This is a genomic window from Pseudoalteromonas sp. TAE79, assembly GCF_000498015.1.
Taxonomy (GTDB): domain Bacteria; phylum Pseudomonadota; class Gammaproteobacteria; order Enterobacterales; family Alteromonadaceae; genus Pseudoalteromonas.
Genome location: NZ_AUTL01000240.1, coordinates 1 through 57,091 on the forward strand (window position 1 = coordinate 1; position 57,091 = coordinate 57,091).

The following is a 57,091-nucleotide window of genomic DNA, read 5'->3' on the forward strand; positions in this document are numbered from 1 at the left end:
AAGTAGGTTGGCTGTTAGAACTCAATCTGTACGAGTGCCCACACAGATGATTGCTTTATATTGTTAAAGAACGTTTTGAGTCGCTTTAGCGCCTCAAGGGATGCGAATAATACGCTTTCCTATTTTTTTGTCAACACTTAAATTTAAACTTTCTAAAAAGATTCAACCTAAGTTTTACTTAACACCCTGAGTTGTTCATGCCTCGCTATGCGTTGGCGTTTCCCGTCTCAGTGGGGTCGCATTATAGGGAGATCCGAAAACAGATCAACCCTTTTTTGAAGAAAACTTGAAATAATGTGCTGTTCGCACATATTTACATCGAAATGGTTACTTTAAACACTAAAAAGGCCCTGATGGGCCTTTTTGGTTAGTTTACTATGAGCTTCCAGCCAAGTTTACCTTGCTGTTTAGACTCTTGTTGTAGCTCGCTGGCCATTAATGGATGATCTTTTAACCAGTTACTTTCAAACTTAAGGTCTAACACTTCATTTTTAGCAGTTAACTCAAACTTAGGCAGTACATCATCTTGTCTTCGCATTGATAAGATGACTGATATTCGTAGTAATCTCACTATATATTGCGCTAATAGACTATTTACCCCGAGTGAATTAAAACAGCCTTTTGGAAAATCAGATCGATGTGCATCTGCTACCGCTACTATTAATTTATGCTCTGACTGTGAAAAACCAGGCATATCGGTATTTTCCAAAATATAAGCGGTATGTTTATGGTACTGCTTATACTCTATTAGTAATCCAATCTCATGAAGCTGCGCTACCGCTTTTAATAGTGGTAACCCATTTAAACTTTCAATTGGCCAATCTTTATCAATATTTACCGCTAACTGCATAGCTAAGCTTGAAACTCGACACGCTTGTTTTTGATCAACGTGATAACGACTCATAAACCCATCAACTGTGCGTTTGCGAATATCGTTATTATGAAACTCCGGAACCATGCTATATAAAACACCTTCACGCAGTGCCCCGCCCGCCAATCCCATTTTTTCTATTTCAAGAGATTCAAATAGTGCGATTAAGATTGCGAGTCCTGATACAAATACCAGTCGACGGTCTTCACTTAATCCAGGAAGGTCTAGCGCTGCAATAGTGCTAAATGCAATTGCTTGATCTTTTATAGTGTTGAGCTTTTCAAGTGTAAGTAAGTCGTCAAGATTTTGCGCGACCATAATTTCTTGAATTGCTTGTACTGTACCAGAAGCTCCAGATGCAATTTGCCACCCAGCAGCTTTATACTCTGGAGAAATTTCATCAATGACTGTACGAGCTGCTTTTATTGCTGCGTTAAAGTTACTCTTACTTAGTTGGCAATCTTTAAAGTAGCGTTCAAGATAAGTAACACACCCCATGTTGAGGCTTTTGTAATGTAGGGCATCAAATGCCTTACCAATTACAACTTCGGTACTTGCACCACCAATATCAATAACCAGCTGTTTACCAGTACAAGAAGAAGTATGGGCAACACCTTTATAAATTGTGCGCGCTTCTAATTCTCCGCTAATAACATTGATGTTATGACCAAGAATCTTCTCGGCATGATTTTTAAATACTTCGGCGTTAGTCGCTAAGCGCAAGGTAGCAGTGGCTACTATGGTGATGTTTTTATCTGGGATATCTTGTAGACGCTCAGCAAAAAGGGCAAGGCATTCCCAGCCTCGCTGCATTGCTTCAGTGCTCAATACGTTATCTTTATCAAGCCCTGCGGCTAATCGGACTTTGCGTTTAACACGTCCAATTGTTTGTAGACCGCCAGCAATTGATTTGGCTATAAGCATATGAAAGCTATTTGAGCCCAAATCAATAACTGCGTATACATTTTTTTGCGGTTTAAGTTGCCCCACCGTTCAAAAACCTCTAGTTACTACTGCTTATACAAACGGTCGCTTACGACCGTCCTTTTTGGTAACTATTATTTGGACGACGTCCGCTGTTATTACTGCGATTACGTGGACCATTTGAATAGTTGCGCTTTCTTTGAATAATAGGCTGAGTTAAATCATCTAGCAATGCTGTTTTATCATAATGCGATAAAGGAATGCTGTGCTCTATATACTCTTCAATTTCATGCAGGTTGTATGCATATTGCTCACACGCAAAACTAATTGCATGACCTGATGCTCCAGCACGACCAGTACGACCAATACGGTGTACATAATCTTCACAATCATCAGGTAAATCAAAGTTAAATACATGACTTACTTCTGGGATATGAAGACCACGCGCAGCAACATCGGTTGCAACTAAAAAGTCTAATTCGCCTTTGCTGAATTGCGCTAATATAGTTTGGCGTTTTTTCTGGTTAACATCACCAGTAAGCATACCTACACGATGACCGTCTGATTTAAGCCAAGCATATACTGTTTCACAACTATGCTTGGTATTTGCAAACACGATTGCTTTCTCTGGCCATTCTTCTTCAATTAAGGTTAACAACAGCTTAATTTTATCTTCTTGCGAAGGATGAAATAGCTCTTCTTGAATACGTTTACCCGTTTTAACGTCAGGTTCAATTTGAACATGCTCTGGGTTTGTCATGTGCTCAAAAGCTAATTCTTGTACGCGGTACGATAATGTGGCAGAAAATAATAAGTTTAAACGCTTTGATGTATCTGGCATGCGATCGAACATATAGCGAATATCTTTGATAAAACCTAAATCGAACATACGATCGGCTTCGTCCAGCACGACTACCTCAATTTCATTAAGGGTGTAACAGCCTTGCTTATACAGATCAATTAGGCGACCTGTAGTACCAATTAAAATATCAACGCCTTTTTCTAGTTGTGCACGTTGTTTTTCGTAATCTTCGCCACCATATACTAAACCTAAGTTAAGATTACAGTGCGGCGCTAAAATTTTAGCATCTTTGTGTATCTGAATCGCAAGCTCCCGAGTAGGGGCCATGATCAGGGCTCTTGGATGTTTACTAGGTGCTTTGCTAGATTGTAATAACCGATGGCACGTGGCAGTTAAAAACGCCAACGTTTTGCCTGTACCCGTTTGAGCTTGGCCCGCGATATCGCGTCCATCACAAATAAAAGGTAGGCATTTTGCTTGAATAGGTGTGCAATATTCAAACCCATTCTCGGTTAAACCGGCAACCACTTCCGGTGCGATAGCAAAGTCTGAAAACTTTTTATCGGTTAAATGTGTCTTAGTCATAGCGTTTAAGCATAACGTTTAAACTTGCAATAAGAAACAAGAGTGTTTAAATACGCACTAAATATTTCGCCTAACTAAATCGGAGAGCGCAATGAGCGAGAAAATAATCCAAATTACTGACGATAGCTTTGAAGCTGACGTATTACAATCAGACAAACCAGTACTAGTAGATTTCTGGGCTGAATGGTGTGGACCTTGTAAAATGATCGCCCCTATTCTTCACGAAGTTGCTGATGAATACGACAGCCGTGTGACTGTTGCTAAATTAAATATTGACCAAAATGCTGGAACACCGCCAAAGTTTGGTATTCGTGGTATCCCTACTTTACTTCTTTTTAAAGATGGCCAAGTAGCTGCAACGAAAGTAGGTGCTCTTTCAAAAACTCAACTTATCGAGTTTTTAGAAAACAACATCTAACGGTAAGCTAGAACAATAAAAAGGGCTTTTTTGCCCTTTTTTAAATTTATTTTGTATAAAGACTGGACGCTTTGCCAGTGAACTGCTAGTTTATAAAGCCAACTAATCCTTAGTTATATTCAACAAACCTCACTCAACGATCAAAGCGATTTTGAGTATGACAACTGTAATAAAGAACCCACCAATATGCATTTACGCGAATTAAAAGACAAGTCGATTAAAGAGCTTGTAGACTTAGCTGAGTCCATGGGGCTCGAAAACGTAGCCCGCTTAAGAAAGCAAGATATCATTTTTGCCATTCTTAAATCCCATGCCAAAGGCGGAGAGAATATCTTCGGCGGCGGTGTATTAGAGATTTTACAAGATGGTTTCGGCTTCTTAAGATCATCAGAAGCCTCTTACTTAGCTGGGCCAGATGACATTTATGTTTCACCTAGCCAAATTCGCCGTTTCAGCATGCGTACTGGCGATTCAATTTCAGGTCTTATTCGTCCACCTAAAGACGGTGAACGTTACTTTGCTTTACTTAAAGTAAATGAAGTTAACTTTGATAAACCTGAAAACTCTCGAACTAAAATTCTTTTTGAAAACCTTACTCCACTACATGCAAACGAACGTTTTCGCATGGAACGTGGTAACGGCAGTAAAGAAGATATTACAGCCCGTGTACTTGATTTAGCATCTCCTATTGGCCGCGGCCAACGTGGCTTGTTGGTAGCTCCGCCAAAAGCGGGTAAAACAATGCTACTTCAAAACATTGCACAATCAATTACGCATAATCATCCTGATGTAACATTAATGGTTTTACTTATTGATGAACGTCCGGAAGAAGTAACAGAAATGCAACGCCTCGTTAAAGGCGAAGTTATTGCATCAACGTTCGATGAGCCAGCTTCTCGTCACGTACAAGTTGCCGAAATGGTTATCGAAAAAGCAAAACGTTTAGTTGAGCATAAAAAAGATGTTGTTATCTTACTGGATTCAATCACTCGTTTAGCACGTGCTTATAACACCGTTATTCCTTCATCAGGTAAAGTACTTACTGGTGGTGTTGACGCTAACGCATTACACAAACCTAAGCGCTTTTTTGGTGCTGCACGTAATGTTGAGGAAGGTGGTAGCTTAACAATTATAGCTACAGCGCTTATCGACACTGGCTCTAAAATGGATGAAGTTATCTACGAAGAGTTTAAAGGTACTGGTAACATGGAACTTCACCTTAACCGTAAAATTGCGGAAAGACGTGTATTCCCTGCTATCGACTTTAATCGTTCAGGCACTCGTCGTGAAGAATTACTAACAAAACCAGATGAGCTTCAAAAGCTTTGGATTTTACGTAAAATTGTTCATGACATGTCAGAAATTGATGCAATGGAATTCTTAATCGATAAACTATCGATGAGCAAAACCAATGATGAATTTTTTGATTCGATGAGACGCCAATAAAAGCGTTTTAGCTGAATAAAAAAAGCGCCTAAGGCGCTTTTTTTGTGTCTGGATTAAACATTGTTTAACTTTCGTTATACTTTTTAAGTACACTCTGCAGCGTATCAACGAGTGCTTTAAAGTCATTCGCACTACTTTTTGGAGTCCTGCGTAAAAGTGCTCTATCTAAACTTTGAGCTGATTGCGCTATTTCATCTAAACCAAACATTTGCGCCGCGCCTAAAATACGATGGCTATCTTTTTGTAGCGCAGCTAAATCTTCACTTATAAAATGCTGTGTAATCGTTTCACTCTCCAAAGCAAAGCTTTGCTTAAAACTAATGACAAGATCGCTCATATCAACTTCATTTTGCTGTGCAATTGGCTGATCTTCTGCACTATGTAGGTGATTAGAAAGCGCTTTATAAAATGACTCTTTATCTATCGGTTTACCTAAGTAACCACTGAACCCTAACTCTAAATAGCCATCCACTTCATGACTCATAGCATTTGCAGTTAAAGCAAAAATAGGCCGCTCAAAACCACACTGTTTTAATAGCTGAAAAGCAGAACGCCCGTCCATCACAGGCATTTGAATATCGAGTAGCACTAAATCAGGATACTCTTTTAAGCACTGCTCTACCGCTTGCTCACCGTTTTCAACGGCAATAACCTCGAGCCCCATTGAACGTAAATAGCGGCTTATTAACCTTCGATTGTCAGGATGATCTTCTGCAAGTACAACACGCCCTGCCAATTGCTTATTTACCTTAGGAGCACTTTGAGTTTCAATCAGGCTTTGCGATTTATTTACTTCTGCGCACGGTAAAAAGAACGAAAACTGACTGCCCTTTTTGTATTCGCTTTGTACACTGATATAACCGCCCATCATCGCGGCTAATTGTTGCGATAAGCTAAGTCCTAACCCTGTCCCCCCAAAGCGACGGCTAATACTGTTATCAGCTTGGCTAAAGCATTCAAAAATAAGCTTTAACTGTTTAGAGCTCATACCAATACCGGTATCTTTTACAATAATCACTAGCCCTTGTTCACTCTTATTTAAAGCAATAATGATTTGGCCAGCGTGAGTAAACTTAATAGCATTAGCACATAAATTTATAAGAATCTGTTTTACGCGTATTAAATCCAGCTTAGTGTAAAACTCATTACCCACTTGATTGTCTAAAATGAGGCGTAAATTTTTTGCTTTTGCTTGAGTGATAAACATTGCATGTACGTCATTTACAAGCTCTACAATATCAAAGCACGAAATATTTAACTCTAATCTATTGGCTTCAATTTTACTTAAATCGAGTACATCATTTATTAAGCTTTTTAAATGGTCACTGTGACGCTGAATTACTCTTAATTCATCTTTAAGTGACTCAGGCTCATATAATTCATTAATTAAAGCATCTGTTTGCCCTAAAATAGCCGTTAGTGGAGTGCGGATTTCGTGGCTAATATTGGCCAAAAACTGGCTTTTAACATCGTTAGCTTCTCTTAGCTCCTGTGCTATTGCCTGTAACTCGGCAGTGCGCTGCGTAACTTGCTCTGTTAACTGCTGCTTAGCGCGTTTTTCTGCGCCACGGCGGTAAAGCGCAATACCAGTTACAACAACCAAAAGTAATAGTAAAAAAGAGAATAAAGTAAGCTGAGAACGCTGCGACATTTTTAGCTCTTGCACACGTCGATCTTGTTTAAGTTTTTCTATTTCTTGGTTTAATTGTGTTGCTTTAAATTGATGCTGAAGTACCGCTAGTGCATTTATAATTGCTGTACTTCTGAGTTTTCGTAGCTCACTAATATATTCTTGTTGCAAGGCCATTGCGCTTGAATAATCGCCTTTACTGGCTTCAAGTAGTGCTTTAGTCCCTAAACCCTCCCTAATTATTCGCTCACTGCCATATTCGTGGGCAAGTGAAATAGCTCTATCTAAACTTATTTTTGCCTCTTCTAAGTTGCCTTTAACAAACTGAATTTTACCAAGCGCATGTAGCGCATTAAGCTCTAAATTATGGTTACCTATTTTAAGCGCATAGTACTCACCTAATTTAGCTTGCTCGTACGCTTCATCTACTTTTTTTAACACTAAATTAGTATTTGCCAAGTTGGTATATTGCGTAGATAACTTATTGTAATCATTGGCTGAAATATAATAACGCAGCGCTAGCTGATAATAATGTAGTGCTAAATCAAATTGATTACTCTCCATATGAGCAACACCCATATTGTTGTATACCTGCGCAATACCGCTTTTATCATCTAACCGCTGATAAACTTTAAGTACATCTTGATAAAGACTAAACGCACTATCGTAGCGTGATAAGCGTATATAAACGCCTGCTATATTAAGTAATATGTCGGTTTGATCTTGCTCACTACCGTGCGCTTCGTAAATAGCTTTTGCCTTTAAGTAAAACTCTAGGGTATCGCCTAGCTTATTCATATTAAAATAAGCCAAACCAATATTATTTAGTAAATTTGCTTGTTCAAGTAGTTGTTCATTTTTTTCAGCTAATACTAGGGTGCGGGTATATTCACTTATGGCCTTTTGAAATAAGCCTTGATAAAAAAGTGCTACACCTTGCATTTTTATTGCACGAAAGTGCTCGTCAGGAAAGAAAGTATCTGAAGTGTTTTTTTCTAATAATTTAAAATAGTGTAAAGATTCTTTAAAATTATCAGCCGATAACGCACTATTACCTAATGCCGAATAAACAGCGACACGCTCTTTTTTAGAAACGTTTTTATTAGCAAGTAACGTATTTGCTAATTGTAATTTAGGCTCCCACTGCACTTCGTTTTTGAATTGCTCAAATAACGAATCACTATTTTTGGCAAAGCTAGGAGCTATTAGTACACAGCATATAGTAAATAAGAGGCATTTAAACTTGCCCAGCATAATTTTAATCCTTCAAACCGTTACTTATATCAGTGTAATCTTTATTGAAGATACACTAACTACTAGGGCCTAAACAATGCTTAACCCACTGATTGATGAGATTTTTGAGCTGATATTAACAAGGCAGGTTTGGCAAGTTCATACTTTAGCAGCAGAACTGACAAACCGCAGCGCAATAACAACACTCGATAAAAGCCCTGAACGTGATTTATTGAAACGTAACTTTTTAATTATGAATGCATTGTACCAACTGCAGGCACAATTACGCCCTCAAAGTTTACTCATTTCAACTCTGCATATCGAGCTTTTAGAAAAAGAAGATAATAGTTTAGTAACAACGAACGAAAATTTGCGAGATTATTATTTAGATTGGCGTAATTACGATACCGATGAAGAGAAAATTGATGAGCTTTTGAATAGTTTTTGGCGTCAGTTTAAAACGACATCACCACAACAAGTATTAAATGACAATGAATTTAAAGCGTTGGCTTTAGAGTGGAAATTACCCGAAAATTTCACTCTTAAAAACGTTCAAAAGCGCTGGAGACAACTTGCATTACAGATGCACCCAGATAAACCAAATGGTTGTGAAGTTAAGTTTAAAAAAATAAAATTACAATACGAGCAGCTAAAGGTAGCTGCTCGCTAATTTGTTAATTTAGCGGTTTAAATTAACGAGTAAGGCGACGAGCGCGTATTTTACGCCCTTTAATGTTGCCTTCGGTTAGTTTGCGAAGTGCTGGTTTTGATGAGTTACGTTCAACAGCAACAAATGCTACGTTATCAAGTACGTTAATTTTACCTACTTGACGACCTGCAACCCCATCCTTACCTGTTAGAGCACCAAGAATATCGCCTGCACGTACTTTTTGCTTTTTACCTGAATCAATCATCAAAGTAACCATTTCAGGTCGGTACGGCGGTTTATCTAATAAATTAAACGGCGGCATTTGCTCTGGAGTAATATCACGCTCGTAATGATCGCCAATTTGTGCAATTTTAAACGCTTCAGCTTCACCATAAATAGAACAAGCAATGCCCTTTTTACCAGCACGCCCAGTTCGGCCAACACGGTGAACATGTGTTTGCGTGTCATGTGCTAAATGGTAGTTAATAACCATATCCATGTCATCAATATCTAAACCTCGTGCAGCAACATCGGTTGCAACAAGTATTGAAGCACTTTTATTTGAAAAGTGAATTAGCGTACGTTCACGATCGCGTTGCTCTAAATCACCGTGCAATGCAACAGCGCTGAAGCCTTCGTCAGCTAAATCATCACACACTTGTTGAGTTTCTACTTTGGTATTACAAAATACAACACAGCTTTGTGGTGTAAATTTAAGAAGTAATAACTTAAGCGTTGGATAGCGCTGCTTATTGTTATCCATTTTGTAGAAGTACTGCTTAATTGTGCTTTTGGCTTGCTCTTCTTCTACTTTAACCATTTCTGGGTTTTTAAGTACACGCTTAGCAATTGCTTCAATGGCTCTTGGGAATGTAGCACTAAATAACAATGTTTGACGATTTTGTGGAATACGCTCAATAATTGCATCAAGTGTGTCTTGAAAACCCATATCAAGCATTTGATCGGCTTCATCAAGCACCAATGTTTCCACATCATCTAAACGTAAAGTACCTTTACGAATATGGTCATCAACACGCCCTGGCGTGCCAACAATAATATGCGCACCATGTTCAAGTGAACCTATTTGCGGGCCAATTGAAACACCACCACATAACGTCAATATTTTAATGTTATGAATGCCGCGCGCTAATTTACGCATTTCAACTGCAACCTGCTCGGCAAGTTCACGAGTCGGGCACAAGACTAAAGATTGAATACGAAAGCGTTTTACGTTTAATTTAGCTAACACACCCAAGCTAAACGCAGCAGTTTTACCTGAACCGGTTTTTGCCTGAGCAATGATGTCTTTACCAGCAAGTACAGGCGGCAAACTTTGCGCTTGTACAGGTGTCATGTGGGCATAGCCAAGTGTTGATAAGTTATCAACGAGTCCAGCCGGTAAAGCCAAAGATGAAAAAGCAGTTGAAGTCACAGTAAGTTCCATAGCAATAAAATAACATGGGAGAAAGCCCCACTAATATGCAGCTTATAATAGCAGAATTCGTAATTGGCAACCATTAACAAACACATTATAAAACATGTTAATGAAAGATGTTGAAAATGATAGTAGTTTGCATTAAGATCGCGATTGTTTTTTACATACCTGCGCTGGAAGCAATTAATGAAACTGAATTCTATTTACATAGCACTATTAGCAAGCATTACAACAAGCACATATGCAAACACTACCGACCTTGAACGCATAGAAGTAAAGGGTAGCTACTTTAACGATTACAAAGTAGATAACGCTAATGGCGCAATGAGAACATCAGCTTCATTACTTGAAACTGCACAATCTGTCACTGTAATAACCGACACTATTATTAGCGAACAGCTTGCCACTACACTTGGCGAAGTACTCACAAATGACGCAAGCTTAACTGCAGGCTCACAACAACGAAATCGTGAAGTATTTAACTTACGTGGCTTTGAGCTGAGCTCATCGACAGGTTATTTACGCGACGGTCATCAGCATTGGTCGCACTATCAGCAACCAATCGAAATTTTGCAGCAAGTTGAAGTAATTAAAGGCCCATCAAGTATTTTATATGGTCAGTCAGGCCCGGGTGGTTTGGTTAACATGGTAACTAAAAAGCCTACAGCACAAACACTATTTAATGCCAGTGCCGATGTAGATCAGCATGGCTCAACGCGCTTTATGGTTGACGCTGCAGGTGCCTTGACTGAATCGGAAGATTTACGTGCTCGCGGGATTTTAGTAAAGCAAGACGTTGACTACTGGCGTGAGTACCAAAACGGTGAAAACCGTGAGCGTGACCGCTTTTTAGGTGCATTAGTTGTAGATTACGATATTAGCGATAACGCATTAGTACGTGTGCATTACGACCGCACAGATGACGAAGCAGGTTTAGATACTGGCGCATGGATAGACGATAATGCCAATGTAATTGGTAGCGATAAAACAATCCGTGATATGTCTTGGGCATTTACCGACATAACCGTAGAAAACCTAGGTGTAGACCTAGAAGTATTTTTAACCGATAACTGGCAAGTAAAACTTGGCTATAACGAACAAACGTTTGAACGTCAACGCTTTGAGTCAGCACCTCGCATGCCTAGTAGCTTTACTGAAGGTGACAGCTATGAATCTCGTCCTTACGACCGTTTTGACGATTGGCAATTTAAAACTGCATTTATTGATTTTATTGGTGAATTTAAAACAGGTAGCTTACAGCATCAGTTTTTAATTGGCGCAAACTCGCTAGATTACTACTACGGACAACGCCGTACTTCTGCTGACTACTTTGATTTTTCTGCAGGACAAGCAGAACCATCACGCCCATCTGTAAGTTATAAAACAGATGATACAGTATGCGAAACTGAATACGACTATTACGGTATTTACGTTCAGGACTTAATTTCGTTCTCACCACAATGGCAATTATCGCTAGGTGGCCGTTACGACAAACAAACACGAGAAGGTGCAGATAACGAGTCATTTGTACCAAAGATAGGTGTGCTTTATCATCCAAATACTTCGGCAACTATATATGCTAGTTACTCAGAAGGTTTTGAGCCTCAAGGTAGTGAAACTCTGGTTGATGAAACCGATGTAAATAATGGCATGAAGCTAGATGCCATTACCTCAGAGCAAAGAGAGATTGGTATTAAATGGCAATTATTTGATGACCGTTTACTGCTTACAGGTGCAATTTTTGATATTAGTAAAGAAGGCACACTTGTTAGCGAACAGCTTGAGACGCCTATTGGCTCATTCACAAGTGAAACAAACCAAGTGGGTGAACAACGCCATAAAGGTGTTGAAGTAAGCGCTCAAGGCGCTGCTACTGACCGTTTATTTGTAATGGCATCAACTATGTACCTAGATGCTAATTTTGAACGCGATGAAGTATTGGAAGGCAAACGCCCTACCGATGCACCTAAATGGTCGGCATCACTTTGGACGCGTTATGAATTAAACGACGCCATTGCACTTAATGCTGGTGCATTTTACGAAGGCGAGCGCTTTGCAGATAGCGATAATACAATTACTAAAGATGCCTATACGCGTGTTGATGTAGGCGCCACTTATAAGTTTAACTTAAGTAATACCGATATTAATTTACGCCTTAACATCGAAAACTTATTTGATAAAAGCTATTTAGGTGGTGGCGGAACTAATAACGTAACTGTTGGCGAAGGTACAAATTTTCGTTTGGCTGCGCAATTTAGCTTTTGATTAATAGATTACAATAATAGTTTTAAAATATAGCCCGCGTAAATTTACGCGGGCTTTTTTATATCTAAACGTTTATACCTAACAGCATTAAACCTATTACAAAGTCTATTCATCTCATCTATTTTTTATAGCGTTTATTACATGCTTTAATAGTGTTAATTATTAAAAAGGCTTACCCAAATGAAAAAATTAATTACCGCACTGCTGCTTACTAGTAGTATGGCTGCAAACGCTAACAACGCCGAATTTACCCAAAAGCAATTACAACAAGTAGACGAAGTGCGCACCTCTGCACTAAATAGTGATCTAAGCTATAAATTACTAGAGTCATTAACAACTGAAGTAGGACCTCGCTTACCTGGTACTGAAAATGATAAAAAAGCAGTGGCATGGGCTAAAGCTAAATTTAATGAGCTTGGTTTTGATAAAGTATGGCTTGAAGAAGCGACTTTTCCTGAATGGCGCCGTTATAGCGAAAGCGGAAAAATACTAACACCAAGCGAGCAACCTCTACATTTAACTGCATTAGGTAACAGTATAAGCACGCCAAAAGATGGGATTACAGCGCCGGTTGTATTATTCGAAACACTTGATGAATTAAAAGCCGCACCGGCGAACAGCCTAAAAGGTAAAATTGCGTATATTAATTACCGCATGAACCGCGATATAGACGGGAATGGTTACGGACCTGCTGTAAAAGCACGTGGCACAGGCGCGATAGAAGCATCTAAAAAAGGGGCTGTTGCCTACATGATGCGCTCGGTAAGTACTGGTCATCATCGTTTTGCACACACTGGCGGTAGTTACTACAAAGAAGGTGTTACAAAAATACCTAATGTAACCATTGCTAACCCAGATGCCGATCAGATTGCACGACTCATTGCTTTAGATAAAGACGTTTCTGTAAATATTAATGTGCAAACCGAAAGCCTTGGTGAAGGCACTGGTTATAACGTTATTGGCCAATTTAATGGTACCGAAAACCCTGAGCAATATGTATTAATTGGCGGGCATTTAGATTCTTGGGACTTAGGAACTGGCGCACTAGATGACGGCGCAGGCGTTGCACTAACAATGGCAGCCGCTAAACATATTAGCGATGTAAAGCGTCCTAAGCGAAGTATTCGTGTGGTACTTTTTGCAGCTGAAGAGCTAGGTCTTTGGGGTGCAAAAGCTTATTTTACAGAGCATAAAAACGAGCTAAGCAATATTGTTGCAGCAGCTGAGTCTGATTTTGGCGCTGATGTTGTATATGCTTTTGAATCGAACGTAAGCGCAGAGTCACTTCCTGTAGTGCGTGCTATTGCAAAAGAACTTGCGCCGTTAAATATTGAGCATATTGGTAAAAACCAAGCGAATGGTGGCCCTGATCTAATTCCACTTAAAGCAGCAACCTCAGCACCTATTTTTGAACTTGCTCAAGATGGAACAGATTACTTTGATTACCATCATACAGCTGACGATACGCTTGATAAAGTAACACCTGCTAAGCTGCGTCAAAATACCGCTGCATACGCTGTATTTGCTCTAATGGCTGCTGATGCAAAAACAACAATTAAGCCTAAAGCTCAAAATAAGTAATAACTGACATACTTACTTACAGTTTGTGGCTTTAACTAACACGCTTCTTGTTTTACCTTTAGGTAATTAAACAAGGAGCGTGCTTTATGTTACTTTTCAACACGAGTGAATCATTTCCACATTTTGCACAAACAACACGCTGCCCTCATTGTCAAAGCGACGCCTACCATTTAGTAAATAAAAGCCGCTATTTACGGTTTAGTATTTTACCTATGCTTGCCTTAAAATTAAGCTATAAACGCGAGTGCTATCAATGCGGAAAAAGCGAACCTGTAAAAATAACGCAACTACCGTTAATAGAAAAACTAAGCCTACCTAAATACTTTATTGGTGTATTTTTATTACTTTGGATTGTTTTATTTTTTTATCAACAGCACCTTAATAGCGAGACTCGAAAGGAAGGCTATTTAAATACGCCTAAAATATATGATACTTACTTAGTACACGCCGACAAATTTACACACGAGCCCTGGACCCTAACCAATTTAAAAATTGCTCAAGTTTTAAATTTTGACGAACAATTTATTACCTTTCAGATAAGCAACTACAGCTATAAACGTAATAATAGTATTACTTTGGCAATGCGTACTAGCCAGCTAATTCAAGACAATTACTTTTCCACTAAAACAATCACCCTCCCTCGTGATGAAGTAGCACGCCTTTACAACGACGAAGCTATTTACGACGTTCTGCGCCCCTATGCCAACATCCTTTATGGTGGGTTTGTGATGCATCCTCCCAAACCTAAGCCACTATATAAAGGCTTAAAGCTCGATAAAAACAATCAACAAGGCATTATTTATTTTAAAGATGGTTTGTTTGTTGAAGCATTTAATAGCTTTAAACAAGCTGCTGAAGCGGGCTCTCAATGGGCGCAATTAAATTTAGCGCAAATGTATCGTGATGGTCAGGGAATAGATCAGGATCAACAGCAGGCTATTTATTGGTACAAAAAGGCTATTGAGCAAAAAAATACTAAAGCACAATTTGAATTCGAATCTCTTTGTAAAATAGCTAACTGTGAATGAGTGAATTTCAATATAGCTGGCGCAACAAGTACGCCAGCTTGGAATTATTTTTTAAATAACTTTGTATAACCTACATGTATAAGCACAACAACTAAGCCAGCAATCACGCCTAGCAAACCATCAAACAATAGAGGAGCTAATACCTCTCCTGTACCGCCAGCAACAGATTGGGCATAGTTTGTTACATCGACTTGAGTATGATGCAGTAACTCAACACCATGTACTAAAATCCCGCCACCGACTAAAAACATCGCGATGGTGCCCGCAAATGCTAAAAACTGCATCAACCTAGGCGCTGCTGCGAGTAAGCCTTTCCCAAGTAATTCTTTAAATTTATTAGCTGTTACCTTTGATTGGTTGAGTAAATAAAGTCCGGCATCATCCAGTTTTACAATACCTGCCACTAAGCCATAAACACCAATAGTCATTATAATTGCGATAACACAAAGCACTAAAGCTTGATTAAGCAATGTAGCACCTGCCACAGTACCTAAAGTAATCACAATAATTTCGGCAGAAAGAATAAAGTCGGTTCTTATTGCCCCTTTTATTTTTTGTTTTTCGTACTCAACTAAATCTAATTTCTCACCCTCGTCTACCGCCTCACTGTTATGAGGCAAAAACTTAGCAAATACTTTTTCAGCTCCCTCAAAACATAAAAACAAACCACCCATCATTAAAAGCGGTGTTATTAACCAAGGCAGCCATACGCTTATTAATAAAGCAGCGGGTACGAGTATCGCTTTATTTAAAAATGAGCCCTTTGCCACAGCCCAAACAACCGGTAATTCACGCTCTGCTGCTACACCTGTAACCTGCTGTGCATTGAGCGCTAAGTCATCGCCTAATACACCCGCTGTTTTTTTTGTTGCAACCTTACTCATTGTCGCAATGTCATCAAGTAAAGTGGTTATATCATCTAATAACGTTAAAAGGTTAGTGCCTGCCATAAAGCTTCCGAGCTCAAAAAATATTGCTATAAACATAACTTAAAGCGCTACTTTCACCAACGGTTAATTTTGCTTTGTTATTCTTACATTAGATTAAAATTTTGCCCTGTGTTTTAACTAACGTTTAAAGAAGATGGGAGGAAAAATGAAAGTATATTTAGCATTAATCGCTATTTTACTAAGCTTAACCGCATGTAGTGATTTAAAAACCAGTACTGCTTACCAATGCGATGATGAGAGCGTAAAACTCAATATTATTAATAATTCTGAAGCCGAACTTATCTTTAACAATAAAGTGCATGTACTTAATCACGAAAAAAGTGCCTCAGGGAATAAATATATAAGTGAAGAGGTACTGTTTTGGGGTAAGGGTAAGGAAGCCATGTTAATCATTGCAGGTAAAAAAAGACAGTGCACCAAGGTTTAACATAAAAACAACCAATAATGCTACAATAATGCTACAATAATTAAAGATCCATTATTGTGATGAAGTTATGCGTTCAATTGCGATCAAACATAAAATAATTTTAGCCTTTACAGCCATTGGCATATTGGTGCTAACAAGTAGTGTATTTTTTTATTGGTCATTAAACAAAATTAGCGTTAACAATACCCGAACCGAAAAATTAGCGGTTCCGGTACAACAGTTCAGCAAAGATTTAAGGCTATCATTACTGTCTATTACCAAATTTAACGCCTTAGCTTACAGCCAAGCAAACCTTGATTTACTTCAACAAAATAAAAAACAGGCGCAAGTTGAGCAACAACAATTTAGCGATATGCTCAATTTGTTAAGCACTCAACTAAATCAACAAATAACAATGCAAAATTTACTCACCAGTACCAACGCAGGTTTCGAGCAACTGACTGAAGTAAGTGTCGCAATCTTTAGCGCTAAAGAGCGTAAGTTTGTAGCGCAAAATTCCACCATAGAATTATCAGCAACGTTTAACGAGCAACTTTACAATTTAAGTTCTAACTTACTTGATATAGAACTTTTAGAAGTGCCTGTAAAACAGCAGGCGTTACTTAATGCTATGTTTGGAACAGCGACCCGTATAGATGATTTATTGTTTAACTTAAGCAATAATATAAAAAGCATTACTCAAACTGCAAGTATCAATGATTTAAATAGTCATCAGCAAGATACTCTATTTCTACTAGATAACATTCAACCTAATTTCACCTATTTAGAGCAACAAGCGCTACCTTTTGATAATGCGTTTAATGCTAAAAATTTAACGGCTAAGTTTAATCAATTAAGAGAGTTACTTAACAACGATACAGGAATTTACGCCCAACAAAATAAAGTACTCAAAAGTGCTATTGCTGCGGCTCAAAATTTTGAACACTTTCAACAGCAATTTATAACAACAGAAGGTCAGCTTATTGAACTTAATAAATTGGCTGATGAGCGCTTTAATGCCTTACAAACTAATGCAAAGGCCGCCATAAATACAGGGATTAGTTCTGTAGTAATTATTACGATTGTTTTAATTATATTGATTATCGCAATCTCTATTTTTACAACTCGCGCAATGCTAAAACCGCTTAAAAAAGTAAACCGCGATTTAGCCCGAATCGCCTCAGGTGATTTATCAAAGCGAAGCCACCCACGTAGTAAAGATGAATTTGGTACTTTGCTAAATAACATAAATAAACTCAGTGAAGACCTTACTAACCTAATTGGTGCAATTAGTAGCGACGCCCACGAACTAGACAGCAGTGCTATTAAAACCAGTGAAAAAGGTCAGCAAATGACGGTTGTTGCACAACAGCAGTTAGAGCGAAGCGCGCAGGCAACATCGCTTGCACAAAATATGCTAATCAACTCACAAGCGGTTTATGAACAAGCAGATAAAACATCAAGTGAAATAACAAACGCATCGCAATTTGCAAATGATGTAAACGAGATTGCTAATCAAAATAGTCTAAGTATAGAAACTTTATTGCAGCGCCTTGATAAAGCAGTAGGCAGCACAGAAGAACTCGCACAGTACACCCAGCTTATTGAAGCCATTATTGAAACAATTAGTAGCATTGCCGAGCAGACTAACTTACTTGCACTTAATGCTGCAATTGAAGCAGCGCGAGCGGGTGAAAACGGACGCGGGTTTGCTGTAGTTGCTGATGAGGTTCGATCATTAGCTGCACGTACACAAACCTCGACTAGCGAAATAAACACCATGATCCAAACATTGCAACAACACACTAAAACAACTCAAGAACACATTACTGATGGCCAACACCAAGCCAAGCAATGTGTTAAAAACAGCACTGAACTAAATAAAGCCGTAGAGCGTATTAAAAGCACATTGTTGTCTGTTAATCAGATGAGTGAGCAAATTGCTCATGCATCACATGAGCAATTGACTAACAGTGGCGACATTCAACAAATAATGGCAAAGGTGACAGAGCAAGCAACCTTGAATGCCCAAAACGCGACAACCCTAGCAAGCGAAAGTGAAGACGTAAACCAACTTGCACACTCTTTAACGAGTGCCGTAGAGCGCTTTAAGTTTTAAGTGCAAGTAATGACTTGCCTTGCATGAAATGGGTATAATACTTTAACTCTTTTGCTTAATAGCGGCCCACAATGAAATATAAAGATCTACGTGATTTTATCGATTTGCTTGAAAAAAAAGGCGAACTTAAACGTATCACCCAAGAAATCGACCCGTATCTTGAAATGACCGAAATATCTGATCGCACATTGCGTGCAAAAGGCCCTGCGTTATTATTTGAAAACCCAAAAGGCTACGATATGCCGGTGCTTACCAACTTATTTGGTACACCAAAACGCGTAGCAATGGGCATGGGCCAAACAGATGTTAGCGAGCTTCGCGAAGTGGGCAAGCTACTCGCTTTTTTAAAAGAACCTGATCCACCAAAGGGTATTAAAGAAGCTCTAGGCGCTATACCTATTTTTAAGCAAGTGCTTAATATGCCTGCAAAAGAAGTTAAAAAAGCGCCTTGCCAACAAGTAGTTTTAGAAGGTGATGATGTAGATTTAACTAAATTACCTATTCAACATTGCTGGCCAGGTGATGCAGCACCATTAATTACTTGGGGCCTTACAGTTACCAAAGGGCCTTATAAAAAGCGCCAAAATTTAGGTATTTATCGCCAGCAATTATTAGGCAAAAATAAAATAATTATGCGCTGGTTGTCACATCGTGGTGGCGCGCTTGATTTTCAAGAATGGTGTAAAGAAAACCCAGGGCAACCCTACCCTGTATCGGTAGCATTAGGTGCCGATCCTGCCACTATATTAGGTGCTGTAACGCCTGTACCTGACACTCTAAGCGAATATGCATTCGCTGGCTTATTACGTGGCAGCAGAACCGAAGTTGTAAAATCTATTTCAAATGACCTACAAGTCCCTGCCAGTGCAGAAATAGTACTTGAAGGTTACATAATGCCTGGTGAAATGGCGCCAGAAGGCCCTTATGGTGACCATACCGGTTACTATAATGAAGTAGATGACTTTCCAGTAATGACGGTCACTCATTTAACGCATCGTAAAGATCCTATTTATCACAGCACATTTACCGGCCGTCCGCCTGATGAGCCTGCTATTTTAGGTGTGGCACTTAATGAAGTGTTTGTACCGATACTACAAAAGCAATTCCCTGAAATTGTCGACTTTTACCTTCCGCCTGAAGGGTGCTCATATCGTATGGCGATTGTAACAATGAAAAAACAATATCCAGGCCATGCTAAGCGCGTGATGATGGGAGTTTGGTCGTTCTTACGTCAGTTTATGTACACCAAATTTGTAATCGTCTGCGATGACGATGTTAACGCCCGCGATTGGGAAGATGTTATTTGGGCTATAACAACCCGAATGGATCCAGCGCGTGATACAACATTAATAGAGAACACACCTATTGATTATCTCGATTTTGCATCGCCAGTCTCAGGTCTTGGTTCAAAAATGGGAATGGATGCTACCAATAAATGGCCTGGCGAAACCACCCGCGAATGGGGCGAGCCTATTGTTATGGATAAAGACACCAAAGACCGTGTAGATGATATTTGGGAAAGCCTTAATATTGTTTAAGTGTTTATATGTAAGTACATATCAGGCTATAAAATAACCCTGCAGATATGCTAGAATCGAGCTATTCGATTGCGTATCTGCTGTTACAAGCGCTGCTAAAAGGTAAAAAATGCAAACATTAAAAGCTGAAGTTGTAGCTATCAGCCCACTTACAGAATTTGTTCATAAAGTAATTTTAAAGCCACAACAACCGGTGACCTTTGAAGCTGGCCAATACATGCAACTCGTATTAGGCGAAAAAGACAAACGTGCTTTTTCTATAGCTAGTCGCCCTTCACAGTGCGATGCAATAGAACTGCATATTGGCGCCTCAGGTGCCGATTCGTATGCAATGCAATCGTTAGAGCATTTACGAAACGCCCATACCACAGGGCAGTTAGTAGACATTGAAGCTGGCTTGGGTATTTCACAGTTGCGCCTGCAATGTGAGCGCCCTATTATTTTACTCGCCGGTGGTACTGGTTTTTCATACGCAAAATCAATGGCTGATCATTTAGCTGAAATAAAATGCGACCGTCCTGTGTTGTTTTACTGGGGCGTAAAAGAAGAATCTGCTTTATACGCACACACAGAAATGCAAGCATGGGCAGATAGCCATGAGAACTTTAAGTTTATTCCTGTAGTAGAAAATCCATCTGCTAATTGGCAAGGGCACACTGGCTATGTACACAAAGCAGTAATGCAAGATATTGTGTCACTAGAACCATACGATATTTATATGGCAGGTCGTTTTGACATGATAGGTATTGTCCGTGATGACTTTATTATTCATGGTGCAATTCGTGAAAACATGTACGCAGATGCATTCGCATTTATCAAATAATTGAAATTTACTTTCAGTTATGAATAAAGGCACCTAATCGGTGCCTTTATTTTTATAGCAACAAATATTTAATAGTTAAAACCTATCAACTCCATCAATATAAACAATTTCCTAAATCCCTATCTATAAACCATACTTTGTATAGAACATCAGCGGGAGAGACCCAAATGCTAAATACAAAAGTAAAAGATTTTATGCAACGCAAGTTGCCAAATATCACACCAGATACAGAAATGACGACAGCCATAGCAGAACTACAAAAATTTAAACTACTTGGCGCACCAGTATTTGATAAAGATAAATGCTTAGTTGGATTTATATCAGAGCAAGAGCTGTTAAAACCACTTACGCAAAGCAGTTATTTTTGTGATGGGATGGTTAAAGTATCGCAGCTTATGCAAACAGAGGTAGTGACCGTCAGCGGCGATACCAACATTATTGAGCTTGCACAGCAGATGCAGCCTGGTAAACCAAAAAACTACCCTGTTGTAGAGGGCATTAAAGTAATCGGTATGATCAGCCGAGCAGATGTACTTAAAGCACTTTACGATAATTACATAAGCTGCCAAACACACTAAATTGCAGATACAAAAATGCCGCTTATATAAAGCGGCATTTTTAATGCTCTTACATTAACGTGCGCTAACGAGTGATAAAAGTTCTTTTTTATCGCCATCGCTTAAAAATGCTATTTCTAACGCATTTTTTTGGGCTTTTTCCATATCAGCTTGAGATAAGCCTGCTTTAGGTGCAGCAACGGTATATTCATACTCAATTTCAATACCTTCAACCGCAGGATCATCAGTATTAATACACGCTAAAATACCATGATCTAAAAACTGTTTAAGTGGGTGCTTAGTTAAATCGTTTACTGTACTGGTTTGAATATTACTTGTTAAGCATGACTCAATACCAATACGGTTATCGCGTAAATAATCCATTAGTTTTGGATCTTCAATTGCTTTAACGCCATGCCCTATTCTGCTCGCACCCAACTCATTAATTGCTTGCCAAATACTTGGAGCGCCAAGTGCTTCTCCAGCATGGACAGTCGAAGCTAAATACGCATTTCGTACTTGTTTAAAGTGCTCTACAAACAACTCACCCGGGAAGCCAATTTCGTCACCGGCTAAATCAACAGCGACTAAATCATTTTTAAATGCGAGTAATGCATCAAGCTCTTTTTGACACGTTTTTACGCCATAAGTACGCGATAAAATACCAATCAAGTTAGCTTTTATATTTGCGCCCTTTGTTGCTGATTTAATACCATCAACAACGGCCTCTACAACGCCTTCTGGGTGTAAACCTTGGCTTTGTGCCATGTAGTAAGGGCTAAATCGAAGCTCCACATAATCAAGACCTTGTGCTTGTGCATCTTCAATGTTTTCAATTGCGATACGTCTACACGCATCGTAGTCGCCAAGCACAGTAACTCCCCAATCTAACTTTTGTAAAAAAGCCATGAGGTTTGGTTCAGGATCAATAACTTGAACATGAGGGATTAATGCTTCAACGTTATCTGCAGGTAGCTCTATATTAAACTGACGACCAAGTTCTAATATGGTTTGCGCACGTACATTACCATCTAAATGACGGTGAATATCTAGCAAAGGTAATTTTCTATTGATCATAATAGCAACCCAGTTTAGTTAAATTTGCGCGCATGATACGCAGATACAGTTATTTTTCAATTCTATATGATTTGCGGTAAGTTTTAGCGGTCATATGTCTGCTTTTTGTGCAAAAAAATGATATAGCCTATTTTCCTGATAAGTGATGCCAAAGAGTTTTAAAAAGCGTATCTGCATCAATAGGTTTGGTAATATAGCCATTCATTCCACAGGCTAGTGCCTTTTTAACGTCATCGTCATGGGCGTTCGCCGATAGCCCTATTATGGGTAAATCAATTAACTCTAAATCACGACGAATTACTTTTGTTGCTTTGAGTCCATCCATTTTTGGCATTTGAATATCCATAAGCACAATGTCGTAGCTATTTTCGGCTAGCTTTTCTATGGCTTCAAAACCATCGTTAGCAATGTCGGCAATACAGCCTTTCGTTTTTAAAATAGCATTAGCAACATGCTGATTAAGTGGATTATCTTCTACTAAAAGTAATTTATAGCCTGTAAATGATAATGTACTTACGTCTATTGCGTTGTATTGCTGCTGAATTTGCTCTGCCTTTGGTAAAGGCGATATTAGCGGCAAACTAAATGTAAATGTAGAGCCTTTACCTTCATAACTAACTAAATCAATTGCACCACCCATTAACTCAACCAGCTTTTTGCAAATACTTAATCCTAAGCCTGTACCACCATATTGGCGTGAGGTTGAGCTATCAGCTTGTGCAAACGGTTTAAACAATTGTTTCTGTGCTTCGCTACTAATACCAATACCCGTATCGTTAATACTAAAATAAGTCATTTTTTTCGATTGCCAAATTTTCAGAGTGATTTCACCTTCCCCTGTAAATTTAACCGCATTATTGAGCAGATTCAGCAGCACTTGTTTTAAGCGAATTGGATCGGTATTAATGACCAAATTTGATGTTTTATCAAAATCGAGACTTAACTTTATTGATTTAATGTCAGCCTCAAACTGAAGTAAATTAAGCATTTCATCCGCTAAACTCGCTACATTAATAGGCTCTTGTATTAAGTCTAGCTTGCCTGCTTCCATTTTTGAAAAGTCGAGCACATCGTTTAATACCCTCAGTAAAACACCAAGTGCCCCATCTGCTTGCTCTATGTAACTTCTAGCTTGTTGCCAATCGTTTTGCTGGAGCGCTAAATAATGCAGCCCTTTTATACCGTTAATAGGGGTGCGGACTTCGTGGCTCATGTTTGCTAAAAACTGCCCCTTTATATGACTCGCTTCATCTGCTTTTTGTTTTTCTTTGCGTAGTGTATATGTTTGCTTGGCCACTTGTTCGCGAATTTGTATGTTTGTACCAGTAACTGAAATCAAAAATGTAATCAGTAACCACACAAACAACATACCTACTATTTGTGCAAGCCAATATACTAACCAAGACGTTCTAACTATTGGCTCATATAACTCAACCTGCCACATACGTTTGCTAATCAACAATTGATATTCTTTAAACAGCGTTTGCGAGTTATCGGTATCGGCAATATAAATTGCCTGCTTTTTCCCTGGTATCGTTGTATCAAAAAAACTGACTGAAATTGAGTTGTTGTGATCAAATAATAGTGTTTGCGATAAGCGTTTCAGACTGACAATCGCTGCCACAAAACCTTGAAAATCATCTTCGGTAGACGACTCTCCAAAAACAGGATATAAAAAGAGTACACCGTCTTCAGCTGTATTTTGGACCAAGTTAATTGGCTCACTTAGTGCAAGTTCATTAAGCTCTTTCGCTTTGCTAAGCGCTGCACCTCTTACTTTACTAGAAGCTAAATCAAACCCTAAAACATCTTCATTACCTTTTAAGGGATATACGTACTTTACAGGAAAGTAATTACTACGCGTACCTGCTGGTTGCCAAGCTCCATCTAGTGACTTTTCTTTTATATATAGAGGTTTGCCTGTGGCTGTATTATCACGAGCTTCAAAATCTGCGAGTTTATTTGCTGGTATATAAGGTATCCATTCAAACGCTAGAATTTCTTGGCTGTAGCCCAACTGCTTTGAAGTAAATTGTTTGAAGTCTTTAAAATTCACGTCATCACTACTAGCAAAATATGCAGCTAGTAATCCTAAGTGAGCAGTAATACCGTCGAGCTTTTGGCTTATAGCGTTTTGTACAGCAAGTACTTTGGCTTCTTGCTTTTGAATATCTTTTTCTTTTTTAACACTGGCAGCACCATAAAAACTAACGCTGATTAGTATATAAATTAATAGTGAAGGTAAAATCACCAGCATACGATGGCGTACTTGCGTGTAGTTAAAAGCAGCCAATACTAATGGTGTAAATATAAGTACACCAATACTGTCACCAATCCACCATGCGATAAAATTATCAAAAATAGCATTGGTCGGAATCACATTATTTAATGCTAATAAGCTAGTTCCTACTCCTGCAGCAATAACGCAGCATATTGGCCCTGCGACTATTAAGCTTTGAACACTGTGTTTTAAAGAAGATAAATCTAGTGGAGCTTTTATAACATTTACTATAATTTGACGGCCAACCCAAGCCTGTAAAGCCGAGGCTAAAGTAACGCAAGTAGCTTGTAAAAAAACATTAAAGTGAAGAATATCGACTGCGTTATCAAGGTGAATTAAGTTAGTACAAAAAGCACCAATAATAAGGCCAACAAATGACTTACGTCCCCAAATTAAAAAGCTCGCTAAAGCAATTCCTGAGGGCGGCCAAGAGGCGACCGCATAGCCATCTACAGCAAGAAGTGAGTTACTAAAATACCCAGTAAAAAAATAAGCACAAGCCAAGCTAAGGGTTAATATTAAAAACTTTCTCAAAGCTTGTGCTCCTGAACTACAAAAAATGCTAAGTAGTTATAGTGTAGTCATTTATTGATATAAAACGAGCGCCTTTTCTGCCTGTGCACTATTTTTATAACTCAACACAGCTTGTTCAGAGAACTGTTTTTTATTTTCACTATTCAGTGCTTTATCAAAAATTCTAGCTGCTAAGTCATAATCACCCTTAGCATTAGCAAGGCAAGCTAGCGCAAGTAATAGTGAATTATTTGAATCATCCTTCTTAAGGCGTTCTTGAATGCTTATTTGCAACTTAGCTGCATCGGCTGCTGTTGCTTTACTTAATATATTTGCAAGCTCTAAGTGTTGCTCACTATGCTTAACCATCTTAATTAAGTCACTTTCAATAACAGCCAATTGACCTGCTTGCGCCATTTGCATTAAATATGCGGTGTGGGCATGAGCTTGCAGCTTTTTCGGTAGCTGTTTATATTTTTCACTCAGCTTGTCTGCATCTAACGCATTAAAATAAGCACTAAATAACTGCGTCCACTGTGCATCAGTAAGTGCTTTTTTGCGCAGTAAACGCGGCAAAAAGTCTTCCAGCGCACTAAAGTGTTGTTGCTGTACTAATACTTCTGCATAAAGTTTTAACTCAAGTGCGGTGGCTTTTTTAGCTTCTGCGCTAATACGCATTTGTGATTCAATCGCGCTACTATCGCCACTTGCCAACCATAGCTTTGCTACTTTTAATTGATGCTCTGGGCTTATTTCAAATAAACGCTCAAGTGCTTTATCTGTTTGATTATTAGCAAGCGCTGCTTTTGCAAGTAATGCTAAGCGAATATCTTCAAACTTATCTGGTACGCTATTACCCGATAAAGCCTGTTCTACGTGCTCGTAATCATCATTAATAGCACTCCACAGAGCCTGCTCAATAGCTACTTGTTTGCGCTCTTGGCTACGTGCAAAAAAGCCATGCTTAGTATTATGATAAATCGATAATAAATAACGAATTAACTTATATGTTAAATATAAAACAACAGCGGTAATGACTGCCATTATACAAAACGATACTATCGTGCCTTCTATCGTCGTATTGTTAAATGAAATAAGTACATAACCTTTTTCATCTAGAACAAATGGAGTAACCGCTAGTACAACAACAATAGCTACAATTAAAATAATTAGCCCTATCATTGCGCCCACTCCTTAACCTTTTGTGTACTGTTTAAGGTTACTTTTGGATTAAAGTTAAGCTGCTCTTTTTCAAGTTTAGACAACGCTTTAAGTACCGTTTTAGTTGTATCATCGTCTTGCTTAAAGTACTCACCAACTAAACGTTTTGCTTCACTTAAGGCGCTAAAGAAAATACTCGCCTGCTTACTCATAAGTGCATCTTGTGCCTGAGTTATATTAAGCTTGATTCGTTGATTTATTAAATGGCGCTCTTGATCCGTAAGTAATGGCTCAATGGAAACACCCTCGTGCTGACGAATAGTAATAAAGCTATCCACAATTTTATTCCAGCTATTACTCAAGTTTTGCTGCCAATCACTCACGTCACCACTTAAAGCATTTTCATCTATTGCAGCTGCTTCTTCTGGTAAATTAACTGCATTAAAAACTAAGTCGTCAATACTGCTTAGTACACTGTTTAGCTGTAAATAAATAGCCTCTGTTGCAATAGGTTTAAGGCTATCAAGTGTTTGTATATCTTGCATAATCGCTTGGCGAACTTCAACTGTTCCTGGGTGCTCACTAAGTAATCCATCTAAGCGCTTTAAAACAGCACTAGTGCCTTGGTAGTCTTTTTCAGCCCATAGTTTAAACTCAGCCATACGCTGTAAGCTGGTTACTTCTTGCGGGTTTAACGATGAGCCTTGTTGCTGCGCCTTTTGCAAAGCCGCTTTTAGTTCTTGCTGATTTTGAACTGCACTTTCATTTAGGGCTGCGGCAACTTTTTCTTCACTATTAAACAGCGCTTGTTGCAAATTAGATTGCGCCGATTTAAGTGCTTGCAGCTCCTGGGTGAGTAACTTATTTTGCTCGCTTAACTCATTAACGGCTAGGTTTTGCGCCTTACCAGCATTTAATTTTTGATAAAACTCGTAACCCACGCCTGAGGCCACAATTAACGAAATAAGAAGCGCAAGTACTGCAACCTTACTTATTTTTTGTTTACTTTTGTCTGCCGTACTTTTTGTAGCTGTAGGGTCTTGCTTAGTTGATTTAGCAGAGGTCGTGTTAGCTATTGTTGGTGTGGCTTTTTCTGCCGTTACTGGCTTTGACTGTTCGCTCATGTTGCTACCTTGCTGATTTATGCAGGTAAACATAGCATTATCGCTAGCCCCTGCTGCAATGTGTATATTAGCCGAACTTACCTGTTGCAGCTTTAAATAAGCGGCTATACGCTCGCTAGCAACATAAAATCGGCACTGTTGTAACCATTGTAGTTGGTGTGCAGTAAGGCTTTTAAATATAGCATCAACTGCTGCATTACTTGTTGTGACTATACCGTGTACATTCTGGCTTTTCCAGTGGTCTGTCCAGTTGGAGGTGATACTCTCTGTAGGCTCACGTTTGTACACAACACAATTATTTAAAAAAGCACCGCGCTCTTTGAGCGTTTTAGCTAACTCAGGACGGCCACCTTGGCCCTTAACTAATACTATATTACAGCCATCCACCTCGGCGAGTGATTTAAGCGCAAGTAACCCTTCTGAATCATACTGCTTTGGTACTGCTGCGCGCACACCAAATTGCTCATATATAACATCGGCTGTTTGTTGTCCAACCGCATAAAATTGCGCTTTGGTATTTATATCTGGTTTTAATTGCGAAAGTGCACTGACTGCATCTTGCGATATAAATATTATTTTATCTGCATTTAATAGTGGACTAAGCTCAGTGCTGGAGGGTGTTAAATGCGTTATTTTTAATACCGGAAATAAAGACGCCTGATAACCCGCTTGCTCAAGTTGCTGTGCAAGGGCTGCGCCTTTTCCTTCGGGCCGAGTTATCAGAATATGTGTCATTTATGCGTCTCTATAAACTTCAGCTAGTATTTTGTCTGCACCTTGAGCTAGTAATTTTTTAGCAAGCTCAATACCTAGTTTTTCTGCGTCATTTACATGGCCTGTTACTTCGTCACGTAAAATTTCGCTGCCATCAACAGCACCAACTAAACCACGTAAATGCACTTGTTCGCCATCAACCAATGCATAAGCACCAATAGGAACTTGGCAACCACCTTCTAAATAGCGATTCATCGAACGCTCTGCGTTTACGCGAATACGTGTTTGTGTATGCTCAAGTGGTGCAAGTAATGCTTTGGTTACTTCATCATCAATACGACATTCAATACCTACAGCGCCTTGACCATTTGCTGGTAATGACACTTCTGGCTCAATGTAGTCAGCAATACGCGACTCCATTTCTAAACGAATAAGCCCTGCAGCCGCTAAAATAATAGCATCATATTGGCCGTCATCTAATTTACCTAAACGCGTATTTACATTGCCGCGTAAATCACGAATATCTAAATCAGGGCGAAGTGCCTTAATTTGGCACTGGCGGCGTAGGCTCGAAGTACCAACAATAGAGCCTTGTGGTAGGGCACTTAAATTTGCAAAATTGTTTGATACAAACGCATCGCGTGGATCCTCACGCTCACAAATAGTATGCAGTGCTAGCCCTTGAGGAAACTCTACTGGCACATCTTTCATAGAATGTACGGCAATATCAGCTCGGCCATCTAGCATGGCTTGCTCTAGTTCTTTAACAAATAAGCCTTTACCGCCAATTTTGGCCAATGGCGTATCTAAAATTATATCCCCTTGTGTCGACATTGGGACTAATTCTACGCGCACATCTGCATGAAAACGCTCAAGCTCTGCTTTTACAAATTCGGCCTGCCAAAGTGCTAGAGCGCTTTTGCGCGTTGCGATGCGTACTAATTTTGTTTTTTCTGTCATAGGGGTATCCAATTAATTACTGCGTTTAGCCAGTTTTAGTCAGCTAAAATTCTAAATTCTTTTTGGGCAATTAAATTACCTTGCTCATCAACTACATCAACACGCCAATGACCTGTTTGTGTGTTCATTATATTTTTTGTTGAGTACGTTCTGTAACGAGGCGAAGTAACATTAAGTGTAATTTCAGCCATCGTTTCACCTTCAAACGACCAAACATGCTTAACTTGCTGGCCTTGAAGGTTTTTAATCTCGCTAAAAAACGATAACCCTTCCTCAAACTGGCTTAACCTAATATCAGCAGCAAACACATTAGTAGGCTCACGCTTACTTACTTTACGAGTAAGTACCGCGCGACTAATTTTATCCGTGTCTATTTGCGCCCCCAATGCCACACTTGCCACATGTGCTGTAGAGGAAAAACCTTCAGTGCCACTCAATGCGCCATCATCACTTTCTAACTCTAAAAGTAAGTCACTTTGACTTGCAGGCTCAGTTACGTTTTGGGCTTCTGCGGTTTCTTCTTGCACATCATTATCAAGGTTTGAGTTTAACTCTGTATTAATACTTTCGCTTTGATCAGTAACAATATCGTTGTTAGCCAACAAAGCCGGGGGATTATTTACAAGGTCTACTTCGGCAGGTGTATTACTTGAAATGCTTAGTTGAGTCTCATTTTGCTCAGCTGACAACGGTTCAATCCGAGCTTGCATTACCTCTGCAGGCTCATTAGGGCTATTGTTTACTGATGATTGAGGCTCAACATCCATTACCTCATCGCTTGTTTGGTTTTCAGCGTTACTGCTGAAACTTAAGAATTGTTCCTGCTCATTTGGGTGCTCACCTTGATCTGCATTAACAGAGGTGGTTAAGCCATAAACAACTGCTGCAGAGGTCATTAATACCAACATAGCAATACTCACAATACGACGCCAATTCCACTCGTAGCTTACCGTTGGTACGCTCTGTTGTAATTCGCGTTTAACATTTGCTTTTATAACTATTTTTTGACTCATATTGACCTCAGCGGTTCCAAAATTAGCTTAAACGAGCAATTAACCATTGGCGAATAGCTTGCAATTCTTCTGCGCAAACTTGATGAGCCATTGGATATTCTTGCCAGCTTACATCCATGTTATGTGCTGTTAATACTTCAAACGCATTTCTACCCGCACTGTGCGGTACAACGTTATCTTGGCTACCATGAGCCATAAATACGTTTAAATCAGTATGTTTTGCTTCATCAGCAAATTTGTGTGGCACACACATATAAGTAGAGAGCGCCATAACACCCCCAAGCTTTTGCTCAAAGCGCGGCGCTAAATGCAAAGACACAACACCACCTTGAGAAAAACCAGCTAAAATTATTTTATTAGCAGGAATGCCATTAGCAATTTCTTTATTAATTAACTCTTCTACCTTTGCAGCAGAATCTCTTACGCCTTGTTCATCGGCACGCTTATCTAATTCTATAGACTTAATATCGTACCAAGAGCGCATTTCCATGCCACCATTTATGGTGACCGGTTGCACTGGCGCATGCGGAAAAATAAACCGTATACCAAGCTCGCTTGGTAAATTTAGCTGTGGGGCTACTGGCGCAAAACCATCCCCAGAGTCACCTAAACCATGTAACCAAATAACCGTTGCTTTGTGTTCACTTTGGGCTGCATATTCTACAAATTCTAAACTCATAGTGATGATTGCCACTTAACTTCTTGGCCTGCTTGGCGAGTTGAGGCTTCATTTATAAACGCCCAAAATTCAGCGCCAGAGCGGTTATCAATCCATAACCCATCACGCATTTCAAAATGATGTCCGTTAAACTTAGTCGCAACCCATACTTGGTGAAGAGGTGCTTGCTTATTGATCACTATTTTACTTTTATCAGGAAAAATAATTTCTAAAATACCTTGTGCCGATTCATAATCTAAATCAGCTTCGCAATCATCAACCTGCTCTTCAATAGTGAACATAAGAGCTTCGGCTAATTGGTGATATTCGTGTTCAGTCATTGTTATTTCCTTTGCAGGCGAGCCGCCTAATATTGGGTACGTTTTAGCTTTAAAAATGTGCAGCTAGTGTAACAGGAATAAAATCATCCGCGAATAGCTGCATTTTTTAGATATTCTGTTACTCTGCGATTATAAAGCCAGCAACCGTATTAATCTAATGAAAGCGACACATACCTTACAATTAAAAAGACTATTAATAAGCACTGTACTGTTAAGCGCCTTAGCTGGCTGCGGACAAAGCGGTCCGTTATATTTACCAGAGCAAAAAACAGAGCAAAACCAACCTCAAAATACAGCTAAACCAGCCACTACCGCTGAGCAAGCTAAAACATCGCAAAGTCAGGAGCAATAAATGGATTATTTTAACTACAAAAACAACCAATTATTTGCCGAAGACGTCAGCGTAGCAAGCATAGCGCAGCAATACGGCACGCCGTGTTATGTATACTCGCGTGCTACATTTGAGCGCCATTACTTAGCATTTGCTAACGCCACTAAAAATCATAAAAGCTTGGTATGTTACGCTGTAAAAGCAAACTCAAATATTGCCGTACTTAATATATTAGCGCGCTTAGGATCAGGTTTCGATATTGTATCTAAAGGCGAACTAGCGCGTGTAATTAAAGCGGGAGGGGATGCCTCTAAAGTGGTTTTTTCAGGCGTGGCTAAAACGTCTGACGAAATAGCTTACGCATTAAAACTGGGCATTAAATGTTTTAATGTAGAGTCGGCGTCTGAGCTTGAGCGTATTTCTGAAGTGGCTTGCGAGCTTAACCTAGAAGCGCCTATTTCTATTCGCGTAAACCCAGACATAGATGCAAAAACACATCCGTATATTTCTACCGGTTTAAAAGAAAATAAATTTGGTATTGATATACAAACTGCGCTGAGTGTTTATCAACAAGCAGCGGCTTTACCTGGTTTAAAAGTAATTGGTGTCGATTGCCATATTGGCTCTCAATTAACGCAAGTTAGACCTTTTTTAGAAGCCCTTGATAAATTAATGGCGCTTATTGATGAGCTAAAAACCAACGGTATTGAGCTAACTCACTTAGACATTGGTGGCGGTTTAGGCGTGCCATACGACAACGAGCAACCACCACACCCAAGTGAATATGCAGCGCAAGTTACCGAACGCTTAGCTAACTACAAACATCTTGAACTTATTTTTGAACCAGGGCGCGCTATTGCAGCTAACGCAGGTATTTTGGTCACTCAAGTTGAATTTATTAAACAAAACCAAGACAAGTTTTTTGCAATTGTAGATGCTGGTATGAACGATATGCTTCGCCCTGCGCTTTATCAAGCGTGGCAAAAAATTATTCCGGTATCCGTTCGCGACGACGAAACACCTACTCACAACTTTGATATTGTGGGTCCGGTGTGCGAAACCGGCGACTTTTTAGGAAAAGACCGCGATCTAGCGCTTAAACAAGGCGATTTACTTGCACAACGAAGTGCGGGTGCATATGGCTTTACAATGAGCTCAAACTACAACTCGCGCCCGCGTGTTGCAGAAATTATGGTAGATGGTCAGCAGCATCATCTTATTCGTGAACGCGAAACTATTGAAAGCCTTTATCAGGGTGAGAAAGTTTTACCATAAACGTTTTTGTCTACTAGCTGCTCTGTGGCATGATTAGCACAGAGCAAAACCGAATTAGAGCGCTATGTTAGTTAATTTTTCCAAAATGCACGGCTTAGGCAACGACTTTGTTGTGATTGATAACATTACACAAAATGTTTTTTTGTCGCGAGATCAAATCAAAAAACTGGCAGATCGCCATTTTGGCATTGGCTTTGACCAATTGCTGATGGTTGAAGCGCCGTACTCTCCTGATCTCGACTTTCATTATCGAATATTTAATGCCGATGGTACCGAAGTAGAACAATGCGGTAACGGCGCACGCTGTTTTGCCCGCTTTGTACGTATGAAGGGCCTTACTAACAAGCATAAAATTACTGTGTCGACCAAGTCGGGCAACTTAACGCTCTACATAGAAAAAGACGGTCAAGTAACGGTTAACATGGGTCATCCAAATTTTGAGCCAAGTAAAATCCCTTTAAAAGCGAGCAAGCGTGAGCTTACTTATATTATTAGAACCGAAGAACACACTGTATTTAGTGGCGCGGTATCTATGGGTAACCCGCATTGCGTGCTAGAAGTTGACGACGTAACCACCGCGCAAGTTGATATATTGGGTCCATTACTTGAAAACCACGAACGTTTTCCGCAAAAAGCGAACATTGGCTTTATGCAAGTTGTATCGCATGAACACATTAAATTAAGAGTGTGGGAGCGCGGCGTTAACGAAACCCTAGCCTGTGGCACAGGTGCGTGTGCAGCAATGGTGATTGGTCATATGCAAAATAAGTTATCAACAACTGTTCAAGTAGATTTACCAGGCGGTAGCTTACAAGTACGTTGGAGTGGCGAAGGTCACCCAGTACGCATGACTGGCCCCGCAGAGCATGTGTTCGACGGGCAAGTAGCGCTATGAGCGAGCTAAGTAAAGAACAGGTTATTGATTACTTACATCAACATCCTGACTTTTTAGTTCATCACCCCGAGCTACTCGCACAACTTGAGCTGCAACAGCAAGCTCAAGGTGCAACGTCGCTGGTACATATTCAGCAACGCCAATTACGCGAGCACAACACGCTTTTAAAAAGCCAAATAGACGCCATGAGCAAGCATGCAACGCAAAACGAGCTTGTATATCGTTTGTTTAGCCAGTGCCATCGCCAGCTTTGGAATCATGACGATTTTGACACTCTTGCAAATAACCTACGCAATATAATCTGCTCAAGTGAAGATGTTAACGACTGCAAATTAGTAAAATATAACCCCGAGTACGACGAGCTTATTGCGCATCGCCTTACCCATTCAGGGCATTATTTAGGGCGAATTAATAAACAAGAGCGCGAACAATTATTTAGTGAAGATACACAATCCGTCGCTATTTATTTAATTGGCGACACCAAGCACCCTATCGCTATTTTGGCGTTTGGTAGCAGTAACGTAAACCATTTTGAGCCCGCTCAAGATAATCTTTTTGTACTCGACTTTATAAACGCATTACATCTGCGGTTACAAAAACTAGCATGAGTGACGATGCGCCTAATACCACTGAGTTAAGCGACAACTGGCGCGCACCCATAACGCTATTTAGCGATTATTTAAAGTTTGAAAAACAATATTCAGCGCACACAGTTAACCAATACGTAAGCCAACTTGGCTTTGCTGCCCTTTATTTTAGCAAATTGTGTGACGACTGGTTTGGCGTGCAAGGCGAGCATATTCGCCGCTACAGCATGGCGCTGCGCTCAAAACAATTAAGTGGCCGTACAATTAGCTTAAAGCTCAGTTGTATTCGCAGCTTGTATAAGTTTTTAAAAGCAAAAAATATTGCCGAGCAATCGCACTACCATAATCCGGCAATAGGTATAAAAGGCCCTAAGTTTGCGAAGCCTCTACCTAAAAATCTCGATGTAGATCAAATGGCACGCTTACTCGAAATACCCGACGACGAACCTCTCGCAATTAGAGATAAAGCGATGATGGAGTTGATGTATTCATCAGGGCTGCGTATAAGCGAGTTAGTTGGCGCTAACATGCAAGATATTAGCGCTGCCAATGGCGAAATTTTAGTGCGTGGTAAAGGCAATAAAGAGCGGTTAATTCCGGTTGGTAAAAAAGCGTTAGACGCACTAAAAAAATGGCTCACAATACGCCCTCAGTTTGCAAAGCCCGATCAAACAGCCGTATTTTTAAGTAGCCAAAAAAATCGTATTTCAATTCGCCAAGTGCGTCTGCGTATGCAAGAGTGGGGAATAAAACAAGGCATTAGCTCGCAGGTTCACCCGCATAAGTTACGCCACTCGTTTGCGTCACATATTTTAGAATCATCTGGTGATTTACGCGCCGTGCAAGAGTTACTAGGGCACAGTAGTTTGTCGGCTACACAAGTGTATACGCATTTAGATTTTCAACATTTAGCCAAGGTGTACGACAATACCCATCCTCGCGCAAAAAAACGAACTGATTAGGAAGTAATATGATCCGATTTAATCGTGCTATTAAGCCATTTTCTGTCATGAGCTTTGATTTAGACGACACGCTATACAGCAACCATCCTATTATAAAAGCAGCCGTTAAAGCGCAGCAAAATTATTTAAACGCGCTCCCGAGCTACTTAGCCCAAGGCCCAAAATACTGGCAACAATGCCGCAATGAGGCCGTATTAAAGTTACCTGAACTTGCTGATAACGTCACTAAATGGCGCCAACATACACTGCGCTTAGCCCTCTCTAAACTAGATTTGAACGAGCAAGAGGTAGAGCATCATGCCGATGCTGCCTACAACGCCTTTGCCGATGCGCGCAGTAAAATAGTGGTAACCGACGACGTACTAAAGCTGCTAGATAACTTAGCCCAGCACTTTACGCTGGTTGCTATAACTAATGGTAACGTTGAAATTGAACGCTTTAACTTACACGATAAATTTGAGCTTGTATTACAAGCCGGCATGCATGGTAAAGCAAAACCTCACAGCACCTTATTTGATAAAGCCGCCGAGCACTTAAACGTTGCTAAAAGTGAAATTTTACACATTGGCGATAGCCTTGATACAGACGTACAAGGCGCAAATAATGCCGGTTGCCAATCGGTATGGTTAAACGATCAAGGCGCCAATTATGCTTATAAAGGGCTGGCTGATATTGAAATAGCCAATATTCATGCCTTAACGCACTTTATTAAATAATACCAATTGCATTAAATAAGAGGTCACAATGAGCCACTATACCAAGCTAATTACCTTGCTATTAATTGGCTCACTTAGCCTTAACGCTTATTTATTGTGGCCGCAGCCCGCGCCAACCAAAGTACAAAAAACGCAAGGTGCTGAAAAAAGCATATCGCCTAAACAACAAAATACGCTATTAAATACGGCAAAGCAGCAGTTTAAACAACACAAATTTGAAGCCGCACTTAGTAGCTATCAACAACTCAAAAACAGCAATCCAGAAATCGCAAAAAACCTTTATTCATCGTGGCTAGTGCAGCTTAAAACATGGCTAAATAGCAATTTATTACTTAGCGAATCATTTCTCAATGCGCTATTAAATAACAGCCCTTATAACGTAGAGTTACTTAATTTACAGGTTGAGTATTTAATAAATAGCGAGCAAACACAAAATGCCATTATTGCTTTATTTGAGCTTAATTCATTACTGCCTGCTGATCAGCAAAGTAATGTAAATACACGTTTAAATACGCTCACTCAAAACGAATTACACACATTAACTGAGCAACAAAATTGGCAAGCTATTATTGAGCAAACACAAATTTGGCTTGATTATAAAAGCGATAACGCGCAATTTTTATATCCGCTTGCGTATGCCTACTATCAGCAAGGCGATTTAATTAGCGCACAAGCAACCCTTGATCGAATGCCAAACCAGCACAATCTGAAAAGCCAAGTGCAAACACTGCAAGCGATGATCAATAAAGCACAATCGCAAGACGACTTTGTTGCTTTAACGCCTTACGGCGCGCATTACTTAATAAACTCCGAAATAAATAACAATCTATCGACCGAACTAATGATTGATACAGGTGCAAGCGTGACCTCGCTACCTACAAATATTATTGAGCAAATTTCGCCACAACCTTTATATTTAGGCGATGTAACGGTAAATACAGCTAATGGTCGAATTGTTGTAAAGCGTTATCAAATTGAATCGTTTAAAGTGGGCTCGCAAATTATTTATGGTTTTGAAGTGTTGAGCATTGAAAACACACGCGGACAAGGTTTACTAGGAATGAACTTTTTATCGCGATTTAAATTCAATATAAATCAGCAAACAGATGAGCTAGAGTTAAGCGCTAAATAATTAAAAATCCAAAGGTAACACATGACACTAAATAACTATTTAAAAGCACTTGCTGAAAATCCAAAAAGCATTCAATTTACCGATACAGTGGCCGTGATAGAAGCAAATTACGACTTTACTGCATGTGGCTTTAATAACCATGGATTACTTAGCTCTGCGAGTGAGAACAACGGCTCGTGTAAAATTTTTGCATTTGCTAAATTAAACGATTTAAGTAAACAAAATACGTTGGATTGTTTTGGTAAGTTTTACCGAGAAGACGTGCTGCAAAACCCTAAAGGGGATGATCACATGAACATTCGCACGTTTATGTTAGCACCAGAGGCAACACCTTTTTTAGGTATTACCTTTGAAGGCGAGCCACTAAAAGCTAAATAGCCAGCAAAAATTAAAGTGATTTTTCCATAAAGTAACGCGTACCTGAGCGCGGGTAATTATTAAGTTGATACTTAACACTATAGCCGCGCTTTTCATAAAAGGGTTTTGCTTGAAAATCAAGTGTATCAAGCTGAGCAGTTGTAGCACCTAGCTCAATAGCAGCTTGTTCAAGTGCCGTTAGCAGTTTATCTGCAAGCCCTTTACCTCGCGCACTATCGCTACACCAAAGCCAACTAATCATCAGCCAATTTCCAAACACACTCCCACTAATACCGGCAACAAGCTCGCCCTGTTCATCAGTAAATTTATAGCCTAATGGCACTCTTTGCGCATCAAAATGCTCGGCGTTAAATTCAACCATTTGTGCGCGAAGCGCTGAGTTTAACGCATCGGTATTATCTACTTTTAATTGATACATTAATCGCCCTTAAAAAGCAGATACTAGCAAATTAGCTCAATCAATAAAGATTATTTTTACCATAAGGTACTTCAAGCATATTGCTGCTGGTTTTATCCGGCTGGCCGCACATTTCGTCGTAAGCGCTTGTTTGCCTTAACATCATCTGTGCGTACGCTATTTTTTCAAAACGTTTTTGTACATGCAGTGGGCTGAGTGCTCTTAAAAACTCACCGCTGTCTTCTGTTACATAATATTCAACGTTATTAATCATCACTGATACTTGATAAAGCGCCATATCTAACGAGTGAACAATGACTTTTTGTAGCGGTTCGTGCTTTTTTAACTGTGAAAATTTAATACCCATCATGTTTACCTTTTTATATTTAGCATTATCGATACGCAGCTTTGCTATAATCGCGATCAAATTTTTATTAGCCGCTGGCGTCACACGTTATGATCACAAAAATTCGACTCGCTAAATATATTGCCCATGCAGGTATTTGCTCTCGTAAACAGGCATCGCGTTTAATTGATGAAGGTGTTGTGACTGTAAATAATCGCCCAGCAAATCATATAGATCACGTTGACGAGCAAGACATTGTAATAGTGAACGAAAAAGAAATTAAAGGTGCTGCCGATTTAGTTTATTTTGCGCACCACAAACCAGTAGGTATTGACTGTAAATTAAATATTGATGACCCTGCCAGCCTTATTCACCATTTGCCCACACTCACCCGTGTTTACCCTATTGGTCGATTAGATAAAGACTCTCGTGGTTTGCTTATTTTGACCAACGATGGAGATTTTTGTAATCAACTAATACATCCTGACTTCCACCAGCCTAAACATTATTTAGTCACCGTAAATAAGCCTTTAGACGATGCTTTTTGTAAAAAAATGGCAGCAGGCGTACCCGTTGATAAACACATAACCCTGCCTTGTGAGGTAAATAAAATAGCCAGTAATCAGTTTAGTATTGTTTTAAAACAAGGACTAAACAGACAAATACGTAAAATGGCGCATTACTGTGGATACAAAGTAATTGACTTATTTAGAGTGCAATTTAGTGACCTCACCCTTTCAAAGCTAAACCTACCTGAAAACCAATATATACAAATTAATAAAAACGATATTTCAAAAATCTAATACCAAGTCACTTAACTACATCTCAAAAAGTTAAAAATAAACTTGCAAAAATAGATTACAGGCGTAGTCTTAAATTAAAGATTACACTTGTAGGCGATAAAATGATTGAATTATCAAAAGCAGAGTTTGACGTGCTCGACGCACTTTGGATTAACTACCCCGCCACCGCGAGCCAAATAATTGAGCGCTTAAGCGACGATAAGCAATGGCACGAAAAAACCATTAAAACCCTGCTAGGTCGACTAGTAAAAAAAGGCGCACTTACATTTGAAAAAGAAGGTCGCCAATATATTTATACTCCCTGTATGGAGCGCGCCGACTACACCTTAAAAGAAAGCCAAAACTTTATTGAGCGATTTTTTAGTGGACGTATTGCGCCACTTGTAAGTGGTTTTGCTAAATCGGAGCAGCTTTCTCAGCAAGATATAAACGAGCTTAAAAAAGTTATAGATGACTGGGAAAAAAACCAAAAGTAAGGGATTAACATGGTTATTCAAACTGGTTTCAATTGGTTAATTGAGCAGCAACTACTATTAAGTATTTTGTTTTGTGGATTTATTTTACTTGAGCGATTTGCTTTAAAAGCCCTTGGCTCGCGGTTTGTATATAAATTAGCATGGCTATTACCTGCGGCATTGGTGATTGCTAATTTACCAAATGCGATTAAACCACTGCAAAATAGCAATATTAGCCATTACTTAATCACCCCTAACCAGCCTTTTACACACGAAATGGGTATTAGCTGGGCGCTCATGTATGTACTTATTACCGCTGGGTTATTAATAGCTAGCTTTATTACGCATACCCGCTTTGTTAAAAGCCTGCAGTTAACTGAGTTAACCCAATTTGAAAGCACTCTTACCGCTGATGTTAAAACTTATACCAGCCAACATGTAGCCACGCCAATGGTGGTCGGTATTTTAAACAGCAAGCTGGTGTTACCGAGTAACTACAATACCCAGTTTGATAAAGCCACATTAGCGCTTATTTTAGAGCACGAAAACGTACACATAAAACGCAAAGACAACCTAACAAACGCACTTATATTACTACCTACTATTTTACTTTGGTTTAACCCACTAGCTTGGTTTTGTTACGCAAGCATGCGCCGACTACAAGAGTTGACTTGTGATGAACGGGTACTTGCCAATAAAACCACACAACAACATATTTTATATAGCAAAGCCTTAATAAACTGCGCGGCAAATGCGCCCACAGGACTTATGGCTTATTCACACTACGGAGATAAAAAAACCATGTTACAACGACTAATTAATATAAAACACAGCGGGGAGCGTTCAAAGTTTGCTAAAGGTGGCTTATTACTTGTAGCCGCAAGCATGCTAAGCGGCTTAGCAATTGCAAAGCAACCAGAAGCAATGACTAAAGAGGATTACATTTCACCGACAATACGTATTGAACCTGCTTACCCAATACAAGCAGCTCAACAAGGGATCAGCGGCTCTGTTGTATTAAAATACGATATTGCAGCAAACGGTAAAACAAAAAACATTAGTGTTATTCAATCTAAACCTAAAGATATTTTTGATAAATCAGCGAAAGAGGCGCTAGCAAAATGGAAATATAAAGCATCTGATTCAGGTTTTGAAGATGTACTTGTACAACTAGATTTTGCGATTAATAGTGAAGTGGCGCCTACCGATTTAATTGAGCGAATTAAAGTATCGCATTAACGCCACGAGTTGTTCAAGACTACAAAGCAAGCGCCCTTTTAGGCTGCTTGCTTTGTGGTTTTAAAATATAAACCTACAAACTCACCACAATCATGGCAATGGCTGTACCCAAACCAATAAACCACACTAATGAGCGAATTATATCTAGGTTCATATAGTAAAATACGCAATACAAAATACGCGACACAATATGCGTAACCGCTAGCGTTTCGGTCACTGCACCTACAGAGTTAGTGCCCAGTACAACTGCAATAGCGACAGCAAAAACAGCAAGCGATTCAAAACAGTTTTGATGAGCAGCGAGCGCCCGTGCACCAAAGCCGGTTAATTTTGTTTGTTGCGCCCTTGGGTGTTTATTGTCGTATCGACCTAATTTTGCCATTGCTATAGCAACCGGCACTTTTGCAAAGTAAGGCATTAATACCGCAAGTAATGCACATACAACTAATGTTGTCATAATTTATCCTTTTGATGTTTCGGATAATTTAGCATAAGCATAATAAAAAAGCCGCCAGATACGTTTTATGACAAACTCTGGCGGCTAACAATAACATCAGACCTACTATAGCTAAATTTATCCTAAAACCCATGCGACATAATGTCGCAGATGATGAATATTCAACATCATAGTTAATGCATCGCTTTACTTCACAAAGCTTGTTAACTTTACTGCCTTACATTTTAACGATGACGACCATGACCTGGATATTTTTCACTTTTTTAGCCGCCTTTATGCAAGCATGGCGTAATGCCTTGCAAAGTAAATTAAGTAACGATGTGAGTGTGGCTGGCGTAACCCTCTCTCGCTTTATTATTGCAGGCCCTATTGCTGCCGTGTATTTATATGGCCTTTATCTATATCAAGATACCACCATGCCTACGTTTAATAATGCCTTTTGGGGATTTATTGTAGGCGCAAGTGTGATGCAAATACTTGCCACTGGTTTAATGGTTAAGTTATTTAAAATGAATAATTACGCCGTAGGTGCTGGTCTTGCCAAAAGCGAGGCGTTAGTAGCTGCTATTTTAGGTGTATTATTTTTTGGCTCGGCACTTTCTTTGCTCGGTTGGCTTGGTGTGTTTTTTGGCGCTATTGCCGTATTGCTACTCAGCGGCATAACAAGCGTTAAACACTTTAATGCTAAAACAGCATTACTAGGACTGGCTTGTGGTACTTGCTTTGCACTTACATCGCTGTGGGTACGAGAAGCGAGCTTAAATTCAGGATTATTATTTCCTCACTCAGCAGCTTGGGTTTTGCTGTTTGTAATTAGCTTACAAACACTAATACTACTGGGCTATTTATTATTAAAAGAGCCGCAAACACTTAGTAAACTGTGGCAATACAAAGGTACTACAGCCGCAATTAGTGTTTTTAGTTGTGTCGGTTCTATTGGCTGGTTTAGTGCAATGAGCTTACAGCACGTTGCTTACGTTAAAACACTTGGACAGGTTGAAGTGTTTTTTACCATGCTAATTGCCGTACTTTGGTTAAAGCAACCGCTTAAGAAGCAAGATACAGCAGGCTTAATACTCATAGCCATTGCCGCTGTTTTGGTCATGTTGCCAAGTTAAGGGCATAAAAAAGCGCAGGCTTTTATACCTGCGCTGTTATAATTTTTATAGCTTTAAGAACTGATTCTAAGAGCTTATTTTAAGTGTTATCACACCGCTAATAATCATTAGTACACCGGCAATACGACCAAATGTGGCGGCATCGTTATAAAACAATATACCCACTAAAAACGTACCTGCAGCGCCAATGCCTGTCCACACGGCGTATGAGGTGCCCATTGATATTTGCTTTTGGGCAAGCCACAGCATAAAACCACTAGTAACTAAAAATGCCACCGCTATTACTATGCCTTGCCATCGGGTTTCTGGGTTTTGCGATATTTTTAAGCCAATCGGCCAGCCAATTTCAAGTAACCCAGCAATAATTAAGTACACCCACGCCATTAAACGTCTCTCTTTTTAACAATCACTTCGTATAAATCTTCGCGGCGATCTTTTAAATTACGCACTGTGCCTTCGCTGTGAAGTATTTTAAGCTTATCCATATCAAGGTCACTAAATAGCAGCATTTCGGTGTTTGGTGTGGCTTCGTTAAGTGTTGCATCGTGCGGGAACGAAAAGTCCGATGGCGTTAATACCGCCGATTGTGAGTACTGCACATCAAGACTTTCTACCTCTGGTAAATTACCCACTGAGCCTGCAATAACCACATAACATTCATTTTCTATTGCACGCGCTTGTGCACAATGGCGCACACGTAAATAACTGTTTTTAGTATCAGTCCAAAATGGCACAAACAGAATATCTAACCCTTGTTTGGCCAATATGCGTGAAAGCTCTGGAAACTCTACATCGTAACAAATTTGAATACCTACACGCCCAGCATCGGTATCAAACACGGCAATTTTATCGCCGCCCTGAATGACCCAATCGTTTTGCTCATGCGGGGTTATGTGTATTTTACGTTGCTCGTCTATTTTACCGCTACGATGGCATAAATAACTTACGTTATAAATTTTATCATCTTCGGCAAGTGGCATAGAGCCGGTAATAATATTAGCGTTGTATTCTATTGCCATACGCGACATGGCGTTTTTAAACGTTTCAGTATATTCCGCTAAATAGCGAATCGCTTCTGTTTGATTACTTTGATTCCCTAGCCCCATTAGTGGCGCATTAAAAAACTCGGGGAATAGTATAAAGTCACTTTTGTAGTCAGATACGGTATCTACAAAGTATTCAACCTGCTTTAGCATTTCTTCAACCGATTCAACACAACGCATTTGCCATTGCACAGCACCTACACGCACGATTGATTTAGTTGACTCAAGCACGGTGTCGGTTGGTTCATACATAATGTTATTCCACTCAAGTAAAGTGGCGTAACCAACGGACTCTTGATCTTCCGGTAAATACTTTTTAAGTAAGCGTTTTACCTGAAAATCGTTAGATAACTGAAAGCTCAAAATAGGATCGTATAATTCTTTTTGATCTACTTTTGCAATGTATTCCATTGGCGTCATTTCACTGCTGTGATTGTAATAACGCGGAATACGCCCACCAGCTAAAATAGCGCGTAAGTTATATTGGCGGCACAATTCTTTACGGGCATCATAAAGGCGACGACCTAAACGCATGCCTCTGTGACTTTCGCTAATAGCAACATCTAAGCCGTATAGCGCATCGCCGTCGGTATCGCTAAATACACGGTCGTGACCGTCTGCAATATCTTCGTATGTATGCGGGTTTGAAAAGCGCGTGTAATCAACCTGCACGCTTAATGCTAAGCCCACCAGCACGCCGTCATCTACAATACCTATTTGCCCTTCAGGAAATTGGTCTATTAATCTAAAAATGGTATGACTTGGCCACGCACCGCCTAAGTCGGGATACGCTTGATCCATCAAGGTTTTAATTTGCGGATATTGCTCTCTGGTTAAGTTACAAATTTCAAGATGGGTTTTTTCTGCCGACATACACAACTCCTTTGGGCATAAGAAAATAAAAGCCGAATGTACGTTAAAGTACATTCAGCTTTGTATCATGTTTTTTACGTTACGCGTACTACTTTAAGCTACGATAAAAAGTGTGGTTACTTTCTCTTTTGGTAACCAGCCTGCGTATTCAAGATTCAGCTCAGCCAATGGATCGGCTTTAAGTACTTGCTCTAAGCTTGCATTATTTTGCATTGCTTTTAGCATTACGTCTTTCGCGTTTTGAACTAGCTTACCATACGCTATCAGTCCTGAACGGTCACTTACCTTGCCGTGTCCTGGTATTACTTTAGTGTTGTCGTCAATTTGATTAACTACATCGTTTACTGCCGCTAAAATACCATCAACGCTGCCGCCGCTATCTACATCAACAAACGGTAAGCTGCCAAAATTAAAGTAAATGTCGCCCATGTGCACTATGTTGTCGTTACTAAAAAAGATAACCGAATCGCCATCGGTGTGTGCATGTTCGTAATGCACTACATGGGCGTGTTCGTTATTAAAATGTAGTTTTAAGTCGTGACCAAAACTAATGCGCGGTAAAAAGTCTGACCCCTCCCCGTGCTGCTCTTCTAAACGTTTGTGTACATTGTCGTGCGCTATAACATGCGCACCCGCTTTAGCAAAGTTCTCGTTGCCACCGGTATGATCGCCATGATGATGCGTATTAATGACAAACTCTGCACTGCCTGGTTTTAAATCGCTAATGGTTTTTTTAATATCATCTGAGAGCTTGGCAAACTGATCATCAATAATATAAATGCCATCATCACCTACACTTGCTGCAATATTACCGCCTTGCCCAAATAGTACGTATACATGCTCACTTAGCTTTTGTGCTGTTACTGGGCCATCATCTGCTTTCGCTGTAGTGCTTAGTAATAAACCTGTTATTAATGCGGGTAGTATTTTTTTCATTTTAGTTCTCTGTTGTTTTATTGGTAATTATATAGAACGTGTTTAGCTATACTTTAGTTCATCGCGTAGGCTCTATTACTATTTGATGTATTAATTCTTGAGGTAATAAAGGCGTATGTTTGCCCTCTACATAGTCACTAAAACCCGCTCTATAAAATTCAGATAACGGATGCCCCGATTGCCCACCCGGAATAGCTAAAATTGCACGTTCTAAATGACCAGGTTGAGCAATAAAGCGCTGCGATGCGCCAAAACTACGCCCTTGTACAGCGGGCATGTAACTATCGCCAAAACCTTGTGCTGTAGGCATATTTAAAAACTTAGCAAGTAAGGGGATTTGCTTTGCAAACGGATGCTCTATTACTAGCTCGTTTACCTTGCCCCACTGCCAACTTTGTACGTTATTACCAAATTGCTCGGTAAGCTTAGTAACAGTTTGGCTAAATGCACCGAGTAATTGCGCATCCCAACTTTTAAATTGTGGGTTTAACCATGTGTCGGGTTTGTTGTTAATAAGCTGCCAAACTGCGGGCTCTAAATCTCGTTTTACGTATTTAAGTGTGCCTTGTTGTTTATTTAATTGGCTTTCAATATTACTAAATAAAATATTAATGACTTCATCGCGGTAGCGCTTAACTAAGGTATACCCTATGGAGGTTGAACACGCACATTGCTGCCAACTTTCGAGCGCAGTTATATATTGCTGATTTTTAGTTTGCTCGGTGTTTAATTGCATTAATAACAGAGCATGCCAAGGCATTAAAAAGCGAGCTTGATTATCAAGTTGTAGTGCGTAAAAGTCGCTCTCTGCAAATGTTTGTTTTTCAAATAATCTATCGCGAATTTGGCTCGAACGTGCACCGAGTGCATAGCCACCATTACCAAAACGGGTATTATCTTCAGCCGACACCACGCGAGAATTACCAGTCCATAATCGACCGCTTTGTGGGTTTTTTACAAATGGGCGTTGTAACTCGCTTTGCTGCCAAAGCGCTGAGTAGTCATCGGCATTTACGCCAAGCTCACTTGGCGCTTTACGCGCTGGTATACCGCCCATATGCTTCCACGCTGCGCTGCCTTGGCTGTCGACCACCATAAGGTTTTGTACCGGAATGCCCACATCGCTTGCTACAGTAAGTGCATCATCTACTGTTTTGGCTTGCTCTAATTTTAATAACTGCATATTAACGGCATAAGGCTGATGGGCAGCCCAGCTCAACGCATAAGGTTTTTCGTTAATATATTTTACAGGTCCGTATTCACTGAGTATTAATGAATAGTTTTCAACCTCCCCATCGGGTAATGCAATAGGTTCATCAACTTGCCATGTTTTACTATCATCGTTTAATGCAATCCAATCGGCTGTATCTAAATAACCGTTAGTAAATCCCCATGCAACATTGTTGTTAGTGCCAACAACAATGGCAGGTGCGCCGGGCAGCGATACACCGGTCACCTGAGTCTGCTCACCACTGTGCATGTAATTTAATTGTGCCCTGTACCAAATTACAGGTACTGCCATCGATAAATGCATATCATCCGACACCATTCCAGCCCCTGTTTTAGTAAGCGCTCCTGTAACAGCCCAGTTATTACTGCCGCGCTCTTGGTTTGATTCAATACTTTTAACTATATGCTTTGTTTGAGTTGGAAAGGTAGGTATGCCGTCACTATAAGGCGCTAATTTGCTGCCATCAAGCGCGGCTTGGTAATTACTCGGTTGCGTTAAAAAATCAACCATTTGCTTTGTGTACGCTTGCTCAATTTGAATAAGTGCTTGGTCGCGCTCAAATGTGGCGCTTTGTAAATCAAGGTACATGCTAAATATCACAAGTAGGCTGTCTTCACTTAGCCATGGCTTTTGTGCTGCACCGGTTAGTAAATATTCAAAGCTTGAATACCCTACTTGCGCTAAGCCTTCGTTTACACCTTGAGCGTAACTTTTAAGTAATTGCTTATCTGCCTCTGGCAGGGTTTGTAAAATAATTTGGCTACGTTTACGTAATTGATGAAAACGCATTTTTTTATCGAGCCCCAACGCTGCTTGGCCAAATAATTCACTTAACTCACCTGCGGCATTACGCCTTAGTAAATCCATTTGAAAAAATCGGTCTTGCCCATGCGCATAACCTAAACCATAGGCAGCGTCGTTTCGGCTATTGGCGTTTATTACTGCTTGCCCTAGTGCATCGCGCGAAATTTTTACAGGCTCTACTACCGCGTTACTGCGTCCGTTTCCATCAAGGGCGGGTAAACTTAAACTAAGTACCCCATAAACAACAGCGGTACTTGCCAGCCCTAATATCACAATTAACAACAACAAGCGTTTGATTACTTTAAACATCACCGTTTCCTTTGCACGTTTTGACCAAGCGTTAAGCACATATAATAACCACAGTTTTATTAAATAATAATGTTCTTGCTCGCAAAGGGTGAAATAAACATCAAAATCCACGATAATGTCAGCTCCACACATCGTGCAGAACTAGTTGAGATCAATATGACTGAAAAAACATTTATCAAAGGTAAAGACCGCGACCTAGAATCGTCAATCTCTACCATGCAAAACAAGCTTAAAGCCCTAAACATTAATGTTGAAGAAGCGCTTTGGCTTAACCCTGTAGCTAACTGTTATTCGGTTCATATAAAAGACAGCGACTGCGGTGTTATGTTTACCAATGGTAAAGGCGCAACCGACAAAGCATCTATTGCTTCAGCACTCGGTGAATACTTTGAACGTTTAAGCTGTAACTACTTTTTTGCAGACTTTTATCTAGGTGAAGAATTTGCTAATGGCGAGTTTACTCATTACCCAAGCGAAAAATGGTTTAAAGTTGAAGGCGATGAAGTGCCAGAGGGCATTATGGATGAAAGCTTATGGGATTACTTTGACCCAGAGCGCGAACTAAACGCATCACACCTTTTTGATTTTAACTCAGGCAATATCGATCGTGGTATTTGTACCCTGCCATACACACGCCAACGCGATAACCAAGACGTATACATTCCGGTAAACGTTATCGGTAATATTTTTGTATCTAACGGTATGAGCGCAGGTAACACCAAGTTTGAAGCTCGTGTACAAGGTTTATCAGAAGTATTTGAACGTGCTATTAAAAACCGCATCATCGCCGAAGGTATTTGTTTACCAATCGTGCCTGAAGATGTTGTTAAGCAATACCCTAAAATTCACGAAGCGTGTGAAGAACTTCGCAGCCATGGCTTTCATTTACGTATTGCCGATGCATCACTTGGGGGCAAATACCCTGTAATGAGCGTAACGCTTATTAACCCAACAGATGGCTCTGTATTTGCTTCTTTTGGTGCTCACCCATCATTTGAAGTTGCACTTGAGCGTACCGTGACTGAGTTACTACAAGGTCGACGTCTTGATCAGCTAGATGTATTCCAACCTGCAACATTTGATAACGATGAAGTAGCAACACCAGAGAACATTGAACTGCACTTTATTGATTCAAGCGGTTTGATTTCGCATGATTTTTTCCGTGCAAAACCTGATTTTGAATTTGTACACTGGGACTTTAGCGGAACAACTGAAGAAGAATATAACTTCTGTACTGACCTAATTCATAGCATGGATCATGATATCTACATCATGGATTACACGCACCTAAACGTATACGCGTGTCGTATTTTAGTACCAGGCATGTCTGACATTTACCCTGTTGATGAGCTTATTTGGCGTAACAACAACGAAGGCGCAAAATTTCGCGAAACATTCCTATCGCTTGATCAGTACGATGCAGAGCAATGGATGGAAATTTACGACAGCCTTGAAGAAGCAGGCCACAGCGATATTATCCGCGCCGCAGAATTTATTGGCCTTGCAACCGATGCCGACACACCATGGCACACTCTGCGTATAGGTGAGCTTAAAGCGCACCTATGTTTAGCTGCAGGCAGCGAAGAAGCCATTGATTGGGTTGACTGGATACTTCATACAGGCCAAGTAAACGAAGAGGCAATGCGCCACTTCCGCTGTTTAAAAGCAGTTCTTGAAATTAAATACGATGACGAGCGCGAATACGCAGATTACCAAGATGCACTAGGCTTAATGTTTGGTGCTAATAATGTAGCGCTGGCTATAGAAATTGCCGAAGGTAAAAAGCAGTTTAACGGTTTAACTTTCCCTGGTTTATCGCTTGAAGGCTTTAAAAAGCATGCGGCGCTACTTGATGGTTACCGCAAGCTACATGTAGCAAAGCAAAATCACTGGGCGCGTGAAGTTAGCGACTCGTAACTCGCTAAACTACTAATTATAAAAAATAAACGGCGCATTTGTTAATGCGCCGTTTTCATTTGTGTAATAAATTAGCTATAGTTAATTTGCCTAAATTAACGCCACGATGTAGCTAATGCCACCATCTACTAACAATAAAAAAACGAACGTTCATAACTTTAAGTTGACCTTTTGGTTATCGCTTACGCTAACTGTACTAGTTGGTATCGTTCTTGATCGTATTAACTACAATCGTGTTAAAGATGCTCATCGCCTACAAATTCTTTCTGAAGTAAGTACATATCGAGCTCAATTAGAATCTATTTTAGTTTCTAATATCCAACTAGTTCGAGGTTTAGGTGTTGCCGTAGCGGCGCAGCCTGATTTACAGCAAACACAGTTTGAACAAATTGCCCAACCACTATTTAAAACCTCAAATGAGCTTCGCAATATTGGTGGCGCTCCCGATATGGTAATTCGTATGACTTACCCCTTAAAAGGTAATGAAAAAGCACTCGGTTTAAACTTTTTAGAAGAAAAAAACCAACGCGCTGATGCTATTAGAGCTCGCGATACAAATACCATTGTAATGGCTGGCCCATTAAAATTAATCCAAGGTGACATAGCACTTATAGCCCGCGTTCCTGTTTACATACCGCCAGAAAATCGCTTTTGGGGATTACTTTCAGTTGTTCTCAACATTGACAAAGTCTATGAAAATTCAGGTATTTATGAGCTAGAAAAAGAATACAACGTCGCTTTACAAGGCAGGCATGGACTTGGCAGCAAAGGGGAGTTTTTTTACGGTAATCAAAACATAATAGAGCAAGACCCCCTTGAGTTTACGTTAAGCTTTCAAGGTGGCAATTGGCAACTTTACGTAGCACCTAAAATAGGTTGGAGCCCACCAAATTCAGCTGTATGGCCACTTAGGCTATCAATTATAATTATTTGCGGGTTATTAATTTGGGCCTTTTTATTCTTTTTGAAAATGCTTAATCGCCAGCAACAAAACGAAAAAATGCTTGAGGCAATGAGTGATCTAGCCCAAATAGGCGCATGGTCATTTAACTTAGAAACGAAACAAGTGTATTGGTCTGATATGACCAAAAAACTATTTAAATACCCATTAAATAGCCAACCAGAATGGCCTAAAGATTTAAATTACTTTAAAAAAGGCACTAGCAGAGAAACAATTAAACCTTTAATTGAACGAGCTATAAAATATGGTGAAAGCTACGAAGTTGAATTAGAAGTAATGGATGAAGAAGGTGAATCTGTTTGGGTACTCGTACATGGTGAAGCAGAACGAAAAAATGGACGATGCACACGTATTTTTGGCTCATTACAGAATATTGATACCCGTAAAAAGATTGAATTAGAAAATAATAAAACAGCATTACACAACGAAATTTTAGCCTCCCTTACCGTTAATAAATTAATATTAACTGGGCAACTGAGCCAATCAAAAGATATTATTACTGAAGCAATCTGCCAAGCATTTGATATTAAACGTGCCAGTATTTGGTTTTTTAATGAAGACAAATCCCAACTAAGCCCTTTTGCCATACATAGTAAACATTCGTCTAGTGATAAAATTGACTCTATTTGGCTAAGAAAAAATCTTCCCGGCTTTTTTAATGCAATAGATCACCAGCCTGTATTTAATGTGCCTGACGCCCAAGAACACCCAATACTTGAGCCAATTAAAGAACAGTATTTAATGACTCTCGAGATTAAATCAATGCTGTGCGTAATAATCCCTGCAGGAAGTGGCGCTATAGGAGTCGTCTGCGCAGAGCAATGCCAATCAAAACGCTACTGGTCTAAAAACGAAGAAAGCTTTTTAATTGCCGTTGCAGCGTTAATAGGCAGCTTGCACTCAAGCCAACAGCGAATTGAAACCGAACAAAAACTAGTTTCTGCCAAAGAAACCGCCGAACAAGCTGTTGAAGCTAAAAGTGAATTTTTAGCGAGTATGAGCCACGAAATTCGCACCCCAATGAACGGTGTTTTAGGTATGCTTAACATAATTAAGCAAACTCAATTGGACCTGCAGCAAAAACATCATATTGAACTTGCTCAATCATCAGCTCAATCTTTGCTTAATATAATTAATGACATATTAGACTTTTCTAAAATTGAAGCCGGTAAGCTCGATATTGAAAACGTGCAATTTAATTTACCTCGGTTATTAGGCGAAGTGGTGGAATCCTTTGCTTTAAAGGTAGAACAAAACAATACAAAACTTATTCTAGATGCTACTCAAATAACTGTTAGCGAGATAATTAGTGACCCTAACCGCTTGCGCCAAATTTTAAATAACTTAATTGGCAACGCGGTTAAATTTACTATTGATGGCGAAGTAGTCATTACTGCCAGAATAGATGAAACAACGGATGGCTCGTTCCTACAGTGTTCGATTATTGATACTGGTATTGGTATTGACCCTAAAAAACAAGCGTCGTTATTTGACTCATTCACACAAGCCGATGCTTCAACAACACGCCAATTTGGGGGCACAGGGCTTGGCCTTGCCATAGTAAAACAATTGTGCGAACTGATGAACGGTGAAGTGAGTGTAAACAGTATGCAAGGTGAAGGAAGTACATTTTCTTTCACAGTACAAATACAACCGCGCTTAAGTAAAGAACAAGATTTACCGAGTCATTTAATTAAAAACAAACATATTTTAATTATTGATGAGTGCTCGTTAAATGCTAACACCGCTAATAAGCAGCTCACTGTTTGGGGTGCAAAAGTTAATTGTATACATAACTATCTTGAGGTTGATGATTACTTAAGTAATGTAACCACCCACCCTGGTGCTATTTTAGTTGATTACTACTTTTTTGAAAAAGCCCCACAAACGCATATCACCGCGCTCAAAAACTTTATAAATATGCATAGTTGCAAGTTAGTTCTTATGGCGCCAATGAGTTATTCACCTGAGGAGTCTAAAGTAGGTATGGAAGTCGACTGTATGATTTTCAAACCACTCACACCTTCTGATTTGTTTGACTCACTCACGAACGATAAATACATTGAACAACAGCAGCAACAAGCACAGCTGCAAAACAAGCTAACTAAAGCACCGGTACTCGATTCATCAGAGCCACAACTACTACTCGTTGAAGACAATAAAATAAACCAAGTAGTTGCCTCGGCGCTATTAAAGCAAGCAGGTGTGATTTTTGATATTGCTGAAAATGGACTTGAGGCAATTGTAAAGCTCAATGCAAAACAAGGTAAACCATATAAGCTAGTTTTAATGGATTGCCAAATGCCCGAAATGGATGGCTACCAAGCCACTAAAGCCATTAGAGAAGGTGATGCAGGTAAAGATAATGAAAATATTACTATTATTGCGCTAACAGCCAATGCCATGCAGGGCGATAAAGAAAAATGCCTAGCCGCAGGCATGAACGACTATTTAAGTAAGCCTCTCGATTTAGCAGCATTACAACCAAAGCTTCAACAATGGCTTGGCATTCAATAAAGGTGTAAGCTAATAAAATACGCTTACTAATTTGAGATTATTTATGCAGTTATCAACAAATCAACAACGTATTCTTGGTTGCCTATTAGAAAAACAAAGCACGACGCCAGAGCATTATCCGCTATCGTTAAACGCTCTCGTGAACGCATGTAACCAAAAGTCTAACCGCGATCCTGTGTTAAGTCTTACAGATGAAGACGTGCAAAACGCACTTGATGAACTAATAGAAATGCGTTTGGTTACAATAGATGAAGGTCTTTCGGGTCGCGTAAATAAATACGATCACCGCTTTTGCAACACTGAATTTAGTAATCTGCAATTTTCTGCTCAGCAGCGTGCCATTGTTTGTTTGTTACTTTTGCGTGGTGCTCAAACCCCTGGTGAATTAAGAACCCGCAGTGCTAGGCTTGCTGATTTTAATAACGTAAATGAAGTAGAGGCAGCGCTCAATAAACTGATTGAAAGCGAGTACGTCACAAAGCTAGAGCGTGAAGCTGGAAAACGTGACAGCCGATATATTCATTTATTTGGCGAACAACAAAATAATCCCGCCGATGCCTTTGTTGCTCTACCAAGCGAAGTAATTAAAGACAAAGAATTAAGCGATTTACTTGAAGAAGTAGAAAAATTAAAAGCAGAGCTTCGCCAAATAAAAGCTCATTTAAAACTTTAATTAATTAAAACTAAATCACATAATAAGTTTATTGCGTATCACATATTAAATTTTATAAGGAGCTGGCAATGCGCGCCGAAATTATGGCTGAAATGAAGGTTCAGTCAACGATTGATGTAAATGCTGAGATAACTCGTCGAGTTGCTTTTATTAAAGCACGTTTAGTAGCTGCTCACTCACGATCATTAATACTGGGTATTAGTGGTGGTGTTGACTCATCAACTTGCGGTCGCTTATGTCAACTTGCCGTAAACGAACTAAATAAAGAGCAAAACACAAACAAGTATCAGTTTATTGCTGTGCGCCTACCTTATGGTGTACAAGCTGACGAAGATGAAGCACAAATGGCGGTTGATTTTATTCAGCCAAGTAAACGTATGACCGTAAACGTACAACCTGCGGCTGATGCACTGCATGAGCAAGCGATAGCTGCCGTAGTTGGCTGTGGTGAAGCACTGCCTGAGCAAGCGCAAGTAGACTTTATTAAAGGTAATGTTAAAGCGCGCCAACGTATGGTTGCTCAATACGAAATAGCCGGTTTTTGCCAAGGTTTAGTAGTAGGTACCGATCATAGTGCTGAAAACATTACTGGTTTTTATACTAAATTTGGTGACGGCGCGTGCGATTTAGCTCCGCTATTTGGTTTATCAAAACGCCAAGTGCGTGCACTTGCTACTGCGCTCGGTGCTCCAGCTTTATTAGTAGATAAAGCACCTACAGCTGATTTAGAAAGTGACCGCCCAGGCTTAACAGATGAAGAAGCACTTGGTTTGAGCTATGAGCAAATTGATGACTTTTTAGAAGGTAAATCTGTTTCTAAAGATGTTGAACAAAAGCTTGTAAGTATTTACACGCGTACACAACATAAGCGACAACCAATTCCAACAATTTACGATTAATGTTTAGTAAATAAGAAAAGCAATTAACCCTTTGAGGATTAATTGCTTTTTTGATCGACAGACTAATAAACTGCGTATATTTTAATAAATTAACGCTTTGAATTTTATAATACCAATTGCGTTAAATTAGTGATCTATTATAGCCCTAAGAAAATAACGATAGATCGATCTTGTTTTAATAATATTGGTATAAGTTACCCGCCAAAGAGAACACTGCCTTATATGACATCGCCCATCTTAATTACCGGCGCAGGCCAACGTATTGGTTTAGCACTTGCTCAGCATTATATGGCTCAAGGGCAAGCTGTTGTTATTACGTATCGTACTCGCCACAACGCTGTTGATAAATTAGAGCAACTAGGCGCTGTATGTATTTATGCCGATTTTAGTACCGATGACGGTATAAGTGCATTTATAAATACGCTTAAAGAGCATACAACATCGCTACGCGCTGTTGTTCACAATGCATCAAGCTGGGACTGCGAAGCTAACAATCCTGACTTTGCAGTACTGTTTGATAACATGATGCGTATACATGCTAAAACACCGTATTTAATTAATTTAATGTGCGCTGAGCTGCTTTTAAACTATCAACAAAGTGCTAAAGCACCTGCTGATATAATTCACCTTACTGATTATGTAGTTGAAACAGGTAGCCCTAAGCACTTAGCTTATGCAGCAAGTAAAGCGGCACTCGATAACTTAACTAAATCGTTCAGCGCTAAATATGCACCAAATATAAAGGTAAACTCGGTTGCTCCATCACTCATTATTTTTAATGAACATGATGACGAGCAATATAGAGCTAAAACCCTTAAAAAATCATTAATGGGCATTGAACCCGGATGCCAAGAAATTATCAATAGTATTGATTTACTATTACAAAGCCACTACATCACAGGGCGCTCCTTGCCTGTTGATGGCGGACGCCATTTAAAGTAGAACACACTAGACTGAGAAACTTATGCATGACGAGTTAAAAGAAAGTTATGAAAAAATCATCACCGCTGTAGGTGAAGATGCTAACCGCGAAGGTTTACTTGATACGCCAAAACGTGCCGCAAAAGCAATGGAATATTTAACACAAGGGTATCGCCAAACGCTTGATGAGATAACCAATAAAGCAGTATTTACATCTGACGCTGACGATATGGTTTTAGTGCAAGACATAGAGCTTTACTCTATGTGTGAACATCATTTACTACCTTTTATTGGTCGTTGCCATATTGCTTATATTCCAAACGGTAAAGTATTAGGCTTGTCTAAATTTGCACGTATTGTTGATATGTTTTCACGTCGCTTTCAAATTCAAGAGCAGTTAACTCATCAAATCGCTAAAGCAGTCGAAGAAGTTACTGGCGCTAAAGGCGTTGGCGTTATTGTTGAGGCAAAACACATGTGTATGATGATGCGTGGTGTAGAAAAGCAAAATTCAAGCATGCGTACATCAGTAATGTTAGGTAACTTTAGAAGCGATCCTAAAACACGTAACGAATTTTTGCAGCTTATAAAAGGTTAACCCTATGGCTAATGCAATTATTAACGTTACTAATTTGCGCCTGCGTACATTTATTGGCTTTAACCCCGATGAGCGTGAGAAAAAGCAAGATGTAGTGATCAATCTAGAAATTCATTACCCTGCTGATGACGCGTGTAAAACAGATGAAGTAGACCAAGCACTTAATTATAAAGTGATCACCAAAGAAGTAATTAGCTTAGTAGAACAAGGCCACTTTTTACTGCTCGAAAAATTAGTGGCTGAAATTCTTGCGGTTTGTCACGCACACCCAAGCGTTCATTACGCTAAAGCACGTGTTGATAAACCGCATGCACTGCGTTTTGCCGACTCAGTGTCGTTAACGCTTGATTGGGCTAAATAAGGCCTTAAAAAATTTATTTAAAAAAGCTTTTCGAATCCTACGGCAAGGGCGATAACCGCTAAATAGCGCGCGCCTTTGCCTAGTGTTACTAGTAATAAAAACAGACTAAAGCGTACTTTAAATATCCCCCCAATTACAGTTAGCGGATCGCCTACTACTGGCAGCCAAGCAAACAACAAACTATACACACCGTATTTATTAAATTGCTTTTGTGCGTTATCAAGCCCTTTTTGCGATACCGGAAACCATTTTTTATCTTTAAAACGCAGTACTTGTGTACCTAACCAGTAATTAACGCAGCTTCCCAATACATTTCCAAGTGTTGCTACGCACCACATAAGCCATAAATTAACTTTACCTTGGGCAATCATCCCCACCATTATCACCTCAGAAGAGCTAGGCAGTAATGTGGCAGATATAAATGCGCTAATAAATAACGTGAGATAAAGCATAATGTCCTTATGGCTAAACGTAAAAACCCAGCCTATAGCTTAACACCGATCAGTTAAGGTATTTTTGATCGGTTGACCGATCTTTTGGTTGCTTCACAATACCCTTATCATCTTTTGATTATGAGGGTATTTTTATGCTTAGTCATTGGTTACTTGATACAGATATATTCGCCACTCCTGACTCTTTATCTACATTTCAGAAACATATCCCTCTTGAGTGGATTTCTAATGTGCTCGAGCAGACCGATAAAGCAAGTATTCGCAAACGTAAGTTACCTGCTGAGCTTGTCGTCTGGCTTATCATTGCAATGGGTCTTTTTCGCGACCGCTCTATTAGTGACGTTGTTGAGAAGTTAGATTTAACACTCACTGATACCCTGGGCGATACGGTTGCTCCAAGTGC

52 protein-coding genes are annotated in these 57,091 nt (G+C 39.6%); 31 read left to right on the forward strand and 21 right to left on the reverse strand.

Annotated elements, in window-relative coordinates:
* Positions 1–367: 367 nt before the first annotated feature.
* Both gppA and rhlB read right to left on the reverse strand, forming a co-directional pair.
* Positions 368–1,861 carry a guanosine-5'-triphosphate,3'-diphosphate diphosphatase gene (gppA, locus tag L655_RS0118645; RefSeq protein WP_024605917.1) on the reverse strand — a complete coding sequence of 498 codons (1,494 nt, stop codon included), beginning with the start codon at positions 1,859–1,861 and terminating at the stop codon, positions 368–370.
* Positions 1,862–1,904: 43 nt separating this feature from the next.
* On the reverse strand, positions 1,905–3,182 hold the full coding sequence (rhlB, locus tag L655_RS0118650) for an ATP-dependent RNA helicase RhlB (RefSeq protein WP_024605918.1): 1,278 nt from the start codon (positions 3,180–3,182) through the stop codon (positions 1,905–1,907).
* Positions 3,183–3,273: 91 nt separating this feature from the next.
* Here rhlB and trxA point away from each other — a divergent pair, with 91 nt between their 5' ends.
* Both trxA and rho read left to right on the forward strand, forming a co-directional pair.
* On the forward strand, positions 3,274–3,600 hold the full coding sequence (gene trxA, locus L655_RS0118655; RefSeq protein WP_002960942.1) for a thioredoxin TrxA: 327 nt from the start codon (positions 3,274–3,276) through the stop codon (positions 3,598–3,600).
* Positions 3,601–3,786: 186 nt separating this feature from the next.
* A complete protein-coding gene (rho, locus tag L655_RS0118660; protein ID WP_002960945.1) occupies positions 3,787–5,046 on the forward strand; it encodes a transcription termination factor Rho in 1,260 nt (419 codons plus the stop codon).
* Positions 5,047–5,110: 64 nt separating this feature from the next.
* On the opposite strand, the gene L655_RS0118665 is transcribed toward rho, so the two are convergent.
* Positions 5,111–7,930, reverse strand: a complete 2,820-nt coding sequence (locus L655_RS0118665; protein ID WP_024605919.1) for an ATP-binding protein — start codon at positions 7,928–7,930, stop codon at positions 5,111–5,113.
* Positions 7,931–8,006: 76 nt separating this feature from the next.
* On the opposite strand from L655_RS0118665, the gene L655_RS0118670 reads away from it, so the two are divergent.
* Positions 8,007–8,579, forward strand: a complete 573-nt coding sequence (locus L655_RS0118670) for a DNA-J related domain-containing protein (RefSeq protein WP_024605920.1) — start codon at positions 8,007–8,009, stop codon at positions 8,577–8,579.
* A gap of 22 nt (positions 8,580–8,601) precedes the next feature.
* Here L655_RS0118670 and dbpA read toward each other — a convergent pair whose 3' ends face one another.
* Positions 8,602–9,990, reverse strand: a complete 1,389-nt coding sequence (gene dbpA / locus L655_RS0118675) for an ATP-dependent RNA helicase DbpA (protein ID WP_002960948.1) — start codon at positions 9,988–9,990, stop codon at positions 8,602–8,604.
* A gap of 189 nt (positions 9,991–10,179) precedes the next feature.
* On the opposite strand from dbpA, the gene L655_RS0118680 reads away from it, so the two are divergent.
* From L655_RS0118680 to L655_RS0118690, 3 genes are all read left to right on the forward strand, one after another.
* Positions 10,180–12,258, forward strand: a complete 2,079-nt coding sequence (locus tag L655_RS0118680; protein WP_024605921.1) for a TonB-dependent receptor — start codon at positions 10,180–10,182, stop codon at positions 12,256–12,258.
* A gap of 180 nt (positions 12,259–12,438) precedes the next feature.
* A complete protein-coding gene (locus tag L655_RS0118685; RefSeq protein ID WP_024605922.1) occupies positions 12,439–13,839 on the forward strand; it encodes a M20/M25/M40 family metallo-hydrolase in 1,401 nt (466 codons plus the stop codon).
* Positions 13,840–13,925: 86 nt separating this feature from the next.
* Positions 13,926–14,867, forward strand: a complete 942-nt coding sequence (locus tag L655_RS0118690) for an SEL1-like repeat protein (protein ID WP_024605923.1) — start codon at positions 13,926–13,928, stop codon at positions 14,865–14,867.
* 44 nt (positions 14,868–14,911) lie between these two features.
* On the opposite strand, the gene L655_RS0118695 is transcribed toward L655_RS0118690, so the two are convergent.
* Positions 14,912–15,817 carry a DUF808 domain-containing protein gene (locus tag L655_RS0118695; RefSeq protein ID WP_024605924.1) on the reverse strand — a complete coding sequence of 302 codons (906 nt, stop codon included), beginning with the start codon at positions 15,815–15,817 and terminating at the stop codon, positions 14,912–14,914.
* Positions 15,818–15,962: 145 nt separating this feature from the next.
* Here L655_RS0118695 and L655_RS0118700 point away from each other — a divergent pair, with 145 nt between their 5' ends.
* The 5 genes from L655_RS0118700 (at position 15,963) to L655_RS0118720 (ending at position 21,281) form a co-directional block, all read left to right on the forward strand.
* A complete protein-coding gene (locus tag L655_RS0118700; RefSeq protein ID WP_024605925.1) occupies positions 15,963–16,244 on the forward strand; it encodes an MliC family protein in 282 nt (93 codons plus the stop codon).
* Positions 16,245–16,311: 67 nt separating this feature from the next.
* Positions 16,312–18,342: a methyl-accepting chemotaxis protein gene (locus tag L655_RS0118705; protein WP_024605926.1), complete on the forward strand. Its 2,031-nt coding sequence runs from the start codon at positions 16,312–16,314 to the stop codon at positions 18,340–18,342.
* 71 nt (positions 18,343–18,413) lie between these two features.
* The gene (gene ubiD, locus L655_RS0118710) at positions 18,414–19,880 is read left to right on the forward strand and encodes a 4-hydroxy-3-polyprenylbenzoate decarboxylase (protein WP_002960958.1); all 1,467 of its coding nucleotides are present in this window, start codon (positions 18,414–18,416) and stop codon (positions 19,878–19,880) included.
* Positions 19,881–19,989: 109 nt separating this feature from the next.
* Positions 19,990–20,703, forward strand: a complete 714-nt coding sequence (fre, locus tag L655_RS0118715; protein ID WP_024605927.1) for an NAD(P)H-flavin reductase — start codon at positions 19,990–19,992, stop codon at positions 20,701–20,703.
* A gap of 167 nt (positions 20,704–20,870) precedes the next feature.
* Positions 20,871–21,281, forward strand: a complete 411-nt coding sequence (locus tag L655_RS0118720; protein ID WP_024605928.1) for a CBS domain-containing protein — start codon at positions 20,871–20,873, stop codon at positions 21,279–21,281.
* A gap of 54 nt (positions 21,282–21,335) precedes the next feature.
* On the opposite strand, the gene add is transcribed toward L655_RS0118720, so the two are convergent.
* The 8 genes from add to cyaY form a co-directional block, all read right to left on the reverse strand.
* Positions 21,336–22,337 (reverse strand): adenosine deaminase, encoded by a 1,002-nt coding sequence (gene add / locus L655_RS0118725; RefSeq protein ID WP_024605929.1) that lies wholly within the window; start codon positions 22,335–22,337, stop codon positions 21,336–21,338.
* A gap of 127 nt (positions 22,338–22,464) precedes the next feature.
* Positions 22,465–25,152: a CHASE domain-containing protein gene (locus L655_RS0118730; RefSeq protein WP_024605930.1), complete on the reverse strand. Its 2,688-nt coding sequence runs from the start codon at positions 25,150–25,152 to the stop codon at positions 22,465–22,467.
* 51 nt (positions 25,153–25,203) lie between these two features.
* A complete protein-coding gene (locus L655_RS0118735) occupies positions 25,204–26,313 on the reverse strand; it encodes a heme biosynthesis HemY N-terminal domain-containing protein (protein WP_024605931.1) in 1,110 nt (369 codons plus the stop codon).
* On the reverse strand, positions 26,310–28,151 hold the full coding sequence (locus L655_RS0118740) for a uroporphyrinogen-III synthase (RefSeq protein WP_024605932.1): 1,842 nt from the start codon (positions 28,149–28,151) through the stop codon (positions 26,310–26,312). Before L655_RS0118740 ends, L655_RS0118735 begins: the two co-directional genes overlap by 4 nt.
* On the reverse strand, positions 28,152–29,090 hold the full coding sequence (gene hemC / locus L655_RS0118745; RefSeq protein ID WP_024605933.1) for a hydroxymethylbilane synthase: 939 nt from the start codon (positions 29,088–29,090) through the stop codon (positions 28,152–28,154).
* Positions 29,091–29,125: 35 nt separating this feature from the next.
* Positions 29,126–30,103, reverse strand: a complete 978-nt coding sequence (locus L655_RS0118750; RefSeq protein ID WP_024605934.1) for a DUF2914 domain-containing protein — start codon at positions 30,101–30,103, stop codon at positions 29,126–29,128.
* Between the two features lie 22 nt (positions 30,104–30,125).
* Positions 30,126–30,782 carry an alpha/beta fold hydrolase gene (locus L655_RS0118755; RefSeq protein ID WP_002960978.1) on the reverse strand — a complete coding sequence of 219 codons (657 nt, stop codon included), beginning with the start codon at positions 30,780–30,782 and terminating at the stop codon, positions 30,126–30,128.
* Complete coding sequence (cyaY, locus tag L655_RS0118760; RefSeq protein WP_002960979.1) at positions 30,779–31,102, reverse strand: iron donor protein CyaY; 324 nt, start codon at positions 31,100–31,102, stop codon at positions 30,779–30,781. Before cyaY ends, L655_RS0118755 begins: the two co-directional genes overlap by 4 nt.
* A gap of 157 nt (positions 31,103–31,259) precedes the next feature.
* Between cyaY and L655_RS0118765 the strand changes: the two genes are divergently transcribed.
* The 8 genes from L655_RS0118765 to L655_RS0118800 all read left to right on the forward strand — a co-directional run bounded on the left by L655_RS0118765 (position 31,260) and on the right by L655_RS0118800 (position 37,378).
* On the forward strand, positions 31,260–31,454 hold the full coding sequence (locus L655_RS0118765) for a lipoprotein (RefSeq protein WP_024605935.1): 195 nt from the start codon (positions 31,260–31,262) through the stop codon (positions 31,452–31,454).
* Positions 31,455–32,708 carry a diaminopimelate decarboxylase gene (gene lysA, locus L655_RS0118770; protein ID WP_024605936.1) on the forward strand — a complete coding sequence of 418 codons (1,254 nt, stop codon included), beginning with the start codon at positions 31,455–31,457 and terminating at the stop codon, positions 32,706–32,708.
* 64 nt (positions 32,709–32,772) lie between these two features.
* The gene (gene dapF, locus L655_RS0118775; protein ID WP_007580548.1) at positions 32,773–33,603 is read left to right on the forward strand and encodes a diaminopimelate epimerase; all 831 of its coding nucleotides are present in this window, start codon (positions 32,773–32,775) and stop codon (positions 33,601–33,603) included.
* Positions 33,600–34,211 (forward strand): DUF484 family protein, encoded by a 612-nt coding sequence (locus tag L655_RS0118780; protein ID WP_024605937.1) that lies wholly within the window; start codon positions 33,600–33,602, stop codon positions 34,209–34,211. Before dapF ends, L655_RS0118780 begins: the two co-directional genes overlap by 4 nt.
* Positions 34,208–35,152, forward strand: a complete 945-nt coding sequence (locus L655_RS0118785; protein WP_024605938.1) for a tyrosine recombinase XerC — start codon at positions 34,208–34,210, stop codon at positions 35,150–35,152. Before L655_RS0118780 ends, L655_RS0118785 begins: the two co-directional genes overlap by 4 nt.
* Positions 35,153–35,160: 8 nt before the next feature.
* Positions 35,161–35,868: an HAD-IA family hydrolase gene (locus L655_RS0118790; RefSeq protein ID WP_024605939.1), complete on the forward strand. Its 708-nt coding sequence runs from the start codon at positions 35,161–35,163 to the stop codon at positions 35,866–35,868.
* 28 nt (positions 35,869–35,896) lie between these two features.
* Complete coding sequence (locus L655_RS0118795) at positions 35,897–37,000, forward strand: retroviral-like aspartic protease family protein (RefSeq protein ID WP_024605940.1); 1,104 nt, start codon at positions 35,897–35,899, stop codon at positions 36,998–37,000.
* A gap of 21 nt (positions 37,001–37,021) precedes the next feature.
* Positions 37,022–37,378: a HopJ type III effector protein gene (locus tag L655_RS0118800; protein ID WP_024605941.1), complete on the forward strand. Its 357-nt coding sequence runs from the start codon at positions 37,022–37,024 to the stop codon at positions 37,376–37,378.
* Positions 37,379–37,388: 10 nt separating this feature from the next.
* On the opposite strand, the gene L655_RS0118805 is transcribed toward L655_RS0118800, so the two are convergent.
* Positions 37,389–37,796, reverse strand: a complete 408-nt coding sequence (locus L655_RS0118805; RefSeq protein ID WP_024605942.1) for a GNAT family N-acetyltransferase — start codon at positions 37,794–37,796, stop codon at positions 37,389–37,391.
* Positions 37,797–37,836: 40 nt separating this feature from the next.
* Positions 37,837–38,142, reverse strand: a complete 306-nt coding sequence (locus tag L655_RS0118810) for a DUF6482 family protein (RefSeq protein ID WP_002961002.1) — start codon at positions 38,140–38,142, stop codon at positions 37,837–37,839.
* An 89-nt stretch (positions 38,143–38,231) separates the two neighbouring features.
* Between L655_RS0118810 and L655_RS0118815 the strand changes: the two genes are divergently transcribed.
* The 3 genes from L655_RS0118815 to L655_RS0118825 all read left to right on the forward strand — a co-directional run bounded on the left by L655_RS0118815 (position 38,232) and on the right by L655_RS0118825 (position 40,618).
* The gene (locus tag L655_RS0118815) at positions 38,232–38,924 is read left to right on the forward strand and encodes a pseudouridine synthase (protein ID WP_024605943.1); all 693 of its coding nucleotides are present in this window, start codon (positions 38,232–38,234) and stop codon (positions 38,922–38,924) included.
* A gap of 101 nt (positions 38,925–39,025) precedes the next feature.
* Positions 39,026–39,400: a BlaI/MecI/CopY family transcriptional regulator gene (locus L655_RS0118820; RefSeq protein WP_007377323.1), complete on the forward strand. Its 375-nt coding sequence runs from the start codon at positions 39,026–39,028 to the stop codon at positions 39,398–39,400.
* Positions 39,401–39,409: 9 nt separating this feature from the next.
* On the forward strand, positions 39,410–40,618 hold the full coding sequence (locus tag L655_RS0118825) for a M56 family metallopeptidase (RefSeq protein WP_024605944.1): 1,209 nt from the start codon (positions 39,410–39,412) through the stop codon (positions 40,616–40,618).
* A gap of 73 nt (positions 40,619–40,691) precedes the next feature.
* Here L655_RS0118825 and L655_RS0118830 read toward each other — a convergent pair whose 3' ends face one another.
* Positions 40,692–41,075 carry an MAPEG family protein gene (locus L655_RS0118830; RefSeq protein ID WP_024605945.1) on the reverse strand — a complete coding sequence of 128 codons (384 nt, stop codon included), beginning with the start codon at positions 41,073–41,075 and terminating at the stop codon, positions 40,692–40,694.
* 239 nt (positions 41,076–41,314) lie between these two features.
* Between L655_RS0118830 and L655_RS0118835 the strand changes: the two genes are divergently transcribed.
* Positions 41,315–42,193: a DMT family transporter gene (locus L655_RS0118835; protein WP_198925108.1), complete on the forward strand. Its 879-nt coding sequence runs from the start codon at positions 41,315–41,317 to the stop codon at positions 42,191–42,193.
* A 66-nt stretch (positions 42,194–42,259) separates the two neighbouring features.
* On the opposite strand, the gene L655_RS0118840 is transcribed toward L655_RS0118835, so the two are convergent.
* The 4 genes from L655_RS0118840 to L655_RS0118855 all read right to left on the reverse strand — a co-directional run bounded on the left by L655_RS0118840 (position 42,260) and on the right by L655_RS0118855 (position 47,389).
* Complete coding sequence (locus L655_RS0118840; protein WP_024605947.1) at positions 42,260–42,577, reverse strand: multidrug efflux SMR transporter; 318 nt, start codon at positions 42,575–42,577, stop codon at positions 42,260–42,262.
* Positions 42,577–44,109 (reverse strand): bifunctional GNAT family N-acetyltransferase/carbon-nitrogen hydrolase family protein, encoded by a 1,533-nt coding sequence (locus L655_RS0118845; RefSeq protein WP_024595458.1) that lies wholly within the window; start codon positions 44,107–44,109, stop codon positions 42,577–42,579. The genes L655_RS0118840 and L655_RS0118845 overlap by 1 nt, the downstream gene beginning before the upstream one ends.
* A 93-nt stretch (positions 44,110–44,202) precedes the next feature.
* Positions 44,203–45,045, reverse strand: a complete 843-nt coding sequence (locus tag L655_RS0118850) for an MBL fold metallo-hydrolase (protein WP_024605948.1) — start codon at positions 45,043–45,045, stop codon at positions 44,203–44,205.
* 58 nt (positions 45,046–45,103) lie between these two features.
* On the reverse strand, positions 45,104–47,389 hold the full coding sequence (locus tag L655_RS0118855; protein ID WP_024605949.1) for a penicillin acylase family protein: 2,286 nt from the start codon (positions 47,387–47,389) through the stop codon (positions 45,104–45,106).
* A gap of 156 nt (positions 47,390–47,545) precedes the next feature.
* Here L655_RS0118855 and ycaO point away from each other — a divergent pair, with 156 nt between their 5' ends.
* From ycaO to folX, 7 genes are all read left to right on the forward strand, one after another.
* Positions 47,546–49,306: a 30S ribosomal protein S12 methylthiotransferase accessory factor YcaO gene (gene ycaO / locus L655_RS0118860; protein WP_024595461.1), complete on the forward strand. Its 1,761-nt coding sequence runs from the start codon at positions 47,546–47,548 to the stop codon at positions 49,304–49,306.
* Positions 49,307–49,421: 115 nt separating this feature from the next.
* On the forward strand, positions 49,422–52,784 hold the full coding sequence (locus L655_RS0118865; RefSeq protein WP_024605950.1) for an ATP-binding protein: 3,363 nt from the start codon (positions 49,422–49,424) through the stop codon (positions 52,782–52,784).
* A gap of 43 nt (positions 52,785–52,827) precedes the next feature.
* Entirely contained in the window at positions 52,828–53,457 is a 630-nt protein-coding gene (locus tag L655_RS0118870) for a YceH family protein (protein ID WP_002962344.1), read from the forward strand.
* Between the two features lie 68 nt (positions 53,458–53,525).
* On the forward strand, positions 53,526–54,356 hold the full coding sequence (gene nadE, locus L655_RS0118875) for an ammonia-dependent NAD(+) synthetase (RefSeq protein WP_024605951.1): 831 nt from the start codon (positions 53,526–53,528) through the stop codon (positions 54,354–54,356).
* A gap of 222 nt (positions 54,357–54,578) precedes the next feature.
* Positions 54,579–55,298 carry a dihydromonapterin reductase gene (gene folM / locus L655_RS0118880; protein WP_024605952.1) on the forward strand — a complete coding sequence of 240 codons (720 nt, stop codon included), beginning with the start codon at positions 54,579–54,581 and terminating at the stop codon, positions 55,296–55,298.
* Between the two features lie 22 nt (positions 55,299–55,320).
* Positions 55,321–55,875 carry a GTP cyclohydrolase I FolE gene (gene folE, locus L655_RS0118885; RefSeq protein WP_024605953.1) on the forward strand — a complete coding sequence of 185 codons (555 nt, stop codon included), beginning with the start codon at positions 55,321–55,323 and terminating at the stop codon, positions 55,873–55,875.
* 4 nt (positions 55,876–55,879) lie between these two features.
* Complete coding sequence (folX, locus tag L655_RS0118890; protein ID WP_002962340.1) at positions 55,880–56,236, forward strand: dihydroneopterin triphosphate 2'-epimerase; 357 nt, start codon at positions 55,880–55,882, stop codon at positions 56,234–56,236.
* A 17-nt stretch (positions 56,237–56,253) separates the two neighbouring features.
* Here folX and L655_RS0118895 read toward each other — a convergent pair whose 3' ends face one another.
* Positions 56,254–56,688, reverse strand: a complete 435-nt coding sequence (locus L655_RS0118895; RefSeq protein ID WP_024605954.1) for a YqaA family protein — start codon at positions 56,686–56,688, stop codon at positions 56,254–56,256.
* 134 nt (positions 56,689–56,822) lie between these two features.
* Here L655_RS0118895 and L655_RS0118900 point away from each other — a divergent pair.
* The coding region (locus L655_RS0118900; protein ID WP_029751642.1) for a transposase domain-containing protein at positions 56,823–57,091 on the forward strand (269 nt) is incomplete at its 3' end.

Excerpts from the sequence above, each read along its gene's own strand:
- L655_RS0118695 (WP_024605924.1), bottom strand. The coding sequence starts at position 15,817 with ATGGCAGGCACTAACCTTTTAACGTTATTAGATGATATAACCACTTTA.
- L655_RS0118700 (WP_024605925.1), top strand. The coding sequence starts at position 15,963 with ATGAAAGTATATTTAGCATTAATCGCTATTTTACTAAGCTTAACCGCA.
- L655_RS0118870 (WP_002962344.1), top strand. The coding sequence starts at position 52,828 with ATGCAGTTATCAACAAATCAACAACGTATTCTTGGTTGCCTATTAGAA.
- L655_RS0118755 (WP_002960978.1), bottom strand. The coding sequence starts at position 30,782 with ATGAGTTTAGAATTTGTAGAATATGCAGCCCAAAGTGAACACAAAGCA.
- L655_RS0118815 (WP_024605943.1), top strand. The coding sequence starts at position 38,232 with ATGATCACAAAAATTCGACTCGCTAAATATATTGCCCATGCAGGTATT.
- fre (WP_024605927.1), top strand. The coding sequence starts at position 19,990 with ATGCAAACATTAAAAGCTGAAGTTGTAGCTATCAGCCCACTTACAGAA.
- L655_RS0118780 (WP_024605937.1), top strand. The coding sequence starts at position 33,600 with ATGAGCGAGCTAAGTAAAGAACAGGTTATTGATTACTTACATCAACAT.
- nadE (WP_024605951.1), top strand. The coding sequence starts at position 53,526 with ATGCGCGCCGAAATTATGGCTGAAATGAAGGTTCAGTCAACGATTGAT.
- ubiD (WP_002960958.1), top strand. The coding sequence starts at position 18,414 with ATGAAATATAAAGATCTACGTGATTTTATCGATTTGCTTGAAAAAAAA.
- lysA (WP_024605936.1), top strand. The coding sequence starts at position 31,455 with ATGGATTATTTTAACTACAAAAACAACCAATTATTTGCCGAAGACGTC.
- L655_RS0118790 (WP_024605939.1), top strand. The coding sequence starts at position 35,161 with ATGATCCGATTTAATCGTGCTATTAAGCCATTTTCTGTCATGAGCTTT.
- L655_RS0118680 (WP_024605921.1), top strand. The coding sequence starts at position 10,180 with ATGAAACTGAATTCTATTTACATAGCACTATTAGCAAGCATTACAACA.
- rhlB (WP_024605918.1), bottom strand. The coding sequence starts at position 3,182 with ATGACTAAGACACATTTAACCGATAAAAAGTTTTCAGACTTTGCTATC.
- L655_RS0118720 (WP_024605928.1), top strand. The coding sequence starts at position 20,871 with ATGCTAAATACAAAAGTAAAAGATTTTATGCAACGCAAGTTGCCAAAT.
- ycaO (WP_024595461.1), top strand. The coding sequence starts at position 47,546 with ATGACTGAAAAAACATTTATCAAAGGTAAAGACCGCGACCTAGAATCG.
- folX (WP_002962340.1), top strand. The coding sequence starts at position 55,880 with ATGGCTAATGCAATTATTAACGTTACTAATTTGCGCCTGCGTACATTT.
- L655_RS0118750 (WP_024605934.1), bottom strand. The coding sequence starts at position 30,103 with ATGAGTCAAAAAATAGTTATAAAAGCAAATGTTAAACGCGAATTACAA.
- folM (WP_024605952.1), top strand. The coding sequence starts at position 54,579 with ATGACATCGCCCATCTTAATTACCGGCGCAGGCCAACGTATTGGTTTA.
- L655_RS0118690 (WP_024605923.1), top strand. The coding sequence starts at position 13,926 with ATGTTACTTTTCAACACGAGTGAATCATTTCCACATTTTGCACAAACA.
- folE (WP_024605953.1), top strand. The coding sequence starts at position 55,321 with ATGCATGACGAGTTAAAAGAAAGTTATGAAAAAATCATCACCGCTGTA.
- L655_RS0118740 (WP_024605932.1), bottom strand. The coding sequence starts at position 28,151 with ATGACACATATTCTGATAACTCGGCCCGAAGGAAAAGGCGCAGCCCTT.
- hemC (WP_024605933.1), bottom strand. The coding sequence starts at position 29,090 with ATGACAGAAAAAACAAAATTAGTACGCATCGCAACGCGCAAAAGCGCT.
- L655_RS0118670 (WP_024605920.1), top strand. The coding sequence starts at position 8,007 with ATGCTTAACCCACTGATTGATGAGATTTTTGAGCTGATATTAACAAGG.
- L655_RS0118845 (WP_024595458.1), bottom strand. The coding sequence starts at position 44,109 with ATGTCGGCAGAAAAAACCCATCTTGAAATTTGTAACTTAACCAGAGAG.
- L655_RS0118785 (WP_024605938.1), top strand. The coding sequence starts at position 34,208 with ATGAGTGACGATGCGCCTAATACCACTGAGTTAAGCGACAACTGGCGC.
- L655_RS0118835 (WP_198925108.1), top strand. The coding sequence starts at position 41,315 with ATGACCTGGATATTTTTCACTTTTTTAGCCGCCTTTATGCAAGCATGG.
- L655_RS0118820 (WP_007377323.1), top strand. The coding sequence starts at position 39,026 with ATGATTGAATTATCAAAAGCAGAGTTTGACGTGCTCGACGCACTTTGG.
- L655_RS0118840 (WP_024605947.1), bottom strand. The coding sequence starts at position 42,577 with ATGGCGTGGGTGTACTTAATTATTGCTGGGTTACTTGAAATTGGCTGG.
- trxA (WP_002960942.1), top strand. The coding sequence starts at position 3,274 with ATGAGCGAGAAAATAATCCAAATTACTGACGATAGCTTTGAAGCTGAC.
- cyaY (WP_002960979.1), bottom strand. The coding sequence starts at position 31,102 with ATGACTGAACACGAATATCACCAATTAGCCGAAGCTCTTATGTTCACT.
- rho (WP_002960945.1), top strand. The coding sequence starts at position 3,787 with ATGCATTTACGCGAATTAAAAGACAAGTCGATTAAAGAGCTTGTAGAC.
- L655_RS0118795 (WP_024605940.1), top strand. The coding sequence starts at position 35,897 with ATGAGCCACTATACCAAGCTAATTACCTTGCTATTAATTGGCTCACTT.
- L655_RS0118810 (WP_002961002.1), bottom strand. The coding sequence starts at position 38,142 with ATGGGTATTAAATTTTCACAGTTAAAAAAGCACGAACCGCTACAAAAA.
- L655_RS0118665 (WP_024605919.1), bottom strand. The coding sequence starts at position 7,930 with ATGCTGGGCAAGTTTAAATGCCTCTTATTTACTATATGCTGTGTACTA.
- L655_RS0118765 (WP_024605935.1), top strand. The coding sequence starts at position 31,260 with ATGAAAGCGACACATACCTTACAATTAAAAAGACTATTAATAAGCACT.
- L655_RS0118865 (WP_024605950.1), top strand. The coding sequence starts at position 49,422 with ATGCCACCATCTACTAACAATAAAAAAACGAACGTTCATAACTTTAAG.
- L655_RS0118800 (WP_024605941.1), top strand. The coding sequence starts at position 37,022 with ATGACACTAAATAACTATTTAAAAGCACTTGCTGAAAATCCAAAAAGC.
- L655_RS0118825 (WP_024605944.1), top strand. The coding sequence starts at position 39,410 with ATGGTTATTCAAACTGGTTTCAATTGGTTAATTGAGCAGCAACTACTA.
- L655_RS0118850 (WP_024605948.1), bottom strand. The coding sequence starts at position 45,045 with ATGAAAAAAATACTACCCGCATTAATAACAGGTTTATTACTAAGCACT.
- dapF (WP_007580548.1), top strand. The coding sequence starts at position 32,773 with ATGTTAGTTAATTTTTCCAAAATGCACGGCTTAGGCAACGACTTTGTT.
- L655_RS0118855 (WP_024605949.1), bottom strand. The coding sequence starts at position 47,389 with ATGTTTAAAGTAATCAAACGCTTGTTGTTGTTAATTGTGATATTAGGG.
- L655_RS0118735 (WP_024605931.1), bottom strand. The coding sequence starts at position 26,313 with ATGATAGGGCTAATTATTTTAATTGTAGCTATTGTTGTTGTACTAGCG.
- L655_RS0118895 (WP_024605954.1), bottom strand. The coding sequence starts at position 56,688 with ATGCTTTATCTCACGTTATTTATTAGCGCATTTATATCTGCCACATTA.
- L655_RS0118805 (WP_024605942.1), bottom strand. The coding sequence starts at position 37,796 with ATGTATCAATTAAAAGTAGATAATACCGATGCGTTAAACTCAGCGCTT.
- L655_RS0118705 (WP_024605926.1), top strand. The coding sequence starts at position 16,312 with ATGCGTTCAATTGCGATCAAACATAAAATAATTTTAGCCTTTACAGCC.
- L655_RS0118685 (WP_024605922.1), top strand. The coding sequence starts at position 12,439 with ATGAAAAAATTAATTACCGCACTGCTGCTTACTAGTAGTATGGCTGCA.
- add (WP_024605929.1), bottom strand. The coding sequence starts at position 22,337 with ATGATCAATAGAAAATTACCTTTGCTAGATATTCACCGTCATTTAGAT.
- L655_RS0118830 (WP_024605945.1), bottom strand. The coding sequence starts at position 41,075 with ATGACAACATTAGTTGTATGTGCATTACTTGCGGTATTAATGCCTTAC.